This window comes from Stenotrophomonas sp. STEN008 (genome assembly GCF_056760435.1).
The window spans coordinates 56,718-110,988 of record NZ_JBRRET010000006.1 but is presented as its reverse complement, the minus strand read 5'-3'; the positions used below and the strand labels follow the sequence as shown (position 1 = coordinate 110,988).

Below are 54,271 nucleotides of genomic sequence, written 5' to 3'. Positions count from 1 at the left end.
CTGGATGGCGCGCGACGAACGGCACCCCCCGTCCACCTGCCCGGCGCCGCAGCTGCCGGCACAGGCCGAGTGGCTGGTGCACGATGTGCCGGCAGCGGAGCCGGCACGCGGTTGATGCATCGTCAGGACAGCCGGCGCGCTAGTGCCGGCGCCGACAGCGCGACACCGATCAGCAGTGCCGCCACGCAGAGGAACGCGAAGCCCAGGCTGCTGGCATGGGCCAGTGCGCCGATCGCGGCCGGGCCGGCGAGAATGCCGGCATAGCCGAGTGTGGTGACCGCCGTGATGGCGATGTTCTCGGGCATCGCGCGCTGCTGTCCAGCCATCGAGAACAGTGCCGGCACGATGTTGGCGCAGCCCAGGCCGACCAGCGCATGGCCCGCAAGGGCAACCGGCAACGATGGCACCAGGGTGGCCACGGCAAAGCCGGCCGCAGCGGTGATGCCGCCGATGACAAGGGTGCGGGTGCGGCCGAGACGCTCGACGATGCCATCGCCGAACAGGCGCATGGCTGTCATCGCCAGAGTGAACACCGCGAAGCCCGCGCCGGCCTGGTCGCGAGGCACCTGCCGTACCTCGGCCAGGAACACGGCGCTCCAGTCCAGCATCGAGCCTTCGGCGAGAAACACCACGAATGCCAGCACGCCGATGAACAGCACCACGCCACGTGGCAGTGCCAGCAAGGGGCCTTCGTGCAGGATCCGTTGCGGACGCCAGTGCGGTGCCGACAGCACAGCTACCAGCAGCAGTGCCGCCGCCGCGAGCAGCGCGGCCAGCCAGAGCGGTGTGCCCAGGATCAGCAGACCGGTCATGCAGCCGGCGCCGACAAAGCCACCGATGCTGTAGAAGGCGTGGAAGCCGGACATCATCACCCGGCCGGCTTCGCGTTCGACGGCCACTGCCTGCATGTTCATCGTGCAGTCCATCGCACCCACGCCCGCGCCGAACACGAACAGGGCCGCACCGAGCACGAAGGGCGAAGGCGGCACCGCCAGCAGCGGCAGTGCCAGCAGCACGAGTGCACAGGTGACCACCAGCAGCCGACGACAGCCGAAGCGACCGGTCAGCGCACCGGCCAGCGGCATGGCCAGCAGTGAGCCCAGCCCGAGGCACAGCAGCACGGCGCCCAGACCGGCGTCGGACAGCCCTGCTTGGGCCTTGGCGAAGGGCACCATCGGTGCCCACGCGGCGGTGGCGAAACCGGGAATGAAGAAGGCGGCGCGGGTGGCGTGCTGCTGGGCACGTGGGGAAGAAGGCGTCATGCGCGGTAGGAAGCTCCAGTGAACCGTCATGGAAGCGATTTCACGGCCGTTCGGCAAGTGCCAACGGAGGGGGGGCGACATGCATACGATTGCAGCGCGCCAAGGGCGTCACTGCTGTTTAACGCTGCGCGGCGACAGTGGGCTCACGGTCGGCATTCCGCCTGGCCGCTGCCGGAGATCCATCCATGAGTACTGCGCCGACCATCCTCCTCGTCCATGGTTTCTGGGGCGGGGCCGCACACTGGGCCAAGGTCATTCTGGAACTGCATCGCAACGGCCATGACCGCGTGCAGGCGGTCGAACTACCCCTTACCTCGCTGGCCGATGATGCCAGCCGCACGCAGAAGATGATCCGCCAGATCGATGGCCCCGTCCTGCTGGTCGGCCACTCCTACGGTGGTGCAGTGATCACCCAGGCGGGCAGGGAGGCCAACGTCAAGGGCCTGGTCTACATCGCCGCATTCGCACCCGACGAGGGCGAGAGCGCGGGTGGCATTACCCAGCAACACCTGCCCGAGGCGGCAGCGAACCTTGCCCCGGACAGCGACGGCTATCTGTGGCTGCGCGCGGACAGATTCCACGAGAGCTTCTGCCAGGACCTCACCGCCGACGAGGGCCGCGTGATGGCGGTGACCCAGAAGGCGCCGCTGGCGAGCACGTTTGGTGACGCGATCACCGATCCGGCGTGGAAGCACAGGCCGAGCTGGTACCAGCTGTCGCGCCAGGACCGGATGATTGCGCCCCAGAACCAGGCGATGATGGCCGATCGGATCCAGCCCCGGCGTCTTCTGCAACTGGATGCGAGCCATGCTTCGCTGGCGTCGAAACCGGCCGAGGTGACTGCGTTGATTCTGGAGGCCTGCGCCGCCGTCGGCGGTTGAGGCCAGAGGTCGCCCGCGGTACCGGTCGGCACCGCGGGCGTGACTTCACAGCGGCAGGTCGAACACCAGCACTTCGGCGTCGTTGCCGTTCTCCAGCGTCAGCTGCGCTTCGTCGCTGATCTGCAGCGCATCACCGGCTTCCAGGGTGATGCCGTTGACCTGCAGCTGGCCACGGGCGACCTGCACATAGGCACCGCGTCCGCTGCCCAGGGCGTGGTGCAGCTTGTGGCTGCCGTCGAGCAGGGTGGCGAAGATGCGGGCATCCTGGTGGATGCGCAGCGAACCATCGGCACCGTCGGGCGAGGCGATCAGGCGCAGCTGGTTGCGCTTGCTGTCCGGCGTGAAGTGGGTTTCCTCATACGACGGGGTGATGTTCTCCGTGTCCGGGAAGATCCAGATCTGCAGGAAATGCACGGGTTCGGTGGCCGAGTGGTTGAACTCGCTGTGGCTGACGCCGCTGCCGGCGCTCATGCACTGCACATCGCCGTAGCGCAGTACCGAACCGGTGCCCATCGAGTCCTTGTGTTCCAGTGCGCCGCCCAGCACGTAGGAGACGATCTCCATGTTGCTGTGGCTGTGGGTGCCGAAGCCCTGGCCGCCGATCACCTTGTCCTCGTTGATCACCCGCAGCGGACCGAAGCTGACATAGCGCGGATCGTAGTAGTTGGCGAACGAGAAGGTGTGGCGCGAGGACAGCCAGCCATGTTCGGCCAGGCCACGGGTAGCACTCTTGCGGATCTGCAGCATGGGATATCTCCTTGTTCGATGTTTTCGATGGGGCGGGGCAGGGCATTGATCGCCGTTTTTCCCTGTTGGAGAGAAGTATCCGCTTGCGCCGGTGCTTTGAAAAACGGATAGTTTTGAAAGCCATCATCGAAAAATTCGAATGCTCAAGCTCAGCCTCGAAGCCCTGCAGATCCTGGACGCCATCGATCGCCGCGGTTCGTTTGCGGGTGCCGGCAAGGCCCTGCACAAGGTGCCGTCCACCATTTCCTACACCGTGGCCAAGCTGGAAGAGGATCTTGGCGTGCAGCTGTTCGACCGGGTGGGCCCGCGTGCGGAGCCGACCGAGGCCGGTCGCGCGCTGCTGGATGAGGGCCGGCATCTGCTCCGTGCGGCCCGCGAACTGGAACTGCGGGTGCGCCGGGTGGCCTCCGGCTGGGAAACCGAACTGACCCTGGCAGTGGATTCGGTGTTTCCCACCTGGCTGCTGGGTCCGGACATCGCCGCATTTCGCGGCGCTGAGGCGCCGACCCGCCTGCGCTTGATCGGCGAGGCGCTGTCCGGCACCTGGGAGGCGCTGCTGGACCGGCGTGCCGATCTGCTGGTGGGCGCGCCGGGCGAGGGGCCGAGCGGTGGTGGCTACGTGGTCGAGCCGTTGGGTACGGTCGAGTTCGTGTTCGCGGTTGCCCCGGATCATCCCTTGGCGGCAGTGCCGGGCGTGCTGGGACGTGAGCAGCTGGTCGAGCACTGTGCGATCGCGGTGTCCGATTCGGCGCGGCGCTTGCTGCCCCGGACGGTTGGCCTGCTGATGGGGCAGGAGATGCTGACAGTGCCCGACATGGCCAGCAAGCTGAAACTGCAATGCGAGGGCGTGGGCTTCGGCTTTCTGCCCGAGCCGTGCGCGCGCGCGGCGGTGGCACGAGGCGAACTGGTGATCCGTGAGGTCGAGGAACACAAGCCGGAGGAGACCTTCTGGTTGGCCTGGCGGACCGGTGAGGATGGCGCGGCATTGCGCTGGTGGCGCGAGCGCCTGCGCAGGCCGGAGTTGCTGTCGCAGTGGTGGCAGGCAATGGCCGGGGGATAGGTGTGCGGCAGGGCTGCGCCCTGCACCCGCTACGGGCGGGAACACGGCAACAGCAGCAGCCACGGCCGAAGCGGGTTTGCCGGGGCAGGACGGGGGGGGGGGGGGGGGGGGGGGGGGGGGGGGCGACCGCCCCCGCGGGGGGGGGGGGGGGGGGGCGGCCGGCGCGCCCCCCCCCCCCCGCCCCCCCCCACCCCCCCCCCCTCCGGTGGGGGGGGGGGGGGGGGGGGGGGGGGGGGGGGGGGGCGCCCCTCCCCCCCGCCGGGGGGGGGGGGGCGCGCCCCCCCCCCCCCCCCCCCCCCCCCCCCCCCCCCCCCCCCACCCCGCCTTCGACAGTTTTCCGCTATCTGTCGGAACGGCGTACTGCTCTGGTAGGTGTCGACCTTGGTCGACACGGTAGATCCACGCCATGCATGGATGAATTCACTCGATATCTGACAGATGTGTCGACCAAGGTCGACACCTACCAACAGCCGCGTGAACCTGTCGAAGGTGGGGGTGGTGTCGGAACGCGCGCTGTTGCTGTTGCTCCGGCTTTGGCTTCGGCGGGTGCAGGGCGCAGCCCTGCCGAAGAACACACATAAAAAAAACAGCAGGCCGAGGCCTGCTGTTTCGGTGTAATGGTGCGCCCGGAGAGATTCGAACTCCCGACCGCCTGGTTCGTAGCCAGGTACTCTATCCAACTGAGCTACGGGCGCCAATCACATAAACCTGTTGTGTTGATCGTGTATGGTGCGCCCGGAGAGATTCGAACTCCCGACCGCCTGGTTCGTAGCCAGGTACTCTATCCAACTGAGCTACGGGCGCGCGGTACACAATCAAATTTTACTTCATTTCCAGCGGCGGATGCCGGAAACCTGTCGAGTGGTGCGCCCGGAGAGATTCGAACTCCCGACCGCCTGGTTCGTAGCCAGGTACTCTATCCAACTGAGCTACGGGCGCCCTGCGACAGGAGCGGAATTATGCGGATGTCGGCGCGTACCGTCAACCGTTTTTGTGAAGATTTTCATCCAGCTGAATGAAAAATTGGTGGGCGACCGCCTGTGGCGCCTTCATCCACGCGAAGTGGTCGGCACGCGTGCCCAGTTCCCCGTCGGACATCACATACAGGTGTGATGCCACATTCGGCAGTTTATCCAGCAACGCCTGCATCGAACCGATCGGTGCCAGCCAGTCGTGTTCCATCACCACGGCCTGCGCGCTGCCATGCACGCGTGCCATCTGCGCATCGAGATCCTCGGTCATGCCCGCGGCTGCGTAATGGTTGCTCAGGCCCACCCGCGACCAGTCGGCAATCAGGCCGCGTGCTTCGGTGCCCCCAAAGCCCAGGCGCCGGCCGTGCAGCACGCCCTGGCGGCGGGCGATCCAGGGCAGGAAGCGGTACACCAGCGGCAGAAGCCATCCGCGCGGAGGCGGAAACGTACGCCAGAACGGCGTGCCACTGGCGGCCAGCCACAGGTGCTCGAAGTGCTGCGGTTGCCGTCCTGCATGCACGCAGGCCAGCTGCCCACCCAGGCTGTGCCCACCGATGATCCAGGGCAGCGCGCCTTCGCCGGCATCGGCGTTGGCGAGCAAAGCCTGGCTGGCAGGCAGGTCCTGCTCGAGCACTTCACGATAGCCCCAGTCCTGCGTGCGCGAAGGGCGCAGTGAACTGCTGCCGTTGCCACGCCACTCGTGCAGGTAGACCGCGATGCCTTTCGCAGCCAGGGCCTGTGCCAGTGGCAGGTAGTGGCGCGCGGCCACGCCCAGTGCGGGGAGCCATAGCAGCCGCGCCAGCGGCTGCTCGGGTACGCAGGCCATCACCTCGAAGCGATGGCCGTCGCCGCATTCCACGGCCAGTGTCCGTGATGGCAGGCTCATGCGTGGGGCGCTGCGCCGAAATGATCCAGCACGCGCACATCGCTGCGCCCCGGCATGTAGCCCAGTTGCAGCCCGCGTGCCACGTAGTCGATCGACGCTTCGCAGGCGTTGGCCAGGCTCAGGCCATTGCACAGCTGCGCGGCGATGGCCGAGGCCAGTGTGCAGCCGGTGCCGTGGGCATCCAGCGGCAAGCGCGCGTGACTGAATTCCTCGCTGCTGACGCCATCGAAGTAGCGATCGATCACGCGGTTGCCCTCGTGCAGGTGGCCGCCCTTGAGCAGCACCGCGCCGGCCCCGAGATCCAGCAGTGCCGACGCAGCCCGCTCGGCGTCGTCTCCATCGCCGATCGTGCGGCCCACCAGCAGTTCTGCCTCCGGTGTGTTGGGAGTGACCAGCGTGGCCAGCGGAAGCAGACGCTCGCGCATTGCCTGCAGCGCGCTGTCTTCCAGCAGGCGCGCACCACTGGTGGCGACCATCACCGGATCCAGCACCACATGTGCGGGCCGGTGACGCTGCAGCGCATCGGCCACGGCGTGGATCACCTCGGCATTGGCCAGCATGCCCAGCTTCACCGCGTGGATGTCGAAATCATCGAAGCACGCGTCGAGCTGCGCGCGCAGGAATTCGATTGGCGGCACATGCACGGCGGTGACACCGCGGGTGTTCTGCGCGGTCAGTGCGGCGATCGCGGAGAGGCCATGCACGCGGTGTGCGGCGAAGGCCTTCAGGTCGGCCTGGATGCCGGCGCCTCCGCCGGAGTCGGAGCCGGCGATGGTGAGGGCGGAAACGGGAGTGGTCGGGCTCATGCGGCGATTGTGCCGTGGTCACCGGGATGGGGGTAGTGCCGGCTACGGGCTGCCGGCAGGGGCGGACGCCTCATGCTGCGCGTGCGTGCGGCGACGCTCAGTACCGCCAGCGTACCCATTGCTGGTACAGCACATAGACCAGCCCGGTCGCGCCGGTCAGCAGCGCGGGGGCAAGCAGGGCATCGTACTGCCAGCGCAGGAACAGCCACGCACCCATCACGCCACCGGCCAGGAAGCCGCTGATGATCAGTCCGCTGAGCGTCAGCCGCCGCACCTGCAGCGGCAGCCCGCGCAACAGATGGCCCAGGCCGATGCCAAGATCGGTGAACATGCCGCTGAGGTGGGTGGTCCGTATCACCGCGCCGCTGAAGGTGGTGGCCATCGCGTTCTGCAACCCGCAGGCCATCGCTGCCGACAACGCGCCCCAGATCTGCTGCTGCTTGAACAAGGGAATGGCGGCCAGCAACAGCGCCGATTCCAGTGCCAGAGCGACGCCATAGCGCCGGCCGAGCTGCAGTGCGCTGTCCTGGATCAGCAGCCCGCTGAGCATCGCACCCAGCGAAAAAGCGATCAGCAGGCCCCACAGGTGCCCGACCGCGCGCCAGTCGCCCTGCGCCAGTGCCATGCCGAGCTGGCTGGTACTACCGGTCATGTGGCTGACGGCCTGATGCTCGAAGCCCAGAAAGCCGACCACGTTGACCATGCCGGCCACGCACGACAGCGCTACGGCACCGATCCAGACCCAGGTGGGAAGGCGTATGCCCATCGGCGCGACCCTCAGGGACCGCCGAGACCGCCGTTGAACTGCAGCTCGCTGAACGCACCGGTGGCCGGGTCGAACACCGCGCCCCAGAACTGCTTGCCACCATCGCAGACGCGGATGGCCTCGCGCGCCGGCTTGATGCCGCTGTCGTCAGGCAGGCGGAACGCATTGATGTAGATCAGGCGCTTGCCAGCGCTTTCGATGCCGACGTACTGGCGGTCGAAGTCCAGTACGTCGGGCACCTGCGCCTGCAGCGAAGGCAGTGCGGCTTCCAGCTGGTCCACCTGTTGCCGGCTGGGGGCCCAGTAGCCGGTGACGCGGCCGGCATCCCGGCCCGGGCTGTGCCGCGAGCAGGTGTCGAGCACCTGCGCGGCGACGATCGGCCGGGTGACCACCCACGACTGGCCGGTGCGTTCGGCGGTCGGCACGCTGGCCGGCCCGCGGGTGGTGGTGCAGGCACCAAGGACGGCTGCGAGGGTGATCGCAGCCATCGGCAGCAGCAGGCGGGCAGAACGGTTCACAGCACCTCCGAAGCGTAATCGGCCAGCCGCGAGCGTTCGCCACGGCGCAGGGTGATGTGCGCACTGTGCGGCCAGTTCTTGAAGCGGTCCACCGCGTAGGTCAGGCCGGATGTCGTCTCGGTCAGGTACGGGGTGTCGATCTGCTCGACGTTGCCCAGGCAGACGATCTTGGTGCCGGGACCGGCACGGGTGATCAGCGTCTTCATCTGCTTCGGGGTGAGGTTCTGCGCCTCGTCCAGGATCAGATAGCGCGACAGGAAGGTGCGGCCGCGCATGAAGTTCATCGAGCGGATCTTGATGCGGCTGGCCAGCAGATCGTTGGTTGCCTGGCGTCCCCAGGTTCCGCCTTCCTGGTTGTGCGTGAGCACTTCCAGGTTGTCGGTCAGCGCGCCCATCCACGGTGTCATCTTCTCTTCCTCGGTGCCCGGCAGGAAGCCGATGTCCTCGCCGACGCTGACGGTGGCCCGGGTCATGATGATCTCGCGGTAGCGCTGCTGGTCCATCGTCTGTGCCAGCCCCGCGGCCAGTGCCAGCAGGGTCTTGCCGGTGCCGGCGGTGCCGAGCAGGGTGACGAAGTCGATCTCCGGATCCATCAGTGCATTGAGCGCGAAGTTCTGCTCGCGGTTGCGCGCGCTGATGCCCCACACGGCATGGCTGCCGTGGCGGAAATCATCAACCAGCGACAGCACCACCTTGCCATCGCCGACCACGCGGCTGACGCGAAGCTCCACCTCGTCCTCGCCCGGCAGGTAGACGTACTGGTTCGGGTACCACTCCTCGTCGTCCCTGGCCAGGATCTCGTAATGGGTGCGGCCCTTGTCGCTCCAGCTGCGCAGGTCGTCGCCATGGAGCTTCCAGAAATCCTCCGGCAGCTCGGTGGCGCCGGTGTAGAGCAGGCTGAAATCGTCCAGTGCGCGGTCGTTTTCGTAATCTTCCGAAACGATGCCGGCGATGGCCGCCTTGATCCGCAGGTTGATGTCCTTGGAGACGAACACCACCGGGATCTCCGGGGTCTGCTCCTTCAGCGCCAGGATGGCACCGAGGATGGCATTGTCCGGGATGACCTTGCCGAAGCTCTTGCCGGCGTCGAAATGACTGGTCTGGAAACGCAGCTTGCCGGCGCTGTGCTTGCCACGCAGCTGCAGGCCCTGTGGCCGCTGCAGCGGAATGCCGTCGGCCAGATTGTCCAGGCCGGAGGCCTGCACCAGCTCGTTGAGGAAGCGGCTGACCTGGCGGGCGTTGCGGCTTGCCTCGGACGTGCCCTTCTTGCCGTTGTCCAGCTCCTCGATCACCTGCATCGGCAGGTAGACGTCATGCTCCTCGAATTTGAACAGCGCGGTCGGATCGTGCATCAGCACGTTGGTATCCAGCACGTAGATGCGCTTGCCTCGGGTCATCGTCGATTCCTGGTTACGGGCAGGGAAAAACCACCACGACCTGCGGGGCAGGGTGATGGCGGACAAAGTGGGCGATGGGAATCACTTGGATTGGGCGGCCTTCAGTTCGGCAAGCACGGCGTCGGCATGGCCGGCGACCTTGACCTTGCGCCAGGACTGCGCGATGCGGCTGTCGGGAGAAATCAGGAAGGTGCTGCGCTCGATGCCACGTACCTGCTTGCCGTACATGTTCTTCATCCGGATCACATCGAAGGCGTTGCACAGCGCTTCGTCGCCATCGCTGACCAGCGGGAACGCGAAGCCCTGTTTGGCACAGAAGTTGTCGTGTGATTTCACCGAGTCACGGGAGACGCCGAGTACGGTGGCGCCGGCCTTGCGGAACTCCGGCAGCAGCGCGTTGAAGTCGATGCCTTCGGTGGTGCACCCCGGGGTGCTGTCCTTGGGGTAGAAGTACAGCACCAGCCATTGGCCCGCGAGGTCGCCGAGGGTGGTGTGTTCGCCGCCTGACAGGGCCAGCGGGAGCGAGAGGGTGGTGCGGTCCAGGGTATCGCCGTTGTTCATGAGGTCCTTGGTTCCGGAGCCTGGGGTATTTCTACGACAGTTGCATGAAACGCCGCGTGCCCGTGACGAACGCGCGAAAAATCAGAACTTCATCGGATCCATGATCGCGTCCAGGTTCAGGTGGTCGCAGAATTCGAGGAAATCATCGCGCAGGGCGGCGATGTGCATGTTGGCCGGCACGCCGATGGTGACCTGCGCGCTGAACATTTCCGCACCGGTCTGCATGGCGCGATAGCGCGTGCTCTGCAGGGTCTCGATGGTGATGCCCTGGCGGTCGAAGAAGTCGGCCAGCTGGAACAGGATGCCCGGCTTGTCAGCGGCGATCACTTCAACGATGTACGGCAGCAGATTGGACTGCGCCTGCTTGGCCTCGGTGCGGTACCAGACCAGTTTCAGGCCTTCCTCGCGCTCGAGCCGGGTCAGCATCGCTTCCAGCTTGGCGACCGAGTCCCACGACCCGGTGGCCAGCGCGGTGACCGATACGTCGCGGCCAACCGTGGCCAGGCGCGCGTCCACCAGATTGCAGCCGCTGTCGGCAATGCGTCGGGTGACGGACAGCAGTGGGGACTCCGGATGCGTCGTATAGGCGTTGATCAGGAGGTGGTTTTCGCTCGGCGCGGGGCGCGGGGTGGTGTCGGTCAAGGCGATTCCGGGTAATGCATGCGTGAGTCTGAATGCCCGCCAGAGGCGGGGATCCACCGGAGTGCAGCATACTTGCCCGTGCTTTCGCGCCGCAAGTAACATTCAAGTCGCCCCCGCCCTTTCGTGGCGGGCGTTTTCCCTTCCCAGCCAAGAGCAGCACGTCCTTGTCCCTTTCCGGCCTCATCACCGCGCTGGCGACCCCGTTCCGGGCCGACGGTGCCCTCGATCCCGACGGTTGGCAGCGCCTGCTGCATCTGCAACTGGAAGGTGGCGTCCATGGCGTTGTCGTCGCCGGCTCGACCGGCGAAGCGGCGACGCTGTCCGATGCCGAGTACGACCAGCTGCTGGCCAGTGCGGTCGAACGCATCGGCGGACGCATCCCGGTCCTGGCCGGTACCGGCCTGTCCGGCACCGCCAAGACCATCGAACAGACCCGTCGCGCTGCCGCGCAGGGTGCCAGTCACGCTCTGGTGGTGACACCGCCTTACGTGCGTCCGACGCAGGCCGGGCTGATCGCGCACTACCGGGCCGTGGCCGACCACGGCGGGTTGCCTGTGGTGCTGTACAACGTGCCCGGGCGCACCGGATGCGACATGCTGCCGGAGACCGTGGCCGAGCTGGCGGATCATCCGAACATTGTCGGCATCAAGGAGGCCGTCGGTGACATCGGACGCGTGAAGGCCCTGCTGGCGCTGCGCAGTTCCAGCTTCGCCGTGCTCAGTGGCGACGACGGCACGGCTGCGCGCTCGATCCAGGCCGGCATCGACGGGCTGATCTCGGTCGGCTCCAACGCGCTGCCTGGTGCGTACCGCCGGATGTGCGAGCTGGCTGCCGCCCACGACCATGACGCCACCGCATCCTGGGACGCGCGCCTGCAGCCGTACCACGATTTCTGCGGTATCGAATCCAACCCGATTCCGGTCAAGGCGCTGCTGCGCCGCATCGGCATCGGCCACGACCTGCGCCTGCCGCTGCTGCCACTGTCGGCAGCGCATCATCCGGCAGCCGATCATCTGGCCGGCGACATCGCCGCGCTTGAAGCCCTTTCCAGCCACTGACCTTCCGTCTTGGTCTGATCCAGGAGATCCACATGCGTCAATCCGTTTCCGCCGTCCGCGTGCTGTCCTTCGCGCTCATCGCCCTCACCACGGTCGTGACCACCACCGGCTGCTTCAAGCGCGGTGCCAAGGGCGACTACGCCCTGGCCCCGGAGATGCGTCCGCTGGAAGTGCCGCCGGACCTGAACCTGCCGTCCGCGTCGGGCGAGAACCAGGTGCCGAGGCTGGCCTCGACCACCGCCCCGGCTGCTGTGGCCGCTCCGGCTGCCCCGGCCGTGGGCAATACCGGTTTCACCATTCCGGGCAGCAAGGACGAGGCGTTCGCCAAGGTCGGCACCGCGCTGGAAGGCGTGCAGGGCGTGACCATCGCCAGCCGTGCCCAGCTGCTGGGCTCCTACGACGTGGCCTATGAAGGCAGTAACTTCCTGGTGCGCGTGGTGGCCGTCGATGCCGGCGCTTATGTCTCTGCGGTCGATCCGCGTGGTCTGCCGGCGACCGCCGAGGCCCCGGTGAAGCTGATTGCCGCACTGAAGGCCGCGCTGGCGAAGTAAGGAACCGCCGGCAGCTGCGGACCGGGCCACGCGCCCGGGTTCGGCCGGGCAGGGTCTGGCATTGCCGGAACAGGAAAAGGGCGCCCATGGCGCCCTTTTTCATGGCGGCGGGTGCTGGCGCCTCAGCGCTCGAGCAGCTTCAGTTTGTCCGGTTTGCCATCCCACTCACCGGCGTCCGCCGGCGGGTCCTTGCGCACGGTCAGTACCGGCCAGGCCTTGGCCAGTTCGGCATTGAGGGCGACGAAGCCCTCCTGTCCGGCGGGGACATCGTCCTCGGGGAAGATCGCGTTGACCGGGCACTCCGGCTCGCAGAGGGTGCAGTCGATGCACTCATCCGGGTCGATCACCAGGAAGTTCGGGCCTTCGTGGAAGCAATCCACGGGGCACACTTCCACGCAATCGGTGTGCTTGCACTTGATGCAGTTTTCAGTGACGACAAAGGGCATGGGCTTGGGGGTGGATCGATTCCTGAACCCGCCAATTCTAGAACAGGTTGCCCCCCGGTGTCGGCGCGGGCCTGAAAAGGGGGATCTGCCGGGCTCGAGGGCACGGCCCATTGGCGATGGGGCGGCGCCTGTGCGAGGCTGCGCGCTGCTGGCTGCCGTGGCAGCCGGACTGTCCTCCCTCCTGGAATGCCCATGTCCCCAGCTCAGCCTGCCGCCGCCGATGGTGGAGAGAACACCGCGTTCATCGTCCTGATCAGCTGCGTGGCCACCTTGGGAGGCTTCCTGTTCGGATTCGACAGTGGCGTAATCAACGGCACGGTTGATGGCCTGCGGCAGGCCTTCAACTCCAGCGAGGCGGCCCTGGGCTTCGAAGTTGCCTCGATGCTGCTGGGCTGCGCGATCGGCGCGTTTCTCGCCGGCTGGCTGGGCGACCGCCTGGGCCGACGCGGCGTGCTGATCGTGGCGGCGGTGCTGTTCCTGCTGTCGGCGCTGGGTGCGGGCGCCGCGCACGCCTCCTGGCTGTTCGTGACCGCTCGCGTGCTGGGCGGCTTCGCCGTCGGTGCGGCCAGCGTGATGTCGCCGGCCTACATCGCCGAGGTCGCTTCCGCACGCTACCGGGGCCGCCTGGCGACGGTGCAGCAGATGGCGATCATCTGCGGCCTGTTCGCCGCTTTCCTCAGCAACTACCTGCTGGCCCGTGCGGCAGGCACCTCCACCGAGCCCCTGTGGTTCGGGCAGGAGGCCTGGCGCTGGATGTTCTGGATGCAGGCGCTGCCGTCGGCGCTGTTCCTGTTGCTGCTGCTGGTGATTCCGGAAAGCCCGCGCTTCCTGGTGGTGAAGGGGCGCCAGGCGCAGGCCAGGGCGGTTCTGTCGCGGCTGTACGGCGACGCCGCGGCGGCCGCCAAACAGGCGGAGATCGAGGCCAGCCTGGACCAGGACCAGCACAAGCCGCGCTTCGGCGACCTGCTGGACAAGGGCACCGGCAGGCTTCGCCCGATCATCTGGGTGGGCATCGGCCTGGCGATGTTCCAGCAGCTGGTCGGCATCAACGTGGTGTTCTACTACGGCGCGGTCCTGTGGCAGGCCGTCGGCTTCTCGGAAAGCGATGCGCTGCTGATCAACGTTCTTTCCGGTGCGCTGAGCATCGGCGCCTGCCTGTTGACGGTGATGCTGATCGATCGGATCGGGCGCAAGCCGCTGTTGTGGGTCGGTTCGGTCGGCATGTCGGTTGCCCTGGTGCTGATGGTGGTGGCATTCGCCAGCGGCAGCCTGGTCGAAGGGCGCCTGCACCTGTCCGATGGCATGGGCCGGCTGGCGCTGGTGGCGGCCAACGTCTATGTGGTGTTCTTCAACATGTCCTGGGGCCCGGTGATGTGGGTCATGCTGGGCGAGATGTTCCCGAACCAGATCCGCGGCCCGGCGCTCGCGGTGGCCGGTGCGGCGCAGTGGACGTCGAACTTCGCCATTACCGTGACCTTCCCGCTGCTGCTGGCGGGTATCGGCCTGGCCGGTGCCTATGGCATCTACACGGTTGCAGCGATCCTCTCGATCTTCTTCGTCGTCCGCTACGTCCGCGAGACCAAGGGCAAGGAGCTGGAGCAGATGGAAGGCTGATGGCGCCGCCCTGGTTTCCAGCGCCTTCCTGTTCCGTGGCGGCGGCAGGCCAGCCGCTCCAGGACAAGCAGGGGCGGCTCGCCCCCGAGGCGACCCGCTCGACGCAACAGGCAAACCGCGGGAAACAGAAAAGCCCGCACGAGGCGGGCTTTTTCGGTTCCTGCTGTGGCGACTGGCGCTCCCTAGGGGACTCGAACCCCTGTTTTAGCCTTGAGAGGGCCACGTCCTAACCACTAGACGAAGGGAGCGTATATGTGTCGCTGCCGAGGCAGGAGCGCTAGTATATGCACCTCGATGCCATTGGGCAATCCCGAAACTTCAACCGGAAGCGCCAACATCATTTCTCCTGCTCCATCACCGTTCAGCCTGCGCGTCATCCCGCGCGACCAGCACACCATTTCCCGCAAGGACATCAGCCCGAACGCCCTGCGCGTGCTTTATCGCCTGCGCGATGCCGGCTTCGGCGCCTACCTTGTCGGCGGCGCGGTGCGCGACCTGCTGGTCAATGGCCAACCCAAGGATTTCGACGTGGCCACCGATGCCACGCCCGAACAGGTCAAACAGCTGTTCCGCAACTGCCGCCTGATCGGCCGCCGATTCCGCCTGGCCCATGTGGTGTTCGGCCGCGAGATCATCGAAGTCGCCACCTTCCGCGCCAACGTCGATGACGGCAGCGGCGACCGCGAAATGGAAAACGGCATGCTCGTGCGCGACAACGTGTACGGCAGCATCGAAGACGACGCGGTGCGCCGCGACTTCACCTGCAATGCCCTGTACTACGCGATCGAGGATTTCTCGGTGCGCGACTACGTCGGCGGTTTCGAAGACGTCCAGGCGCGCCTGATGAAGCTGATCGGCGACCCCGAACAGCGCTATCGCGAGGACCCGGTGCGCATGCTGCGCGCGGTGCGCCTGGCGGCCAAGCTCGGCTTCCAGATCGAAGAGGGCACCGCCGCGCCGATCCCGCACCTGGCAGGCCTGCTGAACGAAGCCGCGCCCGCGCGGCTGTTCGAGGAAGTGCTGAAGCTGTTCCTGTCCGGCCACGGTGTTGCCAGTTTCGAAGGCCTGGAGCGCTACGGCCTGCTCGACGTCCTGTTCCCTGAAAGTGGCAGGGCGCTGAAGGCGAACCGCACCGGTGCACTGCGCCGCATGCTGGTCGAGGGCCTGGCCAATACCGATGCACGCGTTGCCAACGATGAGCCTGTCTCGCCCGCGTTCCTGTTCGCGCTGCTGCTGTGGCCGGCGTTCTGCCGGGCGCAGGCCACCCTGCTCAAGCAGGGCGTGGCGCCGGAAGAAGCGCAGCGTCGTGCTGCCGACCGCGTGACGGTGCAGCAGCTGAGCACCATCGCGCTGCCGCGCCGTTTCTCGCTGCCGATGCAGGAGATCTGGCTGTTGCAGTCGCGTTTCGGCTCGCGCCAGCGCAAGCGCGTGTTCCGCACGCTCACCCACCCGCGCTTCCGTGCAGCGTTCGATTTCCTGACGCTGCGCCAGGTCGCGTCGGCCGAACACGAGGCAGATGTGGCGTTCTGGCGTGAGGCGCAGGTGCAACCGGGCCGCGAGCTGGAATCGGCGCTGGATGCGATGCATGCCGAACCGGGCGACGAGGATGAGGGCGCACCGCGCAAGCGCCGGCGCCGCCGTCGGCGCTCCGGTGCCACGGCCGGCAGCGCTGGCGAGTAAGCCATGACGCTGGCCTGGATCGGCCTGGGCGCCAATCTTGGCGACGCGGCCGCGACCGTCCGTGCGGCGATTGCCGCACTGGACGCGCTTCCTGACACGCGGCGCTGCCAGGCGTCGCGCCTGTATGCCACGCCGGCCTGGGGCAACGAGGATCAGCCGCCGTTCGTCAACGCGGTGGCGTCGGTGGAAACGCGCCTGCCGGCCTCCGGATTGCTGCGGGCGATGCTGGAGCTGGAGCGGCATTTCGGTCGCGTGCGCGATCCAGCCGTGCACTGGGGACCGCGGGCACTGGATCTGGACCTGCTGCTGTATGGCGCGCAGGTACTGGATGAGCCGGGTCTGCAGGTGCCGCATCCCTACCTGCACGAGCGTGCCTTCGTGTTGGTGCCGCTGGCCGAGATCGCGCCGGATCTGGCCATTCCCGGCCATGGTCGCGTGCGGGATGCAGTGATGCGGGTGGATGCCTGCGGGATTGCGCCGATAGGGTGATAATGCCCGGGTTATCTCCCCCGGTTATCAGCACATGAGCACCCACGCAGACAGCAAGCCCTGGACCGTTCCCGCCTTGGCCGAGGCCAAGCGGAATGGCCAGAAGCTGGTCATGTTGACCGCCTACGACGCTGGCTTCGCCCGCACCTTCGACGCCAACGGCGTCGACCTGATCCTGATCGGTGATTCGCTGGGCATGGTCGTGCAGGGGCACGATTCCACCCTGCCGGTGACCGTGGCCGACATGGTCTATCACACCCGCGCCGTGGCCCGCGTTCTGCAGCGCGCGCTGCTGGTTGCCGATCTGCCGTTCGGTGCCGATGCAACCCCGGAACGCGCCCTCGATGCGTCGCTGCAGCTGCTGCAGGCAGGCGCGGAGATGGTCAAGATCGAGGGGGCCGGCTTCAAGGTCGATATCGTCCGTTACCTGGTCGAACGCGAGATTCCGGTCTGCTCGCATCTGGGCCTGACCCCGCAGTCGGTGCTGCGCCTGGGCGGGTTCAAGATCCAGGGCCGTGGCGATGCGGCCCGGCAGCTGGTGGAGGACGCCAGGGCCGTGGCCGACGCGGGCGCCAGCATCATCGTGCTGGAATGCGTGCCGACCCCGGTCGCGGCCGAGGTCACCGCTGCAGTGCCGGTGCCCACCATCGGCATCGGTGCCGGTCCGCAGTGCGATGGCCAGGTGCTGGTCCTGCATGACTTCCTGGGCCTGGACAGCGGCCATCGCCGACCGAAATTCGTCAAGGATTTCCTTGCCGAAGGGGGCTCGGTGGCCGGAGCCACCCGCGCCTACGCCGACGCCGTGCGTGACGGCAGCTTCCCCGACGAACAGCACGCTTACGCCCAATGATCCAGACCTTCAATGAGCTCGGCGCGTTGCGCGGGCAGATCGCCCAGTGGAAGCGCGAAGGCCTGCGCGTCGCGCTGGTGCCGACCATGGGCAACCTGCACGGTGGCCATCACGCGCTGGTGAGCCTGGCCCGCCAGTACGCCGACAGGGTGGTGGCCAGCATCTTCGTCAATCCGACCCAGTTCGGGCCCAACGAGGATTTCAGCCGGTATCCGCGCACGCCCGAGGCCGATGTCGCGGGGCTGGAGCAGGTCGGCTGCGATGCGGTGTGGCTGCCGAGCGTCGAGGCGATGTATCCGCTGGGCGTGGACAAGACCACGCGCATGCACGCGCCCGGCATCAGCGAGGTGCTGGAAGGTGCCAGCCGTCCGGGCCATTTCGATGGCGTCTGCACGGTGGTCGCCCGCCTGTTCCTGCAGGTGCAGCCGGACGTGGCTGTGTTCGGCCGCAAGGACTACCAGCAACTGGCGGTGATCCGCCAGATGGTGGCCGAGCTGTCGTTCCCGGTCCAGATCGTCGGTGCGGAGATCGTCCGTGATGACGATGGGCTGGCCAAGAGTTCGCGCAACCAGTATCTGAGCCCGGAACAGCGCCCCGTCGCGGCGACCCTTCATCGGACCCTGCTGGCCATGCGCGAAGGCTATGTGGCTGGCCAGCCGCGCGAGCGCATCGAGGCCGATGCCACCGCCGCGCTGCAGGCGGCTGGTTTCCAGGTCGACTACGCCGTGCTGCGCACGCCCGAGCTGGCCGAGCCGGCATTCGAGGGTGGCGGCCGGGTGGCGCTGATCGCCGCGCGGCTGGGCACGACCCGGCTGATCGACAACCTGGAGTTCTGAGTTCCGCTGTGATGGCGCCGCCGGGCATGGCCCGGCGCTACCTGAACGGTTTGCCGGTCGTGATGCCCCGCGTTGTGCGGGTGCTAGAATCCACGCTTTCCTCTGCGTTGTACCGTGCCATGCACCTGTCCCTGCTCAAGACCAAGATCCACCGCGCCACCGTCACCCACTCCGAGCTGAACTACGAAGGCTCGATCGCCATCGATGACAACCTGCTGGCTGCCACCGGCATCCGCGAGTTCGAGCAGGTCCACATCTGGGACGTGACCAACGGTGCGCGCTTCTCGACCTATGCGATCCGCGCCGAAGCCGGCAGCGGCATCGTCTCGCTCAATGGTGGCGCCGCGCGCCACGTGCAGGTCGGCGACATCATCATCATCGCCGCCTTCGCCAGCATGACCGAGCAGGAAGCGGACAGCTTCAAGCCGAAGCTGGTGTACGTGGATGGCAGCAACCAGATCACCCACACCAACGACACGATCCCGACCCAGGCCGCATGACAACGAACAACGGATTCGACTCGCTGCATTCCCACGCCCAGCGCCTGAAGGGCGCAAGCATCCCCAGCCTGCTCGCCGCCGAACCTGGCCGTGTGCAGGAGCTGGCGCTGCGGGTCGGTCCGTTGTACGTGAACTTTGCCCGGCAGAAGTACGACGCCGCGGCGCTGCAGGCGCTGCTGGCGCTGGCAGCCGAACGCGATGTCGGGGGCGCCATCAACCGCCTGATGCGCGGCGAGCAGGTCAACCTGACCGAAGGCCGCGCGGCGCTGCACACGGCGCTGCGTGGTGACGTGGTCGACGCGCCGGTGGCCGCCGATGCCCATGCCACTGCACGCGAAATCCGTCAGCGCATGGGAGTCCTCGTGCGTGCGCTGGAAGACAGCGGCGTGACCGACGTGGTGAGCGTCGGCATCGGGGGATCCGATCTTGGCCCGCGGCTGGTCGCCGATGCGCTGCGCCCGGTCAGCGGCGCGCGCCTGCGCGTGCATTTCGTATCGAACGTGGACGGCGCGGCCATGCAGCGCACGTTGGCCACGCTTGACCCGGCGCGCACCGCCGGCATCCTGATCTCCAAGACCTTCGGCACCCAGGAAACCCTGCTCAACGGCCAGATCCTGCACGACTGGCTGGGTGGCAGTGAACGCCTGTATGCCGTCAGCGCCAATCCCGAGCGCGCAGCGAAGGCCTTCGCCATCGCCGCAGAGCGCGTGCTGCCGATGTGGGACTGGGTAGGTGGCCGTTACTCGCTGTGGTCGGCGGTCGGCTTCCCGATTGCGCTGGCGATCGGCTTCGAGCGTTTCGAACAGCTGCTGGAGGGTGCGGCGCAGATGGACGCGCACGCACTGGATGCACCGCTGGAGCGCAATCTGCCGGTGCTGCATGGCCTGACCGACATCTGGAACCGCAACCTGCTGGGCTGCGCCACCCATGCGGTGATGACCTACGACCAGCGCCTGGCGTTGCTGCCGGCCTACCTGCAGCAGCTGGTGATGGAAAGCCTGGGCAAGCGCGTGCAGCGTGATGGCCAGCCGGTGACCACCGATACCGTGCCGGTGTGGTGGGGCGGTGCGGGCACCGATGTGCAGCACAGCTTCTTCCAGGCGCTGCACCAGGGCACCAGCATCGTCCCGGCCGACTTCATCGGCTGTGTGCACAACGACGATCCCTATACCGTCAATCATCAGGCGCTGCTGGCCAACCTGCTGGCGCAGACCGAAGCGCTGGCCAACGGTCAGGGCAGCGCCGATCCGCACCGCGACTACCCGGGCGGTCGTCCGAGTACGCTGATCCTGCTCGATGCACTGACGCCGCAGGCGCTGGGTGCGCTGATCGCCATGTACGAGCACGCGGTGTACGTGCAGTCGGTGATCTGGAACATCAACGCCTTCGACCAGTTCGGGGTCGAGCTGGGCAAGCAGCTGGCCAACCAGTTGCTGCCGGCATTGCAGGGCGAGGGCGTGGCGATCGCCGACCCGATGACCCGCGAGATCCTGGCGCAGCTGAAGGGCTGAGCCAGGTCGGGGATGTGTCGCCGGGCATTGGCCCGGCGTGCCGGGCTCAACGGCTCGGATCGCGTTCCGGGCTTGGCCGCTTGGCCAGTTTGCGCTGCAGCGACCGTCGGTGCATGCCGAGCAGGCGGGCGGCAGCGGACACGTTGCCGCCCGTCTCGTGCATCGCCTGCTGGATGTGTTCCCACTGCAGGCGACTGATCGGCGTCATCGCGTCGGGGACTTCCATCTCGCCGTCGTCGGCCGGGCCGTCGTCCTCTTCGCCCAGCGCGCGCAGGATCATCGGTACCGTTGCCGGCTTGGGCAGATAATCGTCTGCGCCCAGCTTGATGGCTTCCACGGCTGTGGCGATGCTGGCATAACCGGTGACCAGCAGGATCCGCATGTCCGCACGCAGGGCACGCAGGGGCTGGATCAGGGCCAGGCCGGAATCACTGCCGAGCTTGAGGTCGATCAGCGCGAAGGCCGGTGGATGCTGGCGGGCCAGCATCAGCGCAGTGGCCGCGTCCTGCGCGGTCTGCGTTTCCAGTCCCTTGCGCGCCAGGCTGCGCTGCAGGGTGCGCAGGTACAGCTCATCGTCGTCGACCAGCAGGCCCTGGGTGGAGTGGTACAGGCTCATGGGGTGTCCTCGCGTGGGGCCAGCGGCAGGCGGAAGCCGACGCGACTGCCGGCCCCCTGGGCCGGGCGCATCCACATCTCGCCGTCGAGGCGTTCGATGGTGGCATGGGACAGGGCCAGGCCGACGCCCATGCCCTCGCTCTTGCTGCTGCCGAACAGCGTGCCCGGCAGCACGGCGGCACGGGCATCGAAGCCGTGGCCGTAGTCGCGGACTTCGCCGATCAGGTCGTCGCCGTCGATGCGCAGGCTCAGGTCCACGCGCGGGCGCCCGGCCTGCTCTCCGGCATCGGCTGCGTTGTTGAGCAGGACCATCAGCAGGTGGCCCACGCCGGGGTCCAGCGGCAGCCGCAGCGGCGCATCGTCGTTGCGGTGCAGGTCGATGGTCGGCCGCACCAGCCGCCATTGTTCCAGCACCTGCTGGGCGCTGGAGCGGCTGCGTCCGGGCATGTCGGCCGATGCCGGCGCGGCCAGTGCCAGCACCCGTTCGCGGCACTGCACGAGCAGTTCGCGCAGGGTTTCCATGTCCTCGCGTACTTCCGGCTCCTCGCTGCGCTCGGCAACGTCGTCGGCCAGCAGGGTCATGGTCGCCAGCGGCGTGTTCAGTTCATGCGCCACCGAGGCGGCGTGGGTGGCCAGGGCGACAATGCCCTCGTTGCGGGCGAAGCGTTCACGCAGTGCCGAGAGCTCCAGTTCCCGTTGCCGCAGGGCCAGGGCCAGGCGCGTGGAGAACGTCAGCACGACGGTGGCGGAGATCAGGAAATTGGCGACCACGCCCCAGCGGTTCAGGTCCTGCGCACGGAAGTAGCCGTCCGGCAGCGGCTGGCCGAACAGTCCGCTGGCGGCGTAGCCGAGCAGGCAGGCCAGGGCCACCGCCAACGCCCAGCGCAGGGGCAGGGCGAAGGCGGCCAACGCAATCAGGATCAGGAACAGGGAGCTGAACGGATTGGCCATGCCGCCGCTCCAGCTGATCATCCAGGTCAGGATGATCACGTCCACCAGGATGTGGCCGAAGGCTGTCAGTGGCGCGGTATCGGCCCCTTCCGGCCGCAGCTGGGTGTAGACATTGAACAGCGCGAGCACGGCGACGCCGGCCCACAGCGGCAGCGGCGGCAGCGGCAGGCCCAGCACCCAGGTGGCGACCAGGATGGTGGCGGCCTGGCCGGCCACGGCCAGCCATCGCAGGCTGCACAGGGTGCGGAGAAACGGGGCGTCGGGACCGGTCATTCGCGCCCATCGTATGCGTTCGCGGGCGGGTGTGCCTGCGACAATCGGCCGCAGCCGTGCCGGCGGCTGAATGCGAGTCACCCGGAAACCGGAGGCGGGCGCTAGAATGCCCGCATGCACGACGCCGTTACCCGCCCGACCCCGCCTTCCGAGCCCACCGCCTGGTCCCGTCGCCAGACCCACGCCGTCCAGATCGGCGGAGTCACCGTCGGCGGCGGCAGGCCGGTGGTGGTGCAGTCGATGACGAATACCGACACCTCCGACGTGGCTTCCAGCGTGAAGCAGGTCGCCGAGCTCTGGCGCGCCGGTTCGGAAATGGTGCGCTTGACCGTCAACACCGTCGAGGCCGCGGCCGCGATCCCGCGCATCGTCGACAAGCTGGCGATGATGGGCATCGACGTGCCGCTGATCGGTGATTTCCACTACAACGGCCATCAGTTGCTGACCGCCGAACCGGCGTGTGCCGAAGCACTGGCCAAGTACCGCATCAATCCGGGCAATGTGGGCTTCGGCAAGAAGAAGGACCTGCAGTTCGCGCAGTTGATCGAGTTCGCCATCCGCTACAACAAGCCGGTGCGCATCGGCGCCAACTGGGGCTCGCTGGACCAGGCGCTGGCGGCCAGGCTGATGGATGAGAACAACGAGCGCGAGCAGCCCTGGGACGCCGGACGTGTCCTGCGCGAGGCACTGATCCGGTCAGCGCTGGATTCGGCCGAACAGGCCGTGGAGCTGGGCCTGCCGCGCGACCGCATCGTGCTGTCGGCCAAGGTCAGTGGCGTGCAGGAGCTGATCGCGGTCTACCGTGACCTGGCACAGCGTTCGGAGTTCGCGCTGCATCTGGGCCTGACCGAAGCCGGCATCGGCAGCAAGGGCATCGTTGCGTCGGCAGCGGCGTTGAGCGTGCTGCTGCAGGAAGGTATCGGCGACACCATCCGCATCTCGCTGACGCCCGAGCCGGGCCAGTCGCGGACGCAGGAAGTGATCGTCGCCCAGGAGCTGCTGCAGACCACCGGCCAGCGCGCGTTCACGCCGCTGGTGACGGCCTGTCCGGGATGCGGCCGCACCACCTCCGAGTTCTTCCAGGAGCTGGCCAAGGTGGTGCAGAACCACGTGCGCGAGAAGATGCCGCTGTGGAAAGTGCAGCACCCGGGGGCGGAAAACATGACCCTGGCGGTGATGGGCTGCGTGGTCAACGGCCCGGGAGAATCGCGGCACGCCAACATCGGCATCTCGCTGCCGGGAACCGGGGAGGCGCCGTCGGCGCCGGTGTTCGTCGATGGCGAGAAGAAGGTGACCCTGCGTGGCGAGAACATCGCCCAGGAATTCGTCGCCCTGATCGACGACTACGTCGAACGAACCTATGTCCGAAGCGCAGGATAAGCCCGCGATCCTTGCCGCGCCGGAGCCGGCCTCCGGCTTCCGTCACTGGATGGCGCGCAATGCGTGGCGCCTGGTCCTGCTGTTCGCCGGCGTGCTGTTGCCGCTGGCCGGCTTCGTCGCGCTGGCCGACGAGGTGCATGAGTTTGAATCGTTCCATTTCGACGCGCCGCTGCTGTGGCAGATGCACGGCCTGCATTCGCCGTGGCTGGACCGGTTCTTCGTGCTGCTGTCCCGGCTGGGTTACGAGTGGTTCCTGATTCCCGCCGATGTGCTGATCGTCGCGGCACTGCTGGGCTACCGCCGCTGGCGCGAGGCCACCTTCGTGGCCGTCAGTTTCCTCGGATCGGCACTGTTGAACATGGGCAGCAAGCGGTTCTTCCAGCGGGACCGCCCCAGCCTGTGGGAGTCCATCGCACCGGAATCGACGTTCAGTTTCCCCAGCGGCCACGCCATGGGGTCGATGACCCTGGCGGCAACCCTGGTACTTCTGGCCTGGAATACCCGCTGGCGCTGGCCGGTGCTGGTGCTGGCCCCTGCGTTCAGCTTGCTGGTCAGCGTGTCCCGGGTCTATCTCGGGGTCCATTACCCGTCGGATATCCTGGCCGGATGGTGTGCAGCACTGGTTTGGGTGGTAGGGTGCTACCTGGTCATGTTCAGTCGTCGGCATCCTTGGCGACGCCGCGATTCGCCGCCATCGACGGCCAGCGAAGCATCAACACAGGGGGAGTGACGTGGATGGCTCTTCGCGGGCGTCTACGTGATAGATGAGCTGTTTCGTTGCAGTGGGTTCTGCAAGACAGGGGGTAAGCACAATGCGTGAGACTGTGATCAACCCGGCACTCTTGCCCGGTATGCACTTCGACCGCGCTTGCGAGGGTTCGGCACCCTGCCTAGCTTGACCCGCAATGGCCGCATTCGAAGAGGTACGTGAATGACGATTCGAGTCTACCTGGTGGACGACCACGCACTGGTCCGCACCGGGATGAAGATGATCCTGTCGGGTGAGACCGACATCGAGGTGGTGGGCGAGGCCGAGACCGGCGAGGACGCGCTGCGCGAGATCCGCCAGCTGCAGCCGGACGTGGTGCTGTGCGACCTGCACCTGCCGGGTGTCAGCGGCATGGAAGTGACCGAGCGCATCGTGCGCGGCCATCGCAGCACGCGCGTGGTGATCGTGTCCGTCCTGGAGGATGGCCCGCTGCCGAAGCGGCTGCTGGAAGCCGGCGCGGCCGGGTACATCGGCAAGGGCTGCGACGCCCAGGAACTGCTGCGCGCGGTGCGCGACGTGGCAGGCGGGCGCCGCTACCTGGGCACCAGCATCGCGCAGAATCTGGCGCTGTCGACGGTGGAGGGGAATGGTTCGCCGTTCGACACCCTGTCTCCGCGCGAGCTGGAAGTGGCGCTGCTGCTGACCCAGGGATTGCGCCAGGAAGACATCGCGCGCCGCCTCAGCCTCAGCGCCAAGACCGTCAACACGCACAAGGCACGCCTGTTCGAGAAGATGGGTATCCATGACAACATCGCGCTGGCGCGCATGGCCAGCCAGTACGGGCTGGTGGATCCGGCACGGCCGCTGTGAGGGTTTCAGCCAACGGCTGAGGTGCGTCGCGCGCCCGGAATCTGTCTTCCAGTTCCGGCCCGCGGTCGCGGGGCCAAGCGTCGGCCCCGCGCTCACCCATCGGGCGCTCAGGTGCCGCGCACGCGCTTGACGATGGCCGCCGCCTGCATGGCGCTGGCGCGCACCTTGTCCCAGTCGCCGTCCGCAATCCAGTTGCCGGGCACCATCCATGAGCCACCGATGCAGACCACGTTCTTCTGCTCGAGGTACTCGGCGGCGGTGTTTTCCGTGATGCCGCCGGTCGGGCACAGCTTCAGATCGGCAATTGGACCGGCCACGCCCTTGATCATCGCCAGGCCGCCGACCGCCGTGGCCGGGAACAGCTTGCACACCCGGAATCCGCGCGCATGCAGCGACAGCAGCTCGGTCGGCGTCGCCGCACCGGGCACCACCGGCAGCGGCGCAGCGGCCAGCGCATCGGCCAGCGCGGGCGGCGTACCCGGGGTCACCAGGAAGTCCGCGCCGGCATCAATCGACTGCTGCATCTGCTCAACGGTCAGCACTGTACCGGCACCCACCACCACGTCCGGCAGTTCGCGCTTGAGCATGGCCAGCGCCTCCATCGCCACCGGCGTGCGCAACGTCAGCTCGATCGCCGGCAGACCGCCTTCCAGCAGCGCCGCACTCACCGCACAGGCCTGGTCCAGCGTATGAATCGTCACCACCGGCAGGATGCCCGCCGCATGCAACAGCTCCGCCGCCTTCAGCTGATGTTGTTCGATACCCATAGCTCTGCTTCTGCCTTTGCTTCCGAATTTGATTTTCAGTGATCACTTCGCGGCGTTGATGCGCCGGAAAGTGTGACGCCGCCACCAGCACACTCGCCGCCGCAACACACCCGCAGCGCTGTTGAACCCTCAGGCGTCCTTCGCCTCATGCGGCGCTGCCGCAGCCGCCGCATCGTGTCCCAGTTCGTACTCGGCGTCGTAATCCCACGGCCCGCCGTCGGCCGCTGCCGGTCCGCACGAAATCGAAATGGCGCCCTGATCGGCCGGCCCGACCACACGACGGTTGATCGCGAACAGGTTGCGGCCCAGATCATTCGCCGCGGGCGCGGTGTTCGGGGCCTGAGTGCGTGCTGCCCATTCCGCAGCGTCCACCAGGACGTCCAGCGTGCCCGCCTCGCCATCCAGGCGGATGATGTCGCCTTCGCGGACTTTCGCCAGCGGACCCCCACGCGCGGCTTCCGGCGTGACATGGATCGCTGCCGGGATCTTGCCCGACGCCCCGGACAACCGGCCATCGGTGACCAGCGCAACGCGTCGGCCCTGGTTCTGCAGAAGGCCCAGCAGCGGCGCCAGGGAATGCAGCTCCGGCATGCCGTTCGCGCGCGGGCCCTGGTAGCGCACCACCGCCACGAAATCCTGGGGAAGCAGCCCGGCAGCATGTAGCTTGTTGAGCACCTGGGGCGCATCAACGACAACGGCCGGTGCTTCGATCGAACGGTATTGCGGCTTCACCGCCGACAGTTTGATCAACGACCGGCCCAGGTTGCCGCGCAGCAGGCGCAGGCCACCCTGGCTCTCGAACGGAGCGTCGACGCCGCGCACCACCTCCTCGTCGGCACTGCGCTCCAGCCCGGGCAGATAGACCAGGGTGCCGTCACGCAGCTGCGGTTCGCGGGCGTAATCGGCCATGCCGCCGCGCGCCACACTGACCAGGTCGCCGTGCATCAGCCCGGCCCTGATCAATTCTCCGAACACGAAAGCCGGGCCGCCGGCCGCCGCGAAGCGGTTCACGTCGGCGTCGCCGTTCGGATAGACGCGGGCCAGCAGGGGAATCAGCTGCGACAGCTCGTCGAAGTCGTCCCAGGTCAGCACGATGCCGGCGGCACGTGCGACCGCGATCCAGTGGATGGTGTGGTTGGTCGAGCCGCCGGTGGCCATCAGGGCGATGACGGCGTTGATGATCGCGCGCTCGTCGATGATCCGGCCGAGCGGACGGAAATCCTCGCCCAGCGCGGTGATCTCCAGCGCACGCTCGGTGGCCTCGCGGGTGAGCGCATCGCGCAGCGCAGTGCCCGGGTTGACGAAGGATGCGCCTGGCAGCTGCACGCCCATCGCTTCCAGCAGTACCTGGTTGGAGTTGGCGGTACCGTAGAAGGTGCAGGTGCCTGCGCCATGGTAGGAGGCCGACTCGGCCTCCAGCAGTTCTTCGCGGGTGGCTTCGCCGGCCGCATAGCGTTCGCGCACCTCGGCCTTCTGCTTGTTCGGAATGCCCGGCGTCATCGGGCCGGCCGGAATGAACACCGCCGGCAGGTGGCCGAACGCGAGCGCGCCGATCAGCAGGCCGGGCACGATCTTGTCGCACACGCCAAGGTAGACCGTGGTATCGAACATGTCATGGCTGAGGCCGATCGCGGTGGCCTGCGCGATCACATCGCGCGAGAACAGCGACAGTTCCATGCCACCGCGGCCCTGGGTGACGCCGTCGCACATCGCCGGCACACCGCCGGCCACCTGCGCGGTGGCGCCCAGTTCACGGGCGATCCCGCGGATCTGCTCCGGATAGGTCTCGAACGGCTGGTGGGCCGACAACATGTCGTTATAGGCGGTGATGATGCCCAGGTTCGGCGTCACCCCGCCGCGCAGGCGGCTCTTGTCAGTGCCGCCGCAGGCAGCGAAACCATGGGCGAGATTGCCGCAGCTCAGGCGGCTGCGGAAGGGGCCTTCGCGCAGGGCGGCGTCGACAGCGGCCAGGTAGGCCGCGCGCGAGGCAGCGCTGCGACGGATGACGCGGTCGGTGATGGCTTGCAGTTGCGGATGGAGGCTCATTGGCTACCGGCGTTCGAGGTGGCGAGAGGTGGGCGGCGGCGATATGCCGCCACCGACATCAATCTGCCCAGTGGACGCGCAGGCGCGCGCCTTCCAGGTGGATTGCGTTGAGGATCGGGTACTGCTGGGCATTGTTGCTGTCCAGCGCCTGCCGCAGCACCTGCAGCTTCTGCTTGCCGCGCAGCAGCAGCAGGCGCTGGCGGCACTGGCGCAGGCCGTGCGGGGTCAGCGTGATCCGCAGCGGCCACTGGTTGGCGCCCGGGCAGCCGGTCGCATCCAGTGCGGCATAGGGCAGGGGGCTTTCCAGCGCGCGGGCCAGGTCCTTCGAGCCGGGGAACAACGAGGCCGTGTGGCCATCATTGCCCATGCCGAGCGCGACCAGGCTGGGCGGCTGGCTGTGCTGTGCCTGCAGATTGGCGGTGTACACGCATTCCGGAAGCGGCTTGCCGATGCGCACCAGCGGGTCGAAATGTGCACCTTCGGCGCGCTTGAGCAGGTGCTCGCGTACCAGCCAGGCATTGCTGTCGCGATCCTGCGGCGACAGCCAGCGCTCATCGGCCAGGCTCACTTCCACGCGGTCCCAGTGCACTTCCATTTCTGCCAGCGCCTGGTACACCGGCGCCGGCGTGGTGCCACCGGACAGCAGGATGCGTGCGCGGCCGACTTCGTTGATGTCACGGTTGATGGTCTGTGCCATTTCGGTGGCCACCGCTTCGATCCAGCCATCGGCATCGCCGTGACTGACAAAATCGATGCGGTCGTCCTGGAAGACAGGGCTCATGCGGCAACTCCCGGAGCGTCACGTTCGGCATCGGCTGCATAGGCGGCAGCGCCCAGCAGGCCGGGGCAGGGGTGCATGATCGCCAGCGAAGGCACCCGCGCCATGATCGAGGAAAACCGGCCCTTGTGCTCGAAGCGCTGGCGGAAGCCGGAGTGCTGCAGCGAATCCAGCATTTTGGGCACCAGGCCGCCGGTCAGGAACACGCCATCCCAGGCACCCTGGATCAGCACCAGGTCGCCGGCGATGGCGCCGAACACTGCGCAGAACACATCCACCGTGCGCATCGCCTGCGGATCGCCGAGGGCGGCACGGGCGGTGACGTCGGCCGGCTGCAGATGGCCCGGATCGACACCGGCCATCTCACAGACCGCACGATGGATGTTGACCAGGCCGGGACCGCAGATGAGACGCTCGTTGGACACCCGGCCGAACTGCTCGGACAGGATCTCCAGGATCCGCACTTCTTCCGGCGTGCCCGGCGGGAAGCTGACGTGACCGCCTTCGGTTTCCAGCGGGTAGCTGCGGCCGTGGCGCACCACCAGGCCACCGACGCCGAGGCCCGTGCCGGGGCCGATCACTCCGTAGTTGCGTGGCTGGCCCGGTGCGGCCGGCGTCCAGTGCGCACCGCCGATCTGCACCACATCCTGCGGTTGCAGCAGGGCGACGGCCATCGCCTGTGCGGCGAAGTCGTTGATCAGGTGCAGCTCGTCGAAGCCGAGCATCGCTGCGGTGCGGCTGCGCGAGATCACCCACGGATGGTTGGTGATGCGTGCCTCGTCGCCATCGACGCGGCCGGCCACCGCAAACACGCCGCGGCGCGCGCTGGCCCCGGCCTGCTCAAGGTAGTGGCGGGCGGCATCGCCCAGCGACGGGAACTCGGCGACCGCGAACTCGCGGATGCTGTCCTTCTGCAGGGGCGCATCCAGCGAAGTGTCGGCCAGTGCGAAGCGGGCATTGGTGCCGCCAATGTCGGCGACCAGAACCGGCTGCGAGCTGCCACTCATGCCGAGGCTCCGGTGTCCGGCGCATCCACGCCCTGTGGCAGGAAGCCGGTGGCATCGGCCGGACCCCACTGGCCTGCAGGGTAAGGCTGGAGCGGCAGGCCGGCTGCCTTCCAGGCATCGGCGACGCTGTCGATCCACGCCCAGGCGGCGCGCACTTCGTCGTCGCGCACGAACAGCGCATGGTTGCCGTTGAAGGCGTCCAGGAAAAGGCGCTCGTAAGCGATGCGGCGGTGCAGTCCCGTCGGCACCGACAGCTCCAGTTCCAGCGGATGCAGTTCCAGCGCGCCCCATTCCGGACCGGCCAGGCTGCTCATCAGGCCCAGCTCGATGTTTTCCTGCGGCTGCAGCTGGAACACCAGGCGATTGGGTGCGGCCTGCGCGCGCTGCGGGCGCTCGAACAGCCAATGGGTGACCGGCTTGAGGGTCACCACCACGCGTGTGGTGCGCTCGGGCAGGCGCTTGCCGGTGACCAGATGGAAGGGAACGCCGGACCAGCGCCAGTTGTCGATGTGCGCGGTGACGCCGGCGAAGGTCTCCACGTCGCTGCCTTCCGGCGGCTGATAGGCCTGTGCCGGCTGGCCGTTGATGGTGCCGGCGGTATAGCGGCCGCGCACGCTGTCGCGGGCGGCATGCTGGGCGTCGAGGGGGCGCAGGGCGCGCAGCACCTTGACCTTCTCGTCGCGGATGCGGTCGGCTTCGAGCGACGCCGGCGGTTCCATCGCCACCAGGCACAGCAGCTGCAGGATATGGCTCTGCACCATGTCACGCAGGGCGCCGGAGCGTGCGTAGTACGCGTCGCGGCCGTCCACGCCTTCGCTCTCTGCGACCAGGATGTGCACCGACTCGATGTAGTTGCGGTTCCACACCGCCTCCAGCAGGGTGTTGCCGAAGCGCAGGGCGATCAGGTTCTGCACCGCAGCCTTGCCCAGATAGTGATCCAGGCGGAACACGCGGTCTTCGTCGATCCACTGGCCGATGGTGCTGATGATCTCTTCGGCACTTTCGCTGTCGCTGCCGATCGGCTTCTCCAGCATCAGCCGGGCCGGTGCGGCAAGGGCGCCCCCCTTGGCCAGGCCTTCGCAGGTGGAGATGTACAGGCCCGGCGGAATGGCCAGGTAGCTCACGCACCGGCGGTCCACCAGGTCGGAGACGGCGGCGGCGACCGAGTCGACATCGCGCAGGTCCACCGAGCGGTAGTCGATGCGGCGCAGCAGCGCGGCGATGTCGTCCTGCGAGGCCATCGGCATGGCCTGCTGCAGGCGCGGGCGCAGGATGTCATGGAAGGCCTCGGTGTCATGGCCGGACAGGGCCAGCGCACGGATGCGGAAATCCTCCGGCAGCAGACCATCGCCAAGCAGGCGCAGCAGCGAAGGGAACAGGTAGCGCTGGGCCAGATCACCTGTGGCACCGAACAGGAAGAGGGTGTCGTGCATCGCTCGAGTTTCAGATCCGGGTGACATCGTTGTCAATCGCTTCATGGCTGGGTTCGGGGGACATCCGCGCAACTGCCTGTCCGAGGTTCGCGGAACGCGATCTGCAAGGGATACCAGCAGGCCGTTCCATGCGAAACCACCGCACCGGCGAACGTCCCATTGTCCGCCGACGCAGGTCGGTGCGCACCGACCATCGGATAGTGCCACGTGAAAACGTTTACATGGCAGAATGGGCAACTGTATTCGATTGCAGTGCTCGCCGTCATGCGGCAGTCGCGCAATCATTGCTGCCATCGGGAGGGCCGAGGCAGTCCCAAAAGACAGCCCGGCGTCGGGCAGACCGGATCAGGTGATATGGCAAAAGTGCAGTTGCAGGGTGTGCGCAAGGTCTACGACAACGGCCAGGTTGCGGTGAAGGACGCCACTTTCGAGGTCGCCGATGGCGAACTGATGGTGCTGGTCGGTCCTTCCGGCTGTGGTAAGTCGACCCTGCTGCGGATGGTGGCAGGCCTGGAGGAGATCAGCGGTGGCACGCTGAGCATCGGTGACCGCGTGGTCAACGATGTGGCACCGAAGGATCGCGACATCGCCATGGTGTTCCAGAGTTATGCGCTTTACCCGCACATGACCGTGGCCGAGAACCTGGCGTTCGGCCTGAAGCTGCGTGGCCACGACAAGGCGACCATCGACAGGCGGATTGCCGAAGCGGCGCAGACGCTTGGCTTGACCGAGATGATGGACAAGCTGCCCAAGGCGATGTCAGGTGGCCAGCGCCAGCGTGTTGCGCTGGGGCGCGCGCTGGTGCGCGAACCTGCGGTGTTCCTGCTCGACGAGCCGCTGTCCAATCTCGATGCCAAGCTGCGCCACAGCGTGCGTACCGAGATCGCGCAGCTGCACCGCAAGCTGGGTACGACCATGATCTATGTCACGCACGACCAGGTCGAAGCGATGACGCTGGGCCAGCGCATCGTGGTGCTCAAGGACGGCATCATCCAGCAGATCGATACGCCGATGGCGCTGTATGACCGCCCGGCCAACCTGTTCGTGGCCGGTTTCCTCGGCAGCCCGGCGATGAACGTGCTGCGCGGGACATTGCAGGGCGATGCGGGCGGCGTGACGGTGGTCGAGGGTGAGTGGCGCGCGCCGCTGGGCCAGGCCACGATCGACCCCGCATGGCTGCAGAAGCCGATCAACGTCGGCGTGCGCCCGGAGCACCTGCAGCCCGCCACGGGCGACGACGCGCATGCGTTCACCGCGCGCATCGAGGGCATCGAGCCGGTCGGCAACGAGATCTTCGTCAACCTCAGCAGCGGCCAGCATGCACTGACCATGCGGGTGGCGCCGCAGGCGCTGCCGGCCGTGGGCGAGGACATCCGCGTGGCGATCCATCCGCAGGGCCTGCACTTCTTCAACGCGGAAACCGGCGAGCGCCTGTAAGACTTGGTGGCGCCGGGCCATGCCCGGCGTCATCGGCAGATCCCCGCCCTGCGTGGATGGGGCGCAGCCTCAGCGCGCCAGGCCATCCAGCAGTGGAATCCGCTGCGCGGGCGCATCGCCGACCTGCAGCGCAGCGTCGCTCGTTTCAAGCGGCAGCACCGCCAGCGCGAGATCGCCGGCCACGCTGGCGATCGTGCCCAGTGCCGTGCCGTCCTGCTGCACGCCGTCACCGGCCTGCGCCGGCGCATGGGTGTGCAGCAGCTGCACCGCGCGCTTGGCCTTGCCGAGGAAGTGGGTGCGGGCGACGATTTCCTGGCCCGGGTAGCAGCCTTTCTTCACGCTGTAGCCGTTCAGACGGTCCAGCCCCAACTGCTGCGGGGTCCACACCTCGCGCTGGCTCTGCTCCAGCCGGGGCAGGCCATACCGCAGGTCAGCCTGGCGCCAGGCCAATACAAAGGCCGCGTCGTCATCCGGCCCACCGGCCGGGAAGGTGTCAGCGGCACCGATGCGCAGCGCGCGCGGCAGCGCGTCGCTGCCCAGGTCCAGCTCCCAACCGCCTGCATTCGCGGCGATCGCCGCGCCGGTAGCCGCTTCCGGTGCGGTGAACGCGCCGGCCACGGCCAGATCGTCGCGCAGCTGCACCTTGACCTTGCGGCGGAACACGAAACGCTGCAGTTGCGACGCAGTCGCATCCGCGTCGCCATCGGCGAACACCAGCATCACGTGATCCTCAGCCAGCCGGAGCAGCTGGAACACCGCCAGGGTGCGGCCCTTGGCACTCAGCCAGGCGCTCCACTGCCAGTGCTGCTGGGGCAGAGCGAGGACATCGCTGCTGAACTGGGCGTGGGCGAAGGCAGCTGCGTCCACGCCCTGCAGGCTCACCAGCTGGTGGCCCGGAAGGCGTGGATATCCGACGAAAGCAGGGGGCAGGTTGTCAGGCACGTGAACGAGGTCTAAAATTTGTGCGTTGCGAGACCGACCATGATAGGCCAAACAACCCCCACTCCCGACGACGAAACTGAAGCCCCGCTGGTCCCTGCGGCACCCGTGCCCGTGGAACAGGAAAAGGCAGAGGAATTCGGCGGCCGCGGCGGACTCGATCCGGTGCGGTATGGCGATTGGGAGAAAAACGGACGCTGCATCGATTTCTGATCAGCATTGAGCCAACGCGGCCGCGTGCCGCCCAGCCGAGACAACGAGCCCAGCGAATGGCGACCAGACAACGCCCACTTTCCCCGCACCTTCAGGTGTATCGCTGGCAGATTCAGATGGCCACCTCGATCCTGCATCGAGCCACTGGCGTCTTTCTGTCTGTTGGTGCCCTCATCATCGCTGCGGGCCTGCTGGCCCTGATGATGGGGCCCGATTCGTGGAACTGCTTCACCGGCCATGCCGGGGCCTGGTATGGCCGCGTGTTCCTGTTCGCGTGGACATGGTCGTTCGCCTATCACCTGTGCAATGGCATCCGCCATGTGGTGCAGGACTTCGCCATCGGCTTCAGCATCCCCGCCTTCATCCGCAGCAGCTGGCTGTCGGTCATCGGCAGCCTGGTGATCACCCTGCTGGTGTGGGCCTACGTGATGTTTGGAGGTGCCGCGTGAGCAAGTTCCGTACTCCGCTGAAGAACGTGCGTGGCCTGGGTTCGGCCAAGACCGGCACCGAGCACTTCGTGCACCAGCGCCTGACCGCCGCCGCCCTGGTGGTGCTGGGGGTCTGGTTCCTGGTCTTCGTGCTGGGCCTGCTGGGTTCCGACTACGCGACTGCCACTGCTGCCATCGCCAAGCCGTGGAACGCGGTGCCGCTGATCGGCCTGCTGATCGCCATGTTCTGGCACGCACAGCTCGGCATGCAGGTCGTGCTGGAAGATTACATCCACGAATCGCTGCTGGCCCTGGTGCTGCAGACCGCGGTGAAGTTCGTCGCCGTGCTCGGCATGATCGTCAGTGTGTTCGCGGTGGGCCGCATCGCCCTCGGCGTTGCCTGAGCCCAGGCACCTACACAGGAATCCAGACTAGATGTCCGCTTACAAGATCACCGAACACAAGTACGACATGGTCGTGGTGGGCGCCGGCGGCGCCGGCCTGCGTGCCACGTTCGGCCTGGCCGCCAAGGGCCTGCAGACCGTGTGCCTGACCAAGGTCTTCCCGACCCGTTCGCACACCGTCGCCGCCCAGGGCGGTATCTCCGCCGCGCTCGGCAACATGGGTGAGGACGACTGGCGTTACCACTTCTTCGACACCATCAAGGGGTCGGACTGGCTGGGCGACCAGGACGCCATCGAATACATGTGCCGTGAGGCCATTCCGGCCATCATCGAGCTCGAGCACTACGGCGTGCCGTTCTCGCGTACCGCCGAAGGCAAGATCTACCAGCGCCCGTTCGGTGGCATGACCACCAAGTACGGCGAAGGCCCGGCGGCGCAGCGCACCTGCGCGGCGGCCGACCGTACCGGCCACGCGATGCTGCATACGCTGTACCAGCAGTCGCTGAAGCACGACGCGCGCTTCATGATCGAGTACTTCGCGCTCGACCTGATCTTCGACGACGAAGGCGTCTGCCGCGGCGTGCTGGCCTTGGACATGTCCGACGGCACGCTGCACCTGTTCCGCGCCCAGGGCGTGGTACTGGCCACCGGCGGCTACGGCCGAGCCTATTTCAGCGCAACTTCCGCGCATACCTGCACCGGCGACGGTGGCGGCCTGGCCATGCGTGCCGGCATCGCCATGCAGGACATGGAGTTCGTGCAGTTCCACCCGACCGGCATCTACGGCGCCGGCTGCCTGATCACCGAGGGTGTCCGCGGTGAAGGTGGCATCCTGCGCAACAGCAGCGGCGAGCGCTTCATGGAGCGCTATGCACCGCATTACAAGGATCTGGCATCGCGCGACGTGGTCAGCCGTTCGATGACCATCGAGATCCGCGAAGGCCGCGGTGTCGGCGAGCACAAGGATCACATCCTGCTCGACCTGACCCACCTGGGCCCGGGCGTGATCGATGACAAGCTGCCGGGCATCGCCGAGAGCGCCCGCATCTTCGCCGGCGTCGACGTGCACAAGCAGCCGATCCCGGTCATCCCGACCGTGCACTACAACATGGGTGGCATCCCGACCAACTACCACGGTGAAGTGGTGCGCAAGGTCGGCGACAACCCCGATGCCGTGGTGCCGGGCCTGTACGCCATCGGCGAAGCCGCCTGCGTGTCCGTGCACGGCGCCAACCGCCTGGGCTCCAACTCGCTGCTGGATCTGGTGGTGTTCGGCCGCGCGGTGGCCAACCGCTGTGCCGAGACCATCAAGCCGGGCGCGGCGCACAAGCCGCTGCCGGCCGATGCCTGCGACAAGGCGCTGGGCCTGCTGGACAAGCTGCGCCACGCCAACGGCGACACCCCGACCTCGGTCATCCGCGACCGCATGCAGCGCACCATGCAGGCCGACGCGGCCGTCTTCCGCACCAGCCAGACGCTGAAGGAAGGCTGCGAGAAGATGGACAAGATCTTCGATTCGTTCCAGGACGTGAAGGTCTCGGACCGTTCGCTGGTGTGGAACTCGGACCTGATCGAGACCTACGAGCTGAACAACCTGCTGCTCAACGCGGTGGCGACGATCAACTCGGCCGAACAGCGCAAGGAAAGCCGCGGCGCGCATGCGCACGAGGACTTCCCGGACCGCGACGACGTCAACTGGCAGAAGCACACCCTGGTCAGCGTCGACGAGAAGGGCAAGTGCAGCTTCGACTACCGTCCGGTGCACATGTACACGTTGACCGATGACGTGTCCGTGGTGCCGCCGAAGCCGCGCGTGTACTGATCCGACCCCGCCTACCATGCAATCCGCGCCTTGAGGGCGCGGGCCGCCTGAGCCAACGAGAGCAGCCATGGCCGAGTTTTCACTCCCCAAGAATTCCAAGATCACGAAGGGCCAGCACTTCCCCGTCAAGAACGGCGGCAAGAACGTGCGTACCTTCAAGATCTACCGCTGGAGTCCGGATGACGACAGCAATCCGCGCACCGATACCTATGAGGTCGATCTGGACGCCTGCGGCCCGATGGTCCTGGACGCGCTGATCAAGATCAAGAACGAGATCGACCCGACCCTGACCTTCCGTCGCTCCTGCCGCGAAGGCATCTGCGGTTCGTGCGCGATGAACATCGACGGCACCAACACGCTGGCCTGCACCCGCGCCATCGCGGACTGCGGCAAGAAGGAAGTGCCGATCTACCCGCTGCCGCACATGAACGTGGTCAAGGATCTGGTTCCGGACCTGACTCACTTCTACGCGCAGTACGCCTCGATCAAGCCGTGGATCCGCACGCAGACCCCGGCGCCGCCGGATCGCGAGCGCCTGCAGTCGCCGGAAGACCGCAAGAAGCTCGATGGCCTGTACGAGTGCATCCTGTGCGCCTGCTGCTCGACCAGCTGCCCGAGCTACTGGTGGAACGGCGAGCGTTACCTGGGTCCGGCGATCCTGCTGCAGGCCTACCGCTGGATCATCGACTCGCGCGATGAGGACACCGGTGCGCGCCTGGACGATCTGGAAGATCCGTTCAAGCTGTACCGCTGCCACACCATCATGAACTGCGCCCGCACCTGCCCGAAGGGCCTGAACCCGGCGCTGGCGATTGCCGAGATCAAGAAGCTCATGATGGAGCGTCGCGCCTGATCCATCCCGCATGCGGCCGCATCGACGGCGGCCGCACGCACCCCAGCCGAGCCACGCCATGCGTGGCTTCGCTGTATCTGGAGGCCTGCAATGGATGAAGAAACCCTGCTGAAGAAGCTGCGCTGGCGCTGCCGGCGTGGCATGCGCGAACTGGACCAGCTGTTCGAACGTTACCTCGACCGCGAATGGAGCGCTGCGCCGACCGAAGAGCGCGAGGTTTTCCTGTTCCTGCTCGACTGTGAGGACGATAAATTGTGGCGCTGGTTCATGGGCTACGAGGTCTGCCCGCATGCGCACGCCATCCCGCTCATGGACAGGATCCGCGCCCTCAAGCCTTGAGTGGCGCCCTTCACGGCTGCAGGCGGGTGCCCAGCTGGCGGTACTGCTCGCCGCCCCCTGGCTGCTGCGCGCTTCGGATCTGCCCCGAGACGCCCTGGTTCCCGTCGTACTGCTGGTCTGGGCGCTGGGCCTGGCCGAGCTCTTCTGGCGCCTGCGCCGGCCGAAGGTGAGGGTGTGCCTGCCGGCGTTGCCCGCTCCGCTGCAGGTGGCGGGGCAGGCGCTGGACGCTCCACAGCTGGTGATCCGCGGCCCGTGGCTGTTGCTGCATGGGCGCCAGGGGCGGCGGCAACGGCGGCTGCTGTTCTGGCCGGATGTGCTCGATGCCCGGCAGCGACGTGAACTGCGACTGGCCGTCGCCGCACGCGCCGTTTCCCGTCGAGCCCGGTCGATGGCACCATAGGCTGAATCGTCCGGCGTGCCTGCATGTTCAAACCCATTCCCGTGGCCATCGGCCTGCGCTACCTGCGCGCCAAGCGCCGCAACGGCTTCATCTCCTTCATTTCGATGGCATCGATCCTGGGCATCGCGCTCGGCGTTACGGTGCTGATCACCACCCTGGCGGTGATGAGCGGCTTCCAGAAGGAAATCCGCAGCCGCCTGCTCCAGATGACGGCGCATACCACCATCAGTCGCGACGGCGAGCCCATGCCGGACTGGATGCGCGTGGTGGACGTGGCCAACAAGGACCCGCGCGTGGCGGGCGCCGCACCCTATATCGAGATCCAGTCGATGATCAGCGGCCCGCGCGTGCAGGGTGCGATCATCCAGGGTATCGACCCGGCACTGGAGCCGAAGGTGTCGGTGATCGACCAGAAGGTGGTCAAGGGCAGCTACGACAGCCTGAAACCCGGCAGCTTCAATCTGCTGCTGGGCAAGGAACTGGCGATCTGGCTGGGCGTCGATGTCGGCGACCAGGTGCTGGTGACCTTCGCCGAAGTGCAGGGCACACCTGCAGGCGCCGTTCCGCGGATGAAACGCTTCACCGTCAGCGGTATTTTCGAGGCCGGCTACAACGAGGTCGACCGCGGCGTCGGCTTCGCCAACATGAAGGATCTCGAGCGCGTACTGCGCGCCGATGGCGCGACCGGCGTGCGCCTGAAGCTGCACGACATGGACCGCTCGCTGGAAGTCGGCGTGGACCTTGCGCAGAACCTCGGCGGCGCCTATCGCGTGAGTGACTGGACCCAGCAGAACGCCAATCTCTACCACTCGCTGCGCATGGAGAAAGTGGTGATGGGCATCCTGCTGTCGCTGATCATCGCCATGGGCGCGTTCAATCTGGTGTCCTCGCAGGTGATGCTGGTCACCGACAAGCAGGCGGACATCGCCATCCTGCGCACGCTTGGCCTGACCCCGGGGGGGGTGATGCAGGTGTTCATGGTGCAGGGCTCGTTGATCGGCATCTTCGGCACGCTGGCCGGACTGATCGGCGGCATCACCCTGACCTTCAACCTGGAACGCATCCTCGGTGCCATCGAGCGCGTGTTCAACGTCAAGCTGCTGCCGGAAGACGTGTACTACATCACCGGCCTGCCGACGGACATGCAGACCGGCGACGTGGTGGTGATCACCGTGGTCGCACTGCTGATGAGCTTCCTGGCCACCCTGTATCCCGCCTGGCGGGCGGCACGCACCCAGCCGGCGGAGGCCCTGCGCTATGAATGAAGCCTTTGACCGCGGCCAGGAAGTGATCCGCGCCGAGCACCTCGGCAAGATCTATGCCGAAGGGCGCATGCAGACCCCGGTATTCGACGGCCTGAACCTGACCGTCACCGCGGGTGAAACCGTGGCCATCATCGGTGCGTCCGGTGCAGGCAAGAGCACGCTGCTGCACCTGCTGGGGGGACTGGACGTACCCAGTGCCGGCGAGGTGTATGTGGCCGGTCAACGCATGTCGGCGCTGTCGGATACCGCGCGTGGCCTGCTGCGCAACCAGGCGCTGGGCTTTGTCTACCAGTTCCATCACCTGCTGCCGGAATTCACCGCGCTGGAAAACGTGATGATGCCGCTGCTGCTGTCCCGCTCGCATTCGCCGATGTCACAGCGGGCGATGTTCGCCGGCCTGGGCGTGGTGGGGACGGCGCTGGCCAGCATCGTCAACGGGGCCACCGCCTTCGTCCGTGGTCGTCCTGAAGTGGAGGAGGCGGCCGCGCGCGCAACCTTGCTGCTGGAGTCGGTCGGGCTGGGCCATCGCCTGGACCACAAACCGGGCGAGCTTTCCGGTGGCGAGCGCCAGCGTGCGGCGGTGGCGCGCGCGCTGGTGAATCATCCGGCCTGCGTGCTGGGCGACGAGCCGACCGGAAACCTGGACGATCGCACGGCCGGCACCGTGTTCGACCTGATGCTCGAACTCAATCGTGCCCGCCATACCAGCCTGGTGCTGGTCACCCACGACCGCGGTCTGGCGCGGCGCCTGGACCGGGTGCTGGAACTGCGCGAAGGGCGCCTGCACGAGCTGGCCCACGCCGACGTCTGAGCGGCCGGCAACGTGCACCTCCCGGCGCCTGAACGGTGGCGCCGGGATTCTCGCCGCCCATACCCGGGCAGGCGCATGATGGCCCCCGGTTCCCCGTGGAGATCGACATGAAGACCCCGCTTGTGATCGCAGGGCTCTGCCTTGCCCTGGCCGCGTGTGCGACCACCGGCCGCCTGAGCAGTGCCGAGCGGCTGGACCTGTACCGGGCGCACGCCGGCGCACCGCAGAATGACATGCAGTTCTTCGGCAGCCTCAACGGCTGGACCGAACTGGGCGACAGTGCACTGGCGGTATGGACCCGGCCCAGCGAGGCCTACCTGCTGGAATTGAACGGCCCCTGCCAGGATCTGTCGTTTGCGACCGCCATCGGCCTGACCAGCCGCATGAACCGCGTGTCGGCCCGCTTCGACAAGGTGCTGGTCCGGGACCCGACCGGAGGCCCGCGCCTGCCGTGCTTCATCAGCAGCATCCGCAAGCTTGACGTGAAGGCGCTGCGTGCTTCGGAACAGGAGCTGCGGCAGGCGCAGGTGCAGGAGCGCGAGGAGCCGGCGAACTAGGCCGGCGCCATCTCCGGATCAGGCTTCCGGGATGAAGCCGGCGGGCTTCTCCGCGTCCTTCTCGAACAGGAACTTGACCAGTTCCCCTTCCAGGAACGCGCGATGCTTCGGGTCGCGCGGTGACAGGCGGTTCTCGTTGATCAGCATGGTCTGGTGCGCCAGCCATGCCGCCCAGGCCTGTTTGCCGATGTGGTTGAAGATGCGCTGGCCCAGTTCGCCCGGATAGGGCACGAAGTCCAGGCCCTCGGCATCGCGTTGTTCGTACTGGCAGAAGACGGTTCGGGGCATGGCACTCACTCGTGGTTGCGGGGTTTCTTGGATCTGCGTTGTGGCGGTTTGATCGCGGTGCCATCAAGCAACTTGCGGATGGGAGCCGGCAAGCCCAGCGTCGGCAGTTCGTCGGCGGTGACCCAGCGCAGCGAGGATTCTTCCACGCGCAGGCCGCGTACCTGTCGCGACAGGATCTGCAGGTGCAGCCTGTAGTGGCTGAAGGTGTGCTGCAGCACCGGCAGCTCGTCGGCATCTTCCAGCGAGCCGTCCACGTGTGCATCGAACCAGTCCTGCAGCGCTTCACCGGCGTCGGCCTGCGGCAGGGTCCACAGTTGCGCCCAGATGCCGGTCTCCGGTCGCTTCTGCAGCAGCACGCGCTGCTGGGCATCGCGCAGCAGCAGGGCCACGGCTTCGCGTTCGGGCAGGGCCTTGCCGGGCTTCGGCGTGGGCAGCTCGGCGGTCCGGCCTTCGCGGCGCGCCACGCAGTCCTGCTGCTGCGGGCAGATCACGCAGGCGGGCCTGGCGCGGCTGCACACGGTGGCACCGAGGTCCATCTGCGCCTGCGTGTAGTCGGCCATCCGGCCATCCGGCACCTGGGCCGCGTGCGCTTCGGCGATGGCCCACAACTGCTTTTCGATGGCTGGCAGGCCGGGGAAGCCTTCGATGCCGTGATACCGGCTGAGCACGCGCTTGACGTTGCCGTCGAGGATCGGGAACCGGTCGTTCCAGGCCTGGCTGAGGATCGCGCCCGCGGTGCTGCGGCCGATGCCGGGCAGCGCATGCAGCGCGTCGAAATCACGCGGCAGTTCGCCGTCATGCAGTTCCACGCAGCGCTGGGCCGCCGCATGCAGGTTGCGCGCACGGGCGTAGTAGCCCAGCCCGGCCCACTGCGCCATCACCGCATCGTTGCTGGCCGCGGCCAGCGCGGGCAGGGTCGGGAAATGCTGCAGGAACCGCTGGAAGTACGGGATGACCGTGGCCACCTGGGTCTGCTGCAGCATGATCTCCGACAGCCAGACCCGATAGGGGCTGCGCGGATGCTGCCAGGGCAGGTCGTGGCGGCCGTGGTCGTCGAACCAGTGCAGCAGGCGGGCGACGAACGGGTCGCCCGCGGGCACGACGGTGGCCTCAGGCACTGCCAAGCGCTTCGGGCAGCAGCGCGTCGACGAAGGCTTCCGGATCGAATTCACGCAGATCTTCCGGGCGCTCACCGATGCCGGCGAAACGGATCGGAATGCCGAACTCGCGGGCCAGTGCGAACACCACGCCGCCCTTTGCGGTGCCGTCCAGCTTGGTCACCACCAGGCCGGTGACGTTCACCGCGGCGTTGAACTGGCGCAGCTGCGACAGCGCGTTCTGGCCGGTGGTGCCGTCGATCACCATCAGCACCTCGTGCGGCGCAGCGGGATCGATCTTGCCGAGCACACGACGGATCTTGCCCAGCTCGTTCATCAGGCCGGACTGGGTATGCAGGCGGCCGGCGGTATCGGCAATCAGCACCGACGTGCCGCGCGCCTTGCCGGCCTGCAGCGCGTCGTAGGCCACCGAGGCGGCGTCGGCGTTCTGGCCCTGGGCCACCACGGCCACGCCGTTGCGCTCGCCCCAGGCCTGCAGCTGGGCCACGGCAGCGGCACGGAAGGTATCGCCGGCGGCCAGCATCAGGCTGTGCCCGTCGTCCTTGAAGCGCTTGGCCAGCTTGCCGATGGTGGTGGTCTTGCCGACACCGTTGACGCCAACGGTCAGCACCACGAAGGGCCTGGCGTTGCGATCGATCACCAGTGGCCTGGCGACCGGCTGCAGGATCGCGATCAGGTCGGCACGCAGTGCGCCCAGCAGTGCGTTGGCATCGGCGAACTCACGTGCCTTCATGCGTCTGCGCAGGCCTTCGACCAGCTCGGTGGTCGCACCGACGCCGACATCGGCGGTGATCAGCGCGGTTTCCAGTTCGTCCAGCAGGTCATCGTCGAGCTTGGGATTGCGCGAGAACAGGCCGCCAAAGCTACGCGCGATGACGCTGTTGCGCAGGCGTTCGCGCCAGCCGGACTTGCCGGCGGGGGCCGGTGCGGCATCCACCAGCACCGGCAGGTCGGCGGCCGGTGCGGAGGGCTGCTGTGCGGGAATCACCGGAGCCAGCGGGGCGAGCACGGCGGCGGCGGCACGTGCCTCGGCCTCGAAGTCTTCCGGTGCCAGGACGCGTTCGGTCGCTGCCGGCGCCGGCGGGGACGCCGGGGCAGTGGCGGGCGGCGCCGGGACGGGCACCGCCTCAGCCGGAGCCACGGCTGGCGGGGCGTCGGCTACGACCGTGGTGTCCTCGACGGGCGCGGCCGACGGGAATGCCGCCGCCAGCTCTTCAGCCGAGTAGTGCTGGGTCTTGGGCGCGTCCGGTGTGGCGGCGTCCTGGGGCTTCTTGCGGCGGAAAAAACTGAGCATTGGCAAAAGGCGCTGAAATCAGAGGGATATGCTACCACCCGGGCCCGTCTGCCCGATGTGGACTCAAGGTCGCGGCCGGGCAGCCGCTAATGGCGTCGGAGGGCTGCACCGGGCGGCCCGGAGACCGCCATGGACAACGTGATGGCAACGGCCTGGAGCGGCATGCGGGCCGCAGCACAAGGCGTGCAGGTGGCCGCGCACAACGTGGCCAACCTGGCGACAGCCGATGCGCCGCGCCTGCAGTTGCAGCGCGCGGCGGTGGAACAGGGTGGGGTGCAGACCCGGGTGACCGCTGCCGGCGCCGATCCCGCCGCGCCGCTGGCTGATCTGCTGGCGGCAAACGCGGAGGTGGTGGCCTTCGCCGCCAACGCTTCGCTGGTCCGCCGCCAGGACCAGATGCTGGGGTCGCTGCTGGATCGCCGGGCCTGAGCAGCCCGGCCTGGCAGATGACAGCCAGCGCCTGGCAGCGCCGGGCCATGCCCGGCGACCACCGTGCGTGTCAGGCCGACAGCTCCAGCAGCAGCTTGTTCAGGCGCGCAACGTAGGCGCCCGGGTCCTTCAGGCTGTCGCCGGCCGCGAGCGCGGCCTGGTCGAACAGCACGCGGCCGAGATCATCGAAACGATCACCATCGGCCTCGCCATCGAGCTTGGTGATCAACGGGTGCCCCGGATTGATCTCCAGCACCGGCTTGCTGTCAGGCACCTTCTGGCCGCTGGCTTCCAGGATCTGGCGCATCTGCAGGCCCAGATCCTGTTCGCCGATGGCCAGCACCGCTGGCGAATCGGTCAGCCGGTGCGACACGCGGACTTCGGCCACGTCGTCGCCAAGCACCGCCTTCAGCCGCTCGATCAGGGCCTGCTTGTCCTTGGCCGCCGCTTCCTGTTCCTGCTTGTCCGACTCGGTCTCCAGCGCGCCGAGGTCGAGGTCGCCACGGGCGATGTCGACAAAGCCCTTGCCGTCGAAGTCGGTCAGGTAACCCATCAGCCATTCGTCGATGCGGTCGGTCAGCAGCAGCACTTCCACGCCCTTCTTGCGGAACACTTCCAGGTGCGGGCTGTTGCGGACCTGGCTGTAGCTCTCGCCGGTCAGGTAGTAGATCTTGTCCTGGCCTTCGGCCATGCGACCGATGTAGTCGGCCAGCGAGACGGTCTGGGCATCGCCCTCGCCACGGGTGGAGGCGAAGCGCAGCAGGCCGGCCACCTTCTCGCGGTTGTTGTAGTCCTCGGCCGGTCCTTCCTTCAGCACCTGGCCGAATTCCTTCCAGAACGTGGCGTACTGCTCGGGCTTGTCGGTTGCCAGCTTCTCCAGCATGTCCAGCGAGCGCTTGGTCAGCGCGGCCTTCATCGAATCGATGACCGGGCCGGACTGCAGGATCTCGCGCGAGACGTTCAGCGACAGGTCGTTGGAATCGACCACGCCCTTGATGAAGCGCAGGTACAGCGGCAGGAACTGCTCGGCCTGGTCCATCACGAACACCCGCTGGACATACAGCTTCAGGCCCTTGGGCGCATCGCGGTGATACAGATCGAATGGTGCACGGCCCGGCACGTACAGCAGCGAGGTGTACTCCAGCTTGCCTTCGACCTTGTTGTGGCTCCACGCCAGCGGATCGCTGTGGTCGTGTGCCACGTGCTTGTAGAACTCGCTGTACTCGGCGTCGCTGATCTCGGTGCGCGGACGGGTCCACAGCGCGCTGGCACGGTTGACGGTTTCCCATTCGACCGCCGCGCCCTCTTCACCCCCTTCCTTCGGCATCTGGATCGGCAGGCCGATGTGGTCGGAGTACTTCTTGAGGATGCTGCGCAGGCGCCAGCCATCGGCAAAGTCGTGTTCGCCGTCCTTCAGGTGCAGCACGATGCGGGTGCCGCGCTCGGGCTTGTCGAGGGTCGCGACGTCGAAGTCGCCTTCGCCGCGCGAGGTCCAGCGCACGCCTTCGCTGCTGGCCAGGCCGGCCCGCCGCGAGGTGACTTCGACTTCGTCGGCGACGATGAACGCGCTGTAGAAGCCGACACCGAACTGGCCGATCAGCTGCGAATCCTTCTTCTGGTCGCCGGACAGCTGGCGCAGGAAGTCGCCGGTGCCGGACTTGGCAATGGTGCCGAGGTGGGCGATGGCCTCGGCGCGGCTCATGCCGATGCCGTTGTCCTCGATGGTGATGGTGTGGGCGGCCGGGTCGAAACTGACGCGCACGCGCAGGTCGCTGTCGTCTTCCAGCAGGGACGGCTGGGTCAGCGCCTCGAAGCGCAGCTTGTCGGCCGCGTCGGCGGCATTGGACACCAGCTCGCGCAGGAAGATCTCCTTGTTGGAGTACAGCGAGTGGATCATCAACTGCAGCAGCTGCTTGACTTCGGTCTGGAAGCCAAGGGTTTCGGTCTGGGTCGTCTCGGTCATCGATAGGGCTCCGTGTGCAATGCCGCGCCAGCGCGTGCGGCCTCGCCAAGGGGTAGGGGTGATTGTCCCGAAATCAAGGGGGTTGGTCGGGCAGGGCGGCGCCCTGCACCCGCAGAGGCCAGAGCAAAAGCAACAGCGTGCATTCCGAGGGATGGCGGGGCACTGTGGGTTCGCGGGGGCGCCGTGAATCCGTCCATGGAGGCTTGGTCGCCGCATCCATGCGGCTCACACCCCGCGAACCCACAGTGCCCCGCCTTCGACAGTTGGCCGGTGGCCACTAGATCCACGCCATGCGTGGATGAAATCTCTCAGATCTCGAAATCCAAACCAAGAGCCGTTCCGACAGATCGCAGGAAACGGTCGAAGGCGGGGTGGATCAGGTTGTGGGGGTGTCCGCGGCATGGATGCCGCGGCCAAGCCCCTAGGGATGGGTTCACGGCGTCCCCCACAACCTGACCCACCCCGCCAACCCCCAGGAAACCAGCCTTTGCCGTTGCTCCAGCCGTTGCTCTGGCTTCTGCGGGTGCCGGGCGCCGCCCGGCCGAACTACAATCCCGCTCATGCTGAAATTCTCGAACACCCTTCGCCGGTGGCCCCGATGAGCGGCCGTGGAGGCAATGACGGCCAGGTTCGCATCATCGGCGGGCGCTGGCGCAATACCCGCCTGCCGGTGCCGAACCTGCCGGGCCTGCGGCCCAGCAGTGACCGTGTGCGCGAGACCCTGTTCAACTGGCTGATGCCCCGACTGGCCGGGGCCCGCGTGCTGGACCTGTTTGCCGGCAGCGGCGCGCTGGGCCTGGAAGCCGTCTCGCGCGGCGCCGCTCACGCCACCCTGGTCGAGCGCGATGCCCAGCTCGGCCGCAATCTGTCGGCCGCCGTCGCCAAGCTGCAGGCCAGCGCGCAGATCACCGTGGTCCAGGCCGATGCCCTGCGCTGGCTGCAGGGCGCGCCCGCGCAGCAGGCGGATCTGGTGTTCATCGACCCGCCGTTCGCCGATGGCCTCTGGCAGGACGTGCTGGCCCAGCTGCCGCGGCATCTGGCAGCCGACGCCTGGCTCTACCTGGAGTCGCCGGCCGGTCACGTCCCGGTGCTGCCGCCGGACTGGCTGCTGCACCGCGAGGGCGGCACCCGTGAGGTGCGCTTTGCCCTGTACCGCCGCGCCGCTGCTACACTTTGACTTCATCTGAACATCTGCAACCGCCCATGACCGTGGCCAACCGCCGCATTGCCGTCTACCCCGGCACGTTCGATCCGATCACCAACGGTCATATCGACCTGGTGAACCGGGCCGCACCGCTGTTTGAAAAGGTCGTGGTCGGCGTGGCGCAGAGCCCGTCCAAGGGGCCGACCCTGCCGCTGGAACTGCGCGTGCAGCTGGCCCGGGATGCCCTGGGCCACCATGGCAACGTCGAGGTCTGCGGGTTCGATACCCTGCTGGCCCATTTCGTACGCTCCGTCCAGGGCGGGGTCCTGCTGCGCGGCCTGCGCGCGGTGTCGGACTTTGAATACGAGTTCCAGATGGCGAGCATGAACCGCCACCTGATCCCGGAAGTCGAGACCCTGTTCCTGACGCCGGCCGAGCAGCACAGCTTCATTTCGTCTTCGCTGGTCCGCGAGATCGCGCGCCTGGGCGGCGACGTGTCCGGCTTCGTGCCGGCCGCGGTGCTCGAAGCCCTGCGCAGGGTCCGCGAGGCGAAATCGACCCAGTCATAAGCCCCGCCGTACCCGCACCCCTTACGTACAACACCACGCACCATTCCGGGAGGAAACCATGAACACCACCATGCGCGCGATGCTGATCGCCTCGTTGGCCCTGGCCTTCACCGCCTGCAAGAAGGAAGAGGCCGCTCCGGTCGACGAAGCCAAGCAGGCGCTGGTCGCCCCGTCCAAGGACGACGACGCAGGCTGGAAGAAGTACCTGCAGGAAGTCGCCATCCAGAACATGGGCAACATCTCCAACAGCCCGTTCCTGTACTACCTCTCGCCGGAATCGGACCCGGACTTCCAGGCCAAGTACGAGCGCCAGACCGAGAGCGCGACCCAGGCCGTGGCCCGTGGCGTGCAGCCGGGTAACATGCTGGCCTTCGGTTCGTCGGCCTCGGGCAAGATGGCGGACATGATCCAGGCCGTGTTCAAGGACGTGTCGCCGGATTCGATGAAGGGCGTGCGCGTCGTCTTCATCGGCCAGTCGGCCGACAACGCCCGCGTGCAGGCGGCCGTGCAGCCGACCGGTGCCGAGTACATTTTCGTCGAAGCCAAGTAAGACCGAGCCGTGGCGGCCACGTTGCAACGTGGCCCGGGTGGCGCCTGTAGCGGGCGTCACCGATGACCTGACCGGCCCGCGCGCCCGCGCTGGCCGGTCCTTTGTCCCAAGGCGCGGGCGAGGAGTATCGCCATGTCGCTGAAAATCAATGAGCTCTGCGTCAACTGCGACGTCTGCGAGCCGGCCTGCCCGAACCAGGCCATTGCGATGGGTGAAACCATCTACGTGATCGACCCCGCCCGTTGTACCGAGTGCGTGGGCCATTTCGACGAGCCACAGTGCGTGGTCGTCTGCCCGGTCGAATGCATCGATCCGGACCCGGAGATCGTGGAAACGGAAGACCAGCTGCTGGCCAAACTGCGCCGGCTGCAGCACGATCATCCCGAACTCTACGCGGAGCCCCCATCCGAATGAAGACGCTGCTCGCCCGTCCCGTGTTGCTGCTCGGCCTGTTGCTGAGCCCGCTTGCCTGGGCCGATGCGCCGGCCCGTGCCGAACGTCCCGATGGCGCTGCCATTGCCAGCGGCCACGCGCAGGCCACCCAGGCCGGCGTGGACATCCTTGCGCAGGGAGGCAACGCGTTCGACGCCGCGGTGGCGGTGTCCTCGACGCTGGCGGTGGTCGAGCCGATCAGTTCCGGCCTGGGCGGTGGCGGCTTCTTCCTGCTGCATGACGCGGCCACCGGCAAGGACGTGATGCTGGATGCGCGCGAGACCGCGCCGGCTGCTGCCACGCCGCAGGCCTTCCTCGACGGGAAGGGCAACCTGGACCGCGACCGCTCGGTCAACGGCGCCTGGTCGGCGGGTATCCCCGGCCTGCCTGCGGCGCTGGTGGAGCTTTCGGCCCGGCACGGCAGGCTGCCCCTGGCGGTTTCGCTGCAACCGGCCATCCGCATCGCCCGCGACGGCTTCCCGGTGTACGAGCGGATGGCCAAGGGCTATGCCTCGCGTCGCGAGGTGATGGAGCGTTACCCCGGGACCCGCGAGGTGTACCTGCGCAACGGCAGGCCGATCGCCACCGGTGATGTGTTCCGGCAGCCGGAACTGGCGCAGACACTGGAGCGGCTGGCGGCGGGTGGCTTCGATGGCTTCTACAAGGGCCAGACCGGCAAGCTGCTGCTGGCCGGAGTGAAGCAGGCCGGTGGCCGCTGGACCGCCGAGGAGCTGGCCGGCTACCGGGTGAAGCAGCGCGAGCCGATCGTCTTCGACTACAACGGCTGGAAGATCACCACGGCGCCGCCGCCGTCGTCCGGTGGCATCGCCCTGGCCAGCATGCTGCAGATCCTCGAAGGCTGGGACATCAAGCAGATGGATCCGGCGCACCGCGCCCATCTGGTAGTCGAATCGATGCGGCGCGCCTACCGCGACCGCACGTTCTTCCTGGGCGATCCGGACTTCGTGCAGATCCCGCAGAAAGTGCTGACCAGCAAGGATTACGCGCAGGGCCTGCGTGCCACCATCCATCCGGAGAAGGCCACGCCCAGCGACCTGCTGTCGGGCAATCCGACGCCGCTGGAGGACGACGAGACCACCCATTTCTCGATCATCGACCGTGATGGCAACCGCGTCGGCGCCACCCAGACCGTCAACCTGCTGTACGGCTCGGGCCTGATACCCAAGGGCACCGGTGTGCTGCTGAACAACGAGATGGACGATTTCGCGCTGAAGCCGGGCACGCCCAATGCGTTCGGCGTGATGGGCTACGAGGCCAACGCACCGAAGCCGGGCAAGCGCATGCTCAGCTCGATGACGCCGACCTTCATGGAGAACGACGACAAGGTCGTGGTGCTGGGCACCCCCGGCGGCAGCCGCATCATCACCATGGTGCTGCTGGGCATCCTCGGTTACGACGCCGGCCTGGATGCGCAGCAGGTCGCGGCGCTGCCACGCTACCACCACCAGTGGCTGCCGGACCTGATCGAGGCCGAAGACAACGCGTTCGACGCGGCCACCGTGAAGCAGCTGCAGGCGATGGGCCACAAGATCGATCTGCCGGGGAATGTCGCCGCCGGTGGTCGCGGCTCCAGCCACGTCTGGGGCAATCTGCAGACGGTGGAATGGGATCGCAGGAGCAACCGGTTGTTCGGCGGCAGCGATCCGCGCAACCCGGTCGGCAGCGCCCAGGTGGTGCCCGGCAGGTAACGGCCGGGCTCGCCGGGTCCCATCCGGCCGACGGTGAGCCGCAGCGCCCTGCCCGCAATGGCAGGGCGCTGCAGTTTCGTTCTAGCGATTATTTAACGGCCTGCCGACGATAATCGGCGCATGAAACTCTGGTCGATTCGTGGTAACTCGCAGCGCCTCGACGGCGGTGCGATGTTCGGCAACGCACCCCGTGCGTTGTGGGAAAAATGGGCGGCACCGGATGAGCTGAACCGTATCGAGCTGGCATGCCGCGCGCTGTTGGCCAGCCCGCTGGAAGGCAAGACGGTCCTGTTTGAAACCGGCATCGGCGCGTTCTTCGATCCGCGCATGCGCGAGCGCTATGGCGTGCAGGAAAGCCAGCATGTGCTGATCGATTCGCTGCGTGAGGCGGGCTTCGAACACGAGGACATCGACGTGGTGGTCCTCAGCCACCTGCACTTCGACCACGCCGGCGGCCTGCTGGCAGCATGGAGCGAGGGGCGCGAGCCCGAACTGCTGTTTCCCAATGCCACCTATGTGGTCGGTGCACAGCACTGGCAGCGCGCACTTCAGCCGCACCCGCGCGACCGCGCCAGTTTCATCCCGGAGCTGCCCGGGCTGCTGCAGGCCAGTGGGCGCCTGGAAGTGGTCGACGGCGAGTTCTCCAGGGCGCTGGGGCGCAGCGTGCGTTTCAGCTACAGCGATGGGCATACGCCGGGGCTGATGCTGGCCGAGATCGTCGGCCATGGGCATGCAGGCGAGGTCGCTCGCGGTGGCGTGGTGTTCTGCGCTGACCTGATTCCGGGGCGCTCGTGGGTGCACGTGCCGATCACCATGGGATATGACCGCAACGCGGAACTGCTGATCGACGAGAAGCGGCAGTTCCTGGAGGACAAGCTGGCGCGCAACGTGCATCTGTTCTTTACCCACGACCCGCAGGTCGCACTGGCCCAGCTGGGTCGCGACGACAAGGGGCGTTTCGTGACCCTGCACGAGCAGGGTGAACTGAAGGCGCGCGCGCTGGGGTGAGTGCCGGGGTCGGAGCCCTTTCTGCGAAAGGGATCTGACCCCGGCGCACCGGTCAGCCGACGCGGGTGCCGAAGATGCGGTCGCCCGCGTCGCCGAGGCCCGGCAGGATGTAGCCCTTTTCGTTGAGCTGGGCGTCGATTGCCGCCGTGTAGATCTCCACATCCGGATGCGCTGCCTTGACCGCGTCGATGCCCTCCGGAGCGGCGACCAGGAAAATGCCCTTGATGCGTCGCGCACCGGCCCGCTTGAGCATGTCGATGGTGGCGATCAGGGTGCCGCCCGTGGCCAGCATCGGGTCCAGGATCAACGCATCGCGCTCTTCCAGGCGCCCGGTGAGGCGCTCGAAGTACGGCACCGGCTGCAGGGTTTCCTCATCGCGCTGCAGGCCGACCACACTCACGCGGGCGGCAGGGATCAGCGACAGTACGCCGCTGAGCATGCCCAGGCCGGCCCGCAGGATCGGCACCACGGTGATCTTGGCGCCAGCGATGCGCTGCACGGTCACCGGACCGGCCCAGCCGGGCAGGGTGTGCGGCTCGGTGTCCAGGTCAGCGGTGGCCTCATAGGCCAGCAGCGTGCCCAGCTCGTTGGCCAGTTCGCGGAAATCCTTGGTGCTGAGCGCGGCGTTGCGCATCAGGCCGATCTTGTGCTGCACCAGCGGGTGGCGCACTTCGACGATCTTCATGGTCGGAAAAGGGGGAAGGGAGAGGCGATCATTCTGCCGGATCGGGGTGCGGAACCCCAAACGGAGCGCAGCCAGCGGGCGCGGATCGAGGGCGTCTGTCATGGCCATGCAACCTTGCGGACATACCGTCCAGACCCATTCTTAACAGGAATGGGGATTCCCAGTGCATATCAAGACTCCGTTGGCCGTTGCCATCACGCTGACCCTGGCGATGGGGGCCAGCGCTCCGCTGCAGGCCGCCGCGCAGCAGACGGTCGCCGCCACGGGGGCAGCGGCGGTCGATGCGATCGACCTGGACCGCGTCGAGGTGCGTGCGCAGCTCGAATCGCAGATCCGCGCGGTCGATCTGAAGCGCAGCAGCGACGCGATCGAAGACGCCGTGTCTTCCGACGCCCTTGGCCAGTATCCGGACAAGAACGTGGCCGAATCGCTGCAGCGTCTACCCGGCATCAGCGTCACCCGCGACCAGGGCGAAGGCCGTTTCGTGGTCATCCGGGGCCTGGACGCCAACCTCAACAGCGTCAGCGTCGATGGAATCGCCGTGGGTACGCCGGAGGACTCCAGCCGCGCTGCACCGCTGGATGTCATTCCCTCCGACTCCACCGAGCGGCTGCGCGTGGTCAAGTCGCCAACGCCGGACATGCCCGGCGACGCGATCGGCGGTGCGGTCCTGGTCGAATCGGCCTCGGCATTCGATCGCGACGGGCGCAGCTTGCGCGCCAAGATCGAAGGCAGCCACCAGCAGCTCTCGGGCGAAACCAGCCCGAAGGCCGCCTTCAACTACAGCGAAGTGTTCGCCGATACGTTCGGCATCGCGCTGGGCGTGAACTACCAGAAGCGCAGGTTTGAATCGGACAACACCGAAGTGGAGTACGACGGCGAGGATGATGCTGCACCGGGGGATGTCACCGCGATCAACCTGCAGCACCGCAAGTACGAGATCGAGCGCAAGCGCATCGGCGCCAACCTCAACCTGGACTGGCGCCCGAATGAAGACAGCAAGTACTACCTGCGCACGTTGTACAGCCAGTTCGACGATGCCGAGACCCGCCAGCGGGTGATCTTCAATTTCGACGATGCCGACATGGTGCGCACCGGCACCGACCAGTACCGGCTGGATGACATGCCGGGCGATGCGATCGACAAGCGCATGCGTTACCGCACCAAGAAGGAGAACACCTTCGCAGCCAGCCTCGGTGGCGAGAACCGGCTGACCCGCGCGGTGGTCGATTACCGTATCGGCTACACCCGCACCGAGGAGCGGGTGAACGACGAGATGGAGGCGCGGTTCACACTGGATGGTGATGACTTCAACGGCACCCTGGACCAGCGCAGCCGGCTGCCGACCTACAGTTTCGACAACCCGCAGTGGCTGGACAACGGCAACTACGCCTTCGACCGCTTCGTGCTTTCGCCCAAGCAGGTCAACGACAAGGAGCACAGCGCGCAGGTCAACGTACGCTTCGACGGCGACAGCAGCAGCCTGAAGTTCGGCCTGCTGGGCCGCTGGCGCGACCGCGATGTCAATACCGACGAGCGTGAGCTGCGGGTGGGCCCGAAGGTGGCACTGTCGAGCTGGACCACGTCGGCCCCCGAGCATCGCCATGGCAACCTGGGCGATGGCATGGATTCGGCGGCGATGCGGGCGTACTGGGCGGCCAATGGCAGCCAGTACAGCGCCCGGCCGCAGGATGCCGGCGCCAATGCCCTGGCCTCACTGGAAGAGGACTATGTGGCCAGCGAAGACATCTTCGCCAGCTATGCGATGGGGACCTGGGATATCGGCGCGCTGCGCATCATCGGCGGCGCACGCGTGGAGAACACCCGTTTCAGGGCGGTGGGCAACCAGGTCGAGGTGGCGGCCAACGGGCGCAGCTTCACCGTCACCCCGCGCGTGGCCAACAACAGCTACACCAATGTGCTGCCGGGCCTGCATCTGCGCTACGACGCAGCCCATGACTGGGTGCTGCGCGCCTCGGCCAACAAGACCGTCTCGCGCCCGTCCTTCGGCGACGTTTCGCCCCGTGTGGGCTACAGCCGCGGCGACGAGGAAGTGCGGCTGGGCAATCCCGAGCTGGATCCGTACGAGTCGAAGAACATCGACCTGTCGGTGGAAAAGTACATCGGCAGCACCGGCATCGTTTCGCTTGGGCTGTTCCACAAGTCCATCGACGGCTATATCGTGGAAACCGTGCGTACCAATGATCCGGACTACGACGGCTTCGACGTGACCCAGCCGATCAATGGCCGCAAGGCCACGGTACGCGGCGCCGAGTTCAACTGGCAGCAGCAGCTGGCCTTCCTGCCGGCAGGCTTCGACGGTCTTCTGGTCGGGGCCAGCGGCACCTGGCTGGATACCGAATTCGATGCCGGCATCGCGGACCGCGCCGGCGAGGACTTCACGCTGCCGCGTGCCTCCAAGCACGTGTACAGCGCGCACGTCGGCTACGAGAAATATGGCCTGAGCACCCGCCTGGCTGCGGTGTACCGCAGCGAATATCTGGACAGCATCGGCAAGGGCCGTGCATTCGACATCTACGTGGCACCCAACACGCAGCTCGACTTCTCGCTGGATTATCGCTTCAGCCCGCGCGTCAGCCTGTACTTCGAGGCGCAGAACCTGCTGGACAAGCCGTTGGAGCTGTACCAGGGCACGCGCTCGCGCACGCTGCAGATGGAAGAATACGGCCGCACCTATGCGTTGGGCCTGAAGGTGGCGCTGTGATGGGGCGGCACGTTCCGGTGCTCGTGGC

57 protein-coding genes, 4 tRNA genes and 1 pseudogene (2 of these 62 only partly in view) are annotated in these 54,271 nt (G+C 67.2%); 35 read left to right on the top strand and 27 right to left on the bottom strand.

The genetic code is table 11. The features are described 5' to 3' along the window. A protein-coding gene (locus tag ACVOME_RS05105) for an alpha/beta fold hydrolase (RefSeq protein WP_279941748.1) crosses the window boundary here: on the top strand, window positions 1–115 show its 3' end. Its footprint begins 1,031 nt before the window's first position; only the last 115 of its 1,146 coding nucleotides appear in the window; its start codon lies off the left edge, out of view; its stop codon occupies window positions 113–115. Between the two features lie 7 nt (window positions 116–122). Here ACVOME_RS05105 and ACVOME_RS05100 read toward each other — a convergent pair whose 3' ends face one another. Beyond that, window positions 123–1,262 carry an MFS transporter gene (locus tag ACVOME_RS05100; RefSeq protein WP_461287704.1) on the bottom strand — a complete coding sequence of 380 codons (1,140 nt, stop codon included), beginning with the start codon at window positions 1,260–1,262 and terminating at the stop codon, window positions 123–125. Between the two features lie 185 nt (window positions 1,263–1,447). Between ACVOME_RS05100 and ACVOME_RS05095 the strand changes: the two genes are divergently transcribed. Continuing rightward, on the top strand, window positions 1,448–2,143 hold the full coding sequence (locus ACVOME_RS05095; protein ID WP_065181267.1) for an alpha/beta hydrolase: 696 nt from the start codon (window positions 1,448–1,450) through the stop codon (window positions 2,141–2,143). 45 nt (window positions 2,144–2,188) lie between these two features. Here the strand turns inward: ACVOME_RS05095 and ACVOME_RS05090 are convergent, their stop codons facing one another. Next, window positions 2,189–2,890 (bottom strand): pirin family protein, encoded by a 702-nt coding sequence (locus ACVOME_RS05090; protein WP_481504801.1) that lies wholly within the window; start codon window positions 2,888–2,890, stop codon window positions 2,189–2,191. A gap of 139 nt (window positions 2,891–3,029) precedes the next feature. Between ACVOME_RS05090 and ACVOME_RS05085 the strand changes: the two genes are divergently transcribed. Continuing rightward, window positions 3,030–3,950 carry a LysR family transcriptional regulator gene (locus tag ACVOME_RS05085; RefSeq protein ID WP_053520376.1) on the top strand — a complete coding sequence of 307 codons (921 nt, stop codon included), beginning with the start codon at window positions 3,030–3,032 and terminating at the stop codon, window positions 3,948–3,950. 618 nt (window positions 3,951–4,568) lie between these two features. Here ACVOME_RS05085 and ACVOME_RS05080 read toward each other — a convergent pair. From ACVOME_RS05080 to ACVOME_RS05035, 10 genes and pseudogenes are all read right to left on the bottom strand, one after another. Then, window positions 4,569–4,645, bottom strand: a tRNA-Arg gene (locus ACVOME_RS05080). 32 nt (window positions 4,646–4,677) lie between these two features. After that, a tRNA-Arg gene (locus tag ACVOME_RS05075) sits at window positions 4,678–4,754 on the bottom strand. A 58-nt stretch (window positions 4,755–4,812) separates the two neighbouring features. Further along, window positions 4,813–4,889 (bottom strand) — tRNA-Arg (locus ACVOME_RS05070). After that, window positions 4,880–5,807: pseudogene (locus tag ACVOME_RS05065) on the bottom strand (alpha/beta hydrolase family protein). The gene ACVOME_RS05070 and the pseudogene ACVOME_RS05065 overlap by 10 nt, the downstream one beginning before the upstream one ends. After that, window positions 5,804–6,613 carry a bifunctional hydroxymethylpyrimidine kinase/phosphomethylpyrimidine kinase gene (thiD, locus tag ACVOME_RS05060; RefSeq protein WP_053517263.1) on the bottom strand — a complete coding sequence of 270 codons (810 nt, stop codon included), beginning with the start codon at window positions 6,611–6,613 and terminating at the stop codon, window positions 5,804–5,806. Before thiD ends, ACVOME_RS05065 begins: the two are co-directional and overlap by 4 nt. 97 nt (window positions 6,614–6,710) lie before the next feature. Beyond that, a complete protein-coding gene (locus tag ACVOME_RS05055) occupies window positions 6,711–7,379 on the bottom strand; it encodes a YoaK family protein (protein ID WP_053517265.1) in 669 nt (222 codons plus the stop codon). An 11-nt stretch (window positions 7,380–7,390) separates the two neighbouring features. Continuing rightward, the gene (locus ACVOME_RS05050) at window positions 7,391–7,897 is read right to left on the bottom strand and encodes a hypothetical protein (RefSeq protein ID WP_481504800.1); all 507 of its coding nucleotides are present in this window, start codon (window positions 7,895–7,897) and stop codon (window positions 7,391–7,393) included. Then, the gene (locus tag ACVOME_RS05045) at window positions 7,894–9,294 is read right to left on the bottom strand and encodes a PhoH family protein (RefSeq protein WP_053517267.1); all 1,401 of its coding nucleotides are present in this window, start codon (window positions 9,292–9,294) and stop codon (window positions 7,894–7,896) included. The genes ACVOME_RS05050 and ACVOME_RS05045 overlap by 4 nt, the downstream gene beginning before the upstream one ends. 81 nt (window positions 9,295–9,375) lie before the next feature. After that, window positions 9,376–9,855: a peroxiredoxin gene (locus ACVOME_RS05040; RefSeq protein ID WP_065174941.1), complete on the bottom strand. Its 480-nt coding sequence runs from the start codon at window positions 9,853–9,855 to the stop codon at window positions 9,376–9,378. Between the two features lie 81 nt (window positions 9,856–9,936). Beyond that, window positions 9,937–10,497 (bottom strand): glycine cleavage system transcriptional repressor, encoded by a 561-nt coding sequence (locus ACVOME_RS05035; protein WP_025879444.1) that lies wholly within the window; start codon window positions 10,495–10,497, stop codon window positions 9,937–9,939. Between the two features lie 164 nt (window positions 10,498–10,661). On the opposite strand from ACVOME_RS05035, the gene dapA reads away from it, so the two are divergent. Further along, entirely contained in the window at window positions 10,662–11,555 is an 894-nt protein-coding gene (gene dapA / locus ACVOME_RS05030; protein WP_111185428.1) for a 4-hydroxy-tetrahydrodipicolinate synthase, read from the top strand. A 32-nt stretch (window positions 11,556–11,587) separates the two neighbouring features. Beyond that, window positions 11,588–12,106 (top strand): hypothetical protein, encoded by a 519-nt coding sequence (locus ACVOME_RS05025; protein WP_065174942.1) that lies wholly within the window; start codon window positions 11,588–11,590, stop codon window positions 12,104–12,106. A 122-nt stretch (window positions 12,107–12,228) separates the two neighbouring features. Here the strand turns inward: ACVOME_RS05025 and fdxA are convergent, their stop codons facing one another. After that, window positions 12,229–12,552: a ferredoxin FdxA gene (fdxA, locus tag ACVOME_RS05020; protein ID WP_049411316.1), complete on the bottom strand. Its 324-nt coding sequence runs from the start codon at window positions 12,550–12,552 to the stop codon at window positions 12,229–12,231. Between the two features lie 192 nt (window positions 12,553–12,744). On the opposite strand from fdxA, the gene ACVOME_RS05015 reads away from it, so the two are divergent. Next, window positions 12,745–14,166 carry a sugar porter family MFS transporter gene (locus tag ACVOME_RS05015; protein WP_053517272.1) on the top strand — a complete coding sequence of 474 codons (1,422 nt, stop codon included), beginning with the start codon at window positions 12,745–12,747 and terminating at the stop codon, window positions 14,164–14,166. Between the two features lie 173 nt (window positions 14,167–14,339). Here the strand turns inward: ACVOME_RS05015 and ACVOME_RS05010 are convergent. After that, a tRNA-Glu gene (locus ACVOME_RS05010) sits at window positions 14,340–14,414 on the bottom strand. Window positions 14,415–14,466: 52 nt separating this feature from the next. Between ACVOME_RS05010 and pcnB the strand changes: the two genes are divergently transcribed. From pcnB to pgi, 6 genes are all read left to right on the top strand, one after another. After that, window positions 14,467–15,846, top strand: coding sequence for a polynucleotide adenylyltransferase PcnB (gene pcnB, locus ACVOME_RS05005; RefSeq protein ID WP_053517274.1), 1,380 nt, complete (start codon window positions 14,467–14,469; stop codon window positions 15,844–15,846). A gap of 3 nt (window positions 15,847–15,849) precedes the next feature. Further along, on the top strand, window positions 15,850–16,335 hold the full coding sequence (folK, locus tag ACVOME_RS05000; protein WP_053517275.1) for a 2-amino-4-hydroxy-6-hydroxymethyldihydropteridine diphosphokinase: 486 nt from the start codon (window positions 15,850–15,852) through the stop codon (window positions 16,333–16,335). Between the two features lie 34 nt (window positions 16,336–16,369). Then, window positions 16,370–17,185 (top strand): 3-methyl-2-oxobutanoate hydroxymethyltransferase, encoded by an 816-nt coding sequence (gene panB, locus ACVOME_RS04995; protein ID WP_053517276.1) that lies wholly within the window; start codon window positions 16,370–16,372, stop codon window positions 17,183–17,185. After that, complete coding sequence (gene panC / locus ACVOME_RS04990; RefSeq protein ID WP_065174945.1) at window positions 17,182–18,021, top strand: pantoate--beta-alanine ligase; 840 nt, start codon at window positions 17,182–17,184, stop codon at window positions 18,019–18,021. The genes panB and panC overlap by 4 nt, the downstream gene beginning before the upstream one ends. Window positions 18,022–18,140: 119 nt before the next feature. Further along, entirely contained in the window at window positions 18,141–18,521 is a 381-nt protein-coding gene (gene panD / locus ACVOME_RS04985; protein ID WP_053517331.1) for an aspartate 1-decarboxylase, read from the top strand. Beyond that, window positions 18,518–20,032 (top strand): glucose-6-phosphate isomerase, encoded by a 1,515-nt coding sequence (pgi, locus tag ACVOME_RS04980; RefSeq protein ID WP_445393711.1) that lies wholly within the window; start codon window positions 18,518–18,520, stop codon window positions 20,030–20,032. The genes panD and pgi overlap by 4 nt, the downstream gene beginning before the upstream one ends. Before the next feature lie 46 nt (window positions 20,033–20,078). On the opposite strand, the gene ACVOME_RS04975 is transcribed toward pgi, so the two are convergent. Together ACVOME_RS04975 and ACVOME_RS04970 are read right to left on the bottom strand one after the other, a co-directional pair. Beyond that, window positions 20,079–20,648: a response regulator transcription factor gene (locus tag ACVOME_RS04975; protein WP_065174947.1), complete on the bottom strand. Its 570-nt coding sequence runs from the start codon at window positions 20,646–20,648 to the stop codon at window positions 20,079–20,081. Beyond that, a complete protein-coding gene (locus ACVOME_RS04970) occupies window positions 20,645–21,871 on the bottom strand; it encodes an ATP-binding protein (RefSeq protein ID WP_065174948.1) in 1,227 nt (408 codons plus the stop codon). Before ACVOME_RS04970 ends, ACVOME_RS04975 begins: the two co-directional genes overlap by 4 nt. A gap of 114 nt (window positions 21,872–21,985) precedes the next feature. Between ACVOME_RS04970 and ispG the strand changes: the two genes are divergently transcribed. From ispG to ACVOME_RS04955, 3 genes are all read left to right on the top strand, one after another. Then, window positions 21,986–23,251: a flavodoxin-dependent (E)-4-hydroxy-3-methylbut-2-enyl-diphosphate synthase gene (ispG, locus tag ACVOME_RS04965; RefSeq protein WP_053517283.1), complete on the top strand. Its 1,266-nt coding sequence runs from the start codon at window positions 21,986–21,988 to the stop codon at window positions 23,249–23,251. Beyond that, the gene (locus ACVOME_RS04960) at window positions 23,232–23,981 is read left to right on the top strand and encodes a phosphatase PAP2 family protein (RefSeq protein ID WP_053517284.1); all 750 of its coding nucleotides are present in this window, start codon (window positions 23,232–23,234) and stop codon (window positions 23,979–23,981) included. The genes ispG and ACVOME_RS04960 overlap by 20 nt, the downstream gene beginning before the upstream one ends. A 201-nt stretch (window positions 23,982–24,182) precedes the next feature. Then, a complete protein-coding gene (locus ACVOME_RS04955) occupies window positions 24,183–24,830 on the top strand; it encodes a response regulator (RefSeq protein WP_065174949.1) in 648 nt (215 codons plus the stop codon). Between the two features lie 107 nt (window positions 24,831–24,937). Here the strand turns inward: ACVOME_RS04955 and eda are convergent, their stop codons facing one another. From eda to zwf, 5 genes are all read right to left on the bottom strand, one after another. Further along, a complete protein-coding gene (gene eda / locus ACVOME_RS04950) occupies window positions 24,938–25,597 on the bottom strand; it encodes a bifunctional 4-hydroxy-2-oxoglutarate aldolase/2-dehydro-3-deoxy-phosphogluconate aldolase (RefSeq protein ID WP_164152262.1) in 660 nt (219 codons plus the stop codon). Between the two features lie 129 nt (window positions 25,598–25,726). Beyond that, the gene (gene edd / locus ACVOME_RS04945) at window positions 25,727–27,643 is read right to left on the bottom strand and encodes a phosphogluconate dehydratase (RefSeq protein ID WP_065174951.1); all 1,917 of its coding nucleotides are present in this window, start codon (window positions 27,641–27,643) and stop codon (window positions 25,727–25,729) included. Between the two features lie 58 nt (window positions 27,644–27,701). After that, complete coding sequence (pgl, locus tag ACVOME_RS04940; RefSeq protein WP_053517289.1) at window positions 27,702–28,424, bottom strand: 6-phosphogluconolactonase; 723 nt, start codon at window positions 28,422–28,424, stop codon at window positions 27,702–27,704. Beyond that, entirely contained in the window at window positions 28,421–29,428 is a 1,008-nt protein-coding gene (gene glk / locus ACVOME_RS04935; protein ID WP_053517290.1) for a glucokinase, read from the bottom strand. The genes pgl and glk overlap by 4 nt, the downstream gene beginning before the upstream one ends. Continuing rightward, window positions 29,425–30,861, bottom strand: coding sequence for a glucose-6-phosphate dehydrogenase (gene zwf, locus ACVOME_RS04930; protein ID WP_197571627.1), 1,437 nt, complete (start codon window positions 30,859–30,861; stop codon window positions 29,425–29,427). Before zwf ends, glk begins: the two co-directional genes overlap by 4 nt. Before the next feature lie 354 nt (window positions 30,862–31,215). On the opposite strand from zwf, the gene ACVOME_RS04925 reads away from it, so the two are divergent. Then, on the top strand, window positions 31,216–32,298 hold the full coding sequence (locus ACVOME_RS04925) for an ABC transporter ATP-binding protein (RefSeq protein WP_065181281.1): 1,083 nt from the start codon (window positions 31,216–31,218) through the stop codon (window positions 32,296–32,298). 69 nt (window positions 32,299–32,367) lie between these two features. Here the strand turns inward: ACVOME_RS04925 and ygfZ are convergent, their stop codons facing one another. Next, complete coding sequence (ygfZ, locus tag ACVOME_RS04920) at window positions 32,368–33,240, bottom strand: CAF17-like 4Fe-4S cluster assembly/insertion protein YgfZ (RefSeq protein ID WP_322523299.1); 873 nt, start codon at window positions 33,238–33,240, stop codon at window positions 32,368–32,370. 39 nt (window positions 33,241–33,279) lie between these two features. Here ygfZ and ACVOME_RS04915 point away from each other — a divergent pair, with 39 nt between their 5' ends. The 10 genes from ACVOME_RS04915 (at window position 33,280) to ACVOME_RS04870 (ending at window position 40,329) form a co-directional block, all read left to right on the top strand. Continuing rightward, window positions 33,280–33,450: a DUF1674 domain-containing protein gene (locus tag ACVOME_RS04915; protein WP_074901279.1), complete on the top strand. Its 171-nt coding sequence runs from the start codon at window positions 33,280–33,282 to the stop codon at window positions 33,448–33,450. A 56-nt stretch (window positions 33,451–33,506) separates the two neighbouring features. Beyond that, entirely contained in the window at window positions 33,507–33,899 is a 393-nt protein-coding gene (gene sdhC, locus ACVOME_RS04910; protein ID WP_004153151.1) for a succinate dehydrogenase, cytochrome b556 subunit, read from the top strand. Next, window positions 33,896–34,282, top strand: a complete 387-nt coding sequence (gene sdhD / locus ACVOME_RS04905) for a succinate dehydrogenase, hydrophobic membrane anchor protein (protein WP_414488286.1) — start codon at window positions 33,896–33,898, stop codon at window positions 34,280–34,282. The genes sdhC and sdhD overlap by 4 nt, the downstream gene beginning before the upstream one ends. 31 nt (window positions 34,283–34,313) lie before the next feature. Then, window positions 34,314–36,104 (top strand): succinate dehydrogenase flavoprotein subunit, encoded by a 1,791-nt coding sequence (gene sdhA / locus ACVOME_RS04900; protein WP_053517296.1) that lies wholly within the window; start codon window positions 34,314–34,316, stop codon window positions 36,102–36,104. Window positions 36,105–36,171: 67 nt separating this feature from the next. Next, window positions 36,172–36,957 carry a succinate dehydrogenase iron-sulfur subunit gene (locus ACVOME_RS04895; protein WP_053517298.1) on the top strand — a complete coding sequence of 262 codons (786 nt, stop codon included), beginning with the start codon at window positions 36,172–36,174 and terminating at the stop codon, window positions 36,955–36,957. Between the two features lie 90 nt (window positions 36,958–37,047). After that, window positions 37,048–37,296: an FAD assembly factor SdhE gene (locus ACVOME_RS04890; RefSeq protein ID WP_053517299.1), complete on the top strand. Its 249-nt coding sequence runs from the start codon at window positions 37,048–37,050 to the stop codon at window positions 37,294–37,296. Beyond that, window positions 37,247–37,696, top strand: a complete 450-nt coding sequence (locus tag ACVOME_RS04885; RefSeq protein ID WP_081279720.1) for a hypothetical protein — start codon at window positions 37,247–37,249, stop codon at window positions 37,694–37,696. Before ACVOME_RS04890 ends, ACVOME_RS04885 begins: the two co-directional genes overlap by 50 nt. A gap of 23 nt (window positions 37,697–37,719) precedes the next feature. Beyond that, entirely contained in the window at window positions 37,720–38,961 is a 1,242-nt protein-coding gene (locus tag ACVOME_RS04880; RefSeq protein ID WP_481504799.1) for a lipoprotein-releasing ABC transporter permease subunit, read from the top strand. Beyond that, window positions 38,954–39,772 carry an ATP-binding cassette domain-containing protein gene (locus tag ACVOME_RS04875; RefSeq protein WP_065174957.1) on the top strand — a complete coding sequence of 273 codons (819 nt, stop codon included), beginning with the start codon at window positions 38,954–38,956 and terminating at the stop codon, window positions 39,770–39,772. Before ACVOME_RS04880 ends, ACVOME_RS04875 begins: the two co-directional genes overlap by 8 nt. 107 nt (window positions 39,773–39,879) lie before the next feature. Further along, window positions 39,880–40,329, top strand: a complete 450-nt coding sequence (locus tag ACVOME_RS04870; protein ID WP_053517332.1) for a DUF6491 family protein — start codon at window positions 39,880–39,882, stop codon at window positions 40,327–40,329. An 18-nt stretch (window positions 40,330–40,347) separates the two neighbouring features. On the opposite strand, the gene ACVOME_RS04865 is transcribed toward ACVOME_RS04870, so the two are convergent. The 3 genes from ACVOME_RS04865 to ftsY are packed head-to-tail and all read right to left on the bottom strand — an operon-like array spanning window position 40,348 to window position 43,029. Continuing rightward, on the bottom strand, window positions 40,348–40,617 hold the full coding sequence (locus ACVOME_RS04865) for an oxidative damage protection protein (protein WP_065174958.1): 270 nt from the start codon (window positions 40,615–40,617) through the stop codon (window positions 40,348–40,350). A 5-nt stretch (window positions 40,618–40,622) separates the two neighbouring features. Beyond that, window positions 40,623–41,735, bottom strand: a complete 1,113-nt coding sequence (mutY, locus tag ACVOME_RS04860; RefSeq protein ID WP_231107715.1) for an A/G-specific adenine glycosylase — start codon at window positions 41,733–41,735, stop codon at window positions 40,623–40,625. After that, a complete protein-coding gene (ftsY, locus tag ACVOME_RS04855; protein WP_180876285.1) occupies window positions 41,728–43,029 on the bottom strand; it encodes a signal recognition particle-docking protein FtsY in 1,302 nt (433 codons plus the stop codon). Before ftsY ends, mutY begins: the two co-directional genes overlap by 8 nt. A 129-nt stretch (window positions 43,030–43,158) precedes the next feature. Here ftsY and ACVOME_RS04850 point away from each other — a divergent pair, with 129 nt between their 5' ends. Beyond that, entirely contained in the window at window positions 43,159–43,458 is a 300-nt protein-coding gene (locus tag ACVOME_RS04850; protein ID WP_180876286.1) for a hypothetical protein, read from the top strand. A 70-nt stretch (window positions 43,459–43,528) separates the two neighbouring features. Here ACVOME_RS04850 and htpG read toward each other — a convergent pair whose 3' ends face one another. Beyond that, complete coding sequence (gene htpG / locus ACVOME_RS04845) at window positions 43,529–45,421, bottom strand: molecular chaperone HtpG (RefSeq protein WP_164152273.1); 1,893 nt, start codon at window positions 45,419–45,421, stop codon at window positions 43,529–43,531. Between the two features lie 598 nt (window positions 45,422–46,019). Here htpG and rsmD point away from each other — a divergent pair. The 6 genes from rsmD (at window position 46,020) to ACVOME_RS04815 (ending at window position 50,833) form a co-directional block, all read left to right on the top strand. Next, window positions 46,020–46,598 (top strand): 16S rRNA (guanine(966)-N(2))-methyltransferase RsmD, encoded by a 579-nt coding sequence (rsmD, locus tag ACVOME_RS04840; RefSeq protein WP_053517311.1) that lies wholly within the window; start codon window positions 46,020–46,022, stop codon window positions 46,596–46,598. A gap of 26 nt (window positions 46,599–46,624) precedes the next feature. Beyond that, the gene (gene coaD / locus ACVOME_RS04835) at window positions 46,625–47,134 is read left to right on the top strand and encodes a pantetheine-phosphate adenylyltransferase (protein ID WP_053517312.1); all 510 of its coding nucleotides are present in this window, start codon (window positions 46,625–46,627) and stop codon (window positions 47,132–47,134) included. Window positions 47,135–47,192: 58 nt separating this feature from the next. Beyond that, the gene (locus tag ACVOME_RS04830) at window positions 47,193–47,684 is read left to right on the top strand and encodes a hypothetical protein (protein WP_053517314.1); all 492 of its coding nucleotides are present in this window, start codon (window positions 47,193–47,195) and stop codon (window positions 47,682–47,684) included. Window positions 47,685–47,816: 132 nt separating this feature from the next. After that, entirely contained in the window at window positions 47,817–48,098 is a 282-nt protein-coding gene (locus ACVOME_RS04825; RefSeq protein ID WP_053517316.1) for a YfhL family 4Fe-4S dicluster ferredoxin, read from the top strand. After that, entirely contained in the window at window positions 48,095–49,825 is a 1,731-nt protein-coding gene (ggt, locus tag ACVOME_RS04820) for a gamma-glutamyltransferase (protein WP_481504798.1), read from the top strand. The genes ACVOME_RS04825 and ggt overlap by 4 nt, the downstream gene beginning before the upstream one ends. Before the next feature lie 120 nt (window positions 49,826–49,945). Beyond that, complete coding sequence (locus ACVOME_RS04815; protein WP_074901296.1) at window positions 49,946–50,833, top strand: MBL fold metallo-hydrolase; 888 nt, start codon at window positions 49,946–49,948, stop codon at window positions 50,831–50,833. A 52-nt stretch (window positions 50,834–50,885) separates the two neighbouring features. On the opposite strand, the gene upp is transcribed toward ACVOME_RS04815, so the two are convergent. Then, a complete protein-coding gene (gene upp / locus ACVOME_RS04810; protein ID WP_053517320.1) occupies window positions 50,886–51,518 on the bottom strand; it encodes a uracil phosphoribosyltransferase in 633 nt (210 codons plus the stop codon). A 211-nt stretch (window positions 51,519–51,729) separates the two neighbouring features. Between upp and ACVOME_RS04805 the strand changes: the two genes are divergently transcribed. Next, on the top strand, window positions 51,730–54,243 hold the full coding sequence (locus tag ACVOME_RS04805; protein ID WP_481504809.1) for a TonB-dependent receptor: 2,514 nt from the start codon (window positions 51,730–51,732) through the stop codon (window positions 54,241–54,243). After that, window positions 54,243–54,271 carry the start of an NHL repeat-containing protein gene (locus tag ACVOME_RS04800; protein WP_193395516.1) on the top strand. Its footprint extends 1,084 nt past the window's final position, so 29 of the gene's 1,113 nt are visible here — the first part of the coding sequence; it begins with the start codon at window positions 54,243–54,245; its stop codon lies off the right edge, out of view. Before ACVOME_RS04805 ends, ACVOME_RS04800 begins: the two co-directional genes overlap by 1 nt.

What these genes read in the sequence shown, in the direction of transcription:
- sdhA (WP_053517296.1), top strand. Translation starts at nt 34,314, where the DNA reads ATGTCCGCTTACAAGATCACCGAACACAAGTACGACATGGTCGTGGTG.
- fdxA (WP_049411316.1), bottom strand. Translation starts at nt 12,552, where the DNA reads ATGCCCTTTGTCGTCACTGAAAACTGCATCAAGTGCAAGCACACCGAT.
- ACVOME_RS04880 (WP_481504799.1), top strand. Translation starts at nt 37,720, where the DNA reads ATGTTCAAACCCATTCCCGTGGCCATCGGCCTGCGCTACCTGCGCGCC.
- edd (WP_065174951.1), bottom strand. Translation starts at nt 27,643, where the DNA reads ATGAGCCTCCATCCGCAACTGCAAGCCATCACCGACCGCGTCATCCGT.
- coaD (WP_053517312.1), top strand. Translation starts at nt 46,625, where the DNA reads ATGACCGTGGCCAACCGCCGCATTGCCGTCTACCCCGGCACGTTCGAT.
- ACVOME_RS04865 (WP_065174958.1), bottom strand. Translation starts at nt 40,617, where the DNA reads ATGCCCCGAACCGTCTTCTGCCAGTACGAACAACGCGATGCCGAGGGC.
- ACVOME_RS04955 (WP_065174949.1), top strand. Translation starts at nt 24,183, where the DNA reads ATGACGATTCGAGTCTACCTGGTGGACGACCACGCACTGGTCCGCACC.
- ACVOME_RS04975 (WP_065174947.1), bottom strand. Translation starts at nt 20,648, where the DNA reads ATGAGCCTGTACCACTCCACCCAGGGCCTGCTGGTCGACGACGATGAG.
- eda (WP_164152262.1), bottom strand. Translation starts at nt 25,597, where the DNA reads ATGGGTATCGAACAACATCAGCTGAAGGCGGCGGAGCTGTTGCATGCG.
- pgi (WP_445393711.1), top strand. Translation starts at nt 18,518, where the DNA reads ATGACAACGAACAACGGATTCGACTCGCTGCATTCCCACGCCCAGCGC.
- ACVOME_RS04850 (WP_180876286.1), top strand. Translation starts at nt 43,159, where the DNA reads ATGGACAACGTGATGGCAACGGCCTGGAGCGGCATGCGGGCCGCAGCA.
- ACVOME_RS05025 (WP_065174942.1), top strand. Translation starts at nt 11,588, where the DNA reads ATGCGTCAATCCGTTTCCGCCGTCCGCGTGCTGTCCTTCGCGCTCATC.
- ACVOME_RS04885 (WP_081279720.1), top strand. Translation starts at nt 37,247, where the DNA reads ATGCGCACGCCATCCCGCTCATGGACAGGATCCGCGCCCTCAAGCCTT.
- ACVOME_RS05095 (WP_065181267.1), top strand. Translation starts at nt 1,448, where the DNA reads ATGAGTACTGCGCCGACCATCCTCCTCGTCCATGGTTTCTGGGGCGGG.
- ACVOME_RS04915 (WP_074901279.1), top strand. Translation starts at nt 33,280, where the DNA reads ATGATAGGCCAAACAACCCCCACTCCCGACGACGAAACTGAAGCCCCG.
- sdhC (WP_004153151.1), top strand. Translation starts at nt 33,507, where the DNA reads ATGGCGACCAGACAACGCCCACTTTCCCCGCACCTTCAGGTGTATCGC.
- ACVOME_RS04890 (WP_053517299.1), top strand. Translation starts at nt 37,048, where the DNA reads ATGGATGAAGAAACCCTGCTGAAGAAGCTGCGCTGGCGCTGCCGGCGT.
- ACVOME_RS05045 (WP_053517267.1), bottom strand. Translation starts at nt 9,294, where the DNA reads ATGACCCGAGGCAAGCGCATCTACGTGCTGGATACCAACGTGCTGATG.
- glk (WP_053517290.1), bottom strand. Translation starts at nt 29,428, where the DNA reads ATGAGTGGCAGCTCGCAGCCGGTTCTGGTCGCCGACATTGGCGGCACC.
- rsmD (WP_053517311.1), top strand. Translation starts at nt 46,020, where the DNA reads ATGAGCGGCCGTGGAGGCAATGACGGCCAGGTTCGCATCATCGGCGGG.
- ACVOME_RS05085 (WP_053520376.1), top strand. Translation starts at nt 3,030, where the DNA reads ATGCTCAAGCTCAGCCTCGAAGCCCTGCAGATCCTGGACGCCATCGAT.
- panC (WP_065174945.1), top strand. Translation starts at nt 17,182, where the DNA reads ATGATCCAGACCTTCAATGAGCTCGGCGCGTTGCGCGGGCAGATCGCC.
- panD (WP_053517331.1), top strand. Translation starts at nt 18,141, where the DNA reads ATGCACCTGTCCCTGCTCAAGACCAAGATCCACCGCGCCACCGTCACC.
- ACVOME_RS04960 (WP_053517284.1), top strand. Translation starts at nt 23,232, where the DNA reads ATGTCCGAAGCGCAGGATAAGCCCGCGATCCTTGCCGCGCCGGAGCCG.
- zwf (WP_197571627.1), bottom strand. Translation starts at nt 30,861, where the DNA reads ATGCACGACACCCTCTTCCTGTTCGGTGCCACAGGTGATCTGGCCCAG.
- ACVOME_RS04870 (WP_053517332.1), top strand. Translation starts at nt 39,880, where the DNA reads ATGAAGACCCCGCTTGTGATCGCAGGGCTCTGCCTTGCCCTGGCCGCG.
- ACVOME_RS05100 (WP_461287704.1), bottom strand. Translation starts at nt 1,262, where the DNA reads ATGACGCCTTCTTCCCCACGTGCCCAGCAGCACGCCACCCGCGCCGCC.
- ACVOME_RS04875 (WP_065174957.1), top strand. Translation starts at nt 38,954, where the DNA reads ATGAATGAAGCCTTTGACCGCGGCCAGGAAGTGATCCGCGCCGAGCAC.
- ACVOME_RS04925 (WP_065181281.1), top strand. Translation starts at nt 31,216, where the DNA reads ATGGCAAAAGTGCAGTTGCAGGGTGTGCGCAAGGTCTACGACAACGGC.
- panB (WP_053517276.1), top strand. Translation starts at nt 16,370, where the DNA reads ATGAGCACCCACGCAGACAGCAAGCCCTGGACCGTTCCCGCCTTGGCC.
- ACVOME_RS04895 (WP_053517298.1), top strand. Translation starts at nt 36,172, where the DNA reads ATGGCCGAGTTTTCACTCCCCAAGAATTCCAAGATCACGAAGGGCCAG.
- ispG (WP_053517283.1), top strand. Translation starts at nt 21,986, where the DNA reads ATGCACGACGCCGTTACCCGCCCGACCCCGCCTTCCGAGCCCACCGCC.
- htpG (WP_164152273.1), bottom strand. Translation starts at nt 45,421, where the DNA reads ATGACCGAGACGACCCAGACCGAAACCCTTGGCTTCCAGACCGAAGTC.
- pgl (WP_053517289.1), bottom strand. Translation starts at nt 28,424, where the DNA reads ATGAGCCCTGTCTTCCAGGACGACCGCATCGATTTTGTCAGTCACGGC.
- ftsY (WP_180876285.1), bottom strand. Translation starts at nt 43,029, where the DNA reads ATGCTCAGTTTTTTCCGCCGCAAGAAGCCCCAGGACGCCGCCACACCG.
- ACVOME_RS04830 (WP_053517314.1), top strand. Translation starts at nt 47,193, where the DNA reads ATGAACACCACCATGCGCGCGATGCTGATCGCCTCGTTGGCCCTGGCC.
- ACVOME_RS05040 (WP_065174941.1), bottom strand. Translation starts at nt 9,855, where the DNA reads ATGAACAACGGCGATACCCTGGACCGCACCACCCTCTCGCTCCCGCTG.
- ACVOME_RS04970 (WP_065174948.1), bottom strand. Translation starts at nt 21,871, where the DNA reads ATGACCGGTCCCGACGCCCCGTTTCTCCGCACCCTGTGCAGCCTGCGA.
- ACVOME_RS05055 (WP_053517265.1), bottom strand. Translation starts at nt 7,379, where the DNA reads ATGGGCATACGCCTTCCCACCTGGGTCTGGATCGGTGCCGTAGCGCTG.
- folK (WP_053517275.1), top strand. Translation starts at nt 15,850, where the DNA reads ATGACGCTGGCCTGGATCGGCCTGGGCGCCAATCTTGGCGACGCGGCC.
- ACVOME_RS05090 (WP_481504801.1), bottom strand. Translation starts at nt 2,890, where the DNA reads ATGCTGCAGATCCGCAAGAGTGCTACCCGTGGCCTGGCCGAACATGGC.
- ACVOME_RS04825 (WP_053517316.1), top strand. Translation starts at nt 47,817, where the DNA reads ATGTCGCTGAAAATCAATGAGCTCTGCGTCAACTGCGACGTCTGCGAG.
- thiD (WP_053517263.1), bottom strand. Translation starts at nt 6,613, where the DNA reads ATGAGCCCGACCACTCCCGTTTCCGCCCTCACCATCGCCGGCTCCGAC.
- ACVOME_RS04805 (WP_481504809.1), top strand. Translation starts at nt 51,730, where the DNA reads ATGGGGGCCAGCGCTCCGCTGCAGGCCGCCGCGCAGCAGACGGTCGCC.
- ACVOME_RS04815 (WP_074901296.1), top strand. Translation starts at nt 49,946, where the DNA reads ATGAAACTCTGGTCGATTCGTGGTAACTCGCAGCGCCTCGACGGCGGT.
- upp (WP_053517320.1), bottom strand. Translation starts at nt 51,518, where the DNA reads ATGAAGATCGTCGAAGTGCGCCACCCGCTGGTGCAGCACAAGATCGGC.
- ggt (WP_481504798.1), top strand. Translation starts at nt 48,095, where the DNA reads ATGAAGACGCTGCTCGCCCGTCCCGTGTTGCTGCTCGGCCTGTTGCTG.
- ACVOME_RS05015 (WP_053517272.1), top strand. Translation starts at nt 12,745, where the DNA reads ATGTCCCCAGCTCAGCCTGCCGCCGCCGATGGTGGAGAGAACACCGCG.